The sequence below is a fragment of the Oceanicaulis sp. UBA2681 genome (assembly GCF_002354675.1).
GTDB lineage: Bacteria > Pseudomonadota > Alphaproteobacteria > Caulobacterales > Maricaulaceae > Oceanicaulis > Oceanicaulis alexandrii.
Genome location: NZ_DEMB01000008.1, coordinates 91,940 through 149,205 on the forward strand (window position 1 = coordinate 91,940; position 57,266 = coordinate 149,205).

The 57,266-nt window shown below is 62.5% G+C and carries 53 protein-coding genes (1 of these 53 cut by a window edge); 42 read left to right on the forward strand and 11 right to left on the reverse strand.

Annotated features, from left to right (window positions below; translation table 11 throughout):
- From B3M53_RS05625 to B3M53_RS05655, 7 genes are all read left to right on the forward strand, one after another.
- On the forward strand, positions 1 to 1,110 hold a 1,110-nt coding region (locus B3M53_RS05625; RefSeq protein WP_286799809.1), incomplete at its 5' end, for an NADH-quinone oxidoreductase subunit M.
- A gap of 12 nt (positions 1,111 to 1,122) precedes the next feature.
- A complete protein-coding gene (nuoN, locus tag B3M53_RS05630) occupies positions 1,123 to 2,574 on the forward strand; it encodes an NADH-quinone oxidoreductase subunit NuoN (protein WP_286799810.1) in 1,452 nt (483 codons plus the stop codon).
- Positions 2,564 to 3,310, forward strand: coding sequence for a biotin--[acetyl-CoA-carboxylase] ligase (locus tag B3M53_RS05635; RefSeq protein WP_286799811.1), 747 nt, complete (start codon positions 2,564 to 2,566; stop codon positions 3,308 to 3,310). Before nuoN ends, B3M53_RS05635 begins: the two co-directional genes overlap by 11 nt.
- 24 nt (positions 3,311 to 3,334) lie before the next feature.
- Positions 3,335 to 4,129, forward strand: a complete 795-nt coding sequence (locus tag B3M53_RS05640; protein WP_022699579.1) for a type III pantothenate kinase — start codon at positions 3,335 to 3,337, stop codon at positions 4,127 to 4,129.
- On the forward strand, positions 4,123 to 5,796 hold the full coding sequence (locus B3M53_RS05645) for a ribonuclease J (protein ID WP_414690706.1): 1,674 nt from the start codon (positions 4,123 to 4,125) through the stop codon (positions 5,794 to 5,796). Before B3M53_RS05640 ends, B3M53_RS05645 begins: the two co-directional genes overlap by 7 nt.
- 18 nt (positions 5,797 to 5,814) lie before the next feature.
- A complete protein-coding gene (gene mce / locus B3M53_RS05650) occupies positions 5,815 to 6,255 on the forward strand; it encodes a methylmalonyl-CoA epimerase (protein WP_273147698.1) in 441 nt (146 codons plus the stop codon).
- The gene (locus B3M53_RS05655; protein WP_273147695.1) at positions 6,252 to 6,608 is read left to right on the forward strand and encodes a DUF1467 family protein; all 357 of its coding nucleotides are present in this window, start codon (positions 6,252 to 6,254) and stop codon (positions 6,606 to 6,608) included. Before mce ends, B3M53_RS05655 begins: the two co-directional genes overlap by 4 nt.
- A 3-nt stretch (positions 6,609 to 6,611) precedes the next feature.
- Here B3M53_RS05655 and B3M53_RS05660 read toward each other — a convergent pair whose 3' ends face one another.
- On the reverse strand, positions 6,612 to 7,562 hold the full coding sequence (locus B3M53_RS05660; RefSeq protein ID WP_286799815.1) for a DMT family transporter: 951 nt from the start codon (positions 7,560 to 7,562) through the stop codon (positions 6,612 to 6,614).
- Between the two features lie 128 nt (positions 7,563 to 7,690).
- Between B3M53_RS05660 and proS the strand changes: the two genes are divergently transcribed.
- The 21 genes from proS to B3M53_RS05765 all read left to right on the forward strand — a co-directional run bounded on the left by proS (position 7,691) and on the right by B3M53_RS05765 (position 30,582).
- Positions 7,691 to 9,019: a proline--tRNA ligase gene (gene proS / locus B3M53_RS05665; RefSeq protein ID WP_286799817.1), complete on the forward strand. Its 1,329-nt coding sequence runs from the start codon at positions 7,691 to 7,693 to the stop codon at positions 9,017 to 9,019.
- Positions 9,016 to 10,359, forward strand: coding sequence for a lipoprotein-releasing ABC transporter permease subunit (locus tag B3M53_RS05670; RefSeq protein WP_286799818.1), 1,344 nt, complete (start codon positions 9,016 to 9,018; stop codon positions 10,357 to 10,359). Before proS ends, B3M53_RS05670 begins: the two co-directional genes overlap by 4 nt.
- On the forward strand, positions 10,352 to 11,041 hold the full coding sequence (locus B3M53_RS05675; RefSeq protein ID WP_286799819.1) for an ABC transporter ATP-binding protein: 690 nt from the start codon (positions 10,352 to 10,354) through the stop codon (positions 11,039 to 11,041). The genes B3M53_RS05670 and B3M53_RS05675 overlap by 8 nt, the downstream gene beginning before the upstream one ends.
- Before the next feature lie 317 nt (positions 11,042 to 11,358).
- The gene (dnaE, locus tag B3M53_RS05680) at positions 11,359 to 14,811 is read left to right on the forward strand and encodes a DNA polymerase III subunit alpha (protein WP_286799820.1); all 3,453 of its coding nucleotides are present in this window, start codon (positions 11,359 to 11,361) and stop codon (positions 14,809 to 14,811) included.
- 253 nt (positions 14,812 to 15,064) lie between these two features.
- On the forward strand, positions 15,065 to 15,910 hold the full coding sequence (gene rpsB, locus B3M53_RS05685) for a 30S ribosomal protein S2 (RefSeq protein WP_022699569.1): 846 nt from the start codon (positions 15,065 to 15,067) through the stop codon (positions 15,908 to 15,910).
- A 34-nt stretch (positions 15,911 to 15,944) separates the two neighbouring features.
- A complete protein-coding gene (gene tsf / locus B3M53_RS05690; protein WP_273147680.1) occupies positions 15,945 to 16,886 on the forward strand; it encodes a translation elongation factor Ts in 942 nt (313 codons plus the stop codon).
- A 102-nt stretch (positions 16,887 to 16,988) separates the two neighbouring features.
- Positions 16,989 to 17,726: a UMP kinase gene (gene pyrH, locus B3M53_RS05695; RefSeq protein WP_028284439.1), complete on the forward strand. Its 738-nt coding sequence runs from the start codon at positions 16,989 to 16,991 to the stop codon at positions 17,724 to 17,726.
- Positions 17,727 to 17,744: 18 nt separating this feature from the next.
- A complete protein-coding gene (gene frr, locus B3M53_RS05700) occupies positions 17,745 to 18,302 on the forward strand; it encodes a ribosome recycling factor (RefSeq protein ID WP_022699566.1) in 558 nt (185 codons plus the stop codon).
- Positions 18,303 to 18,357: 55 nt separating this feature from the next.
- The gene (gene uppS / locus B3M53_RS05705) at positions 18,358 to 19,077 is read left to right on the forward strand and encodes a polyprenyl diphosphate synthase (RefSeq protein ID WP_022699565.1); all 720 of its coding nucleotides are present in this window, start codon (positions 18,358 to 18,360) and stop codon (positions 19,075 to 19,077) included.
- Positions 19,070 to 19,924, forward strand: coding sequence for a phosphatidate cytidylyltransferase (locus B3M53_RS05710; RefSeq protein WP_286799821.1), 855 nt, complete (start codon positions 19,070 to 19,072; stop codon positions 19,922 to 19,924). The genes uppS and B3M53_RS05710 overlap by 8 nt, the downstream gene beginning before the upstream one ends.
- A complete protein-coding gene (dxr, locus tag B3M53_RS05715) occupies positions 19,921 to 21,102 on the forward strand; it encodes a 1-deoxy-D-xylulose-5-phosphate reductoisomerase (protein ID WP_286799822.1) in 1,182 nt (393 codons plus the stop codon). The genes B3M53_RS05710 and dxr overlap by 4 nt, the downstream gene beginning before the upstream one ends.
- A gap of 25 nt (positions 21,103 to 21,127) precedes the next feature.
- Positions 21,128 to 22,321 (forward strand): M50 family metallopeptidase, encoded by a 1,194-nt coding sequence (locus tag B3M53_RS05720; protein ID WP_273147792.1) that lies wholly within the window; start codon positions 21,128 to 21,130, stop codon positions 22,319 to 22,321.
- Between the two features lie 35 nt (positions 22,322 to 22,356).
- Entirely contained in the window at positions 22,357 to 24,762 is a 2,406-nt protein-coding gene (bamA, locus tag B3M53_RS05725; protein ID WP_022699561.1) for an outer membrane protein assembly factor BamA, read from the forward strand.
- Between the two features lie 4 nt (positions 24,763 to 24,766).
- Positions 24,767 to 25,372 (forward strand): OmpH family outer membrane protein, encoded by a 606-nt coding sequence (locus B3M53_RS05730; protein ID WP_022699560.1) that lies wholly within the window; start codon positions 24,767 to 24,769, stop codon positions 25,370 to 25,372.
- Positions 25,373 to 25,384: 12 nt separating this feature from the next.
- Positions 25,385 to 26,413, forward strand: a complete 1,029-nt coding sequence (gene lpxD / locus B3M53_RS05735) for a UDP-3-O-(3-hydroxymyristoyl)glucosamine N-acyltransferase (protein ID WP_286799823.1) — start codon at positions 25,385 to 25,387, stop codon at positions 26,411 to 26,413.
- Positions 26,410 to 26,868, forward strand: coding sequence for a 3-hydroxyacyl-ACP dehydratase FabZ (fabZ, locus tag B3M53_RS05740; protein WP_022699558.1), 459 nt, complete (start codon positions 26,410 to 26,412; stop codon positions 26,866 to 26,868). The genes lpxD and fabZ overlap by 4 nt, the downstream gene beginning before the upstream one ends.
- Before the next feature lie 10 nt (positions 26,869 to 26,878).
- Positions 26,879 to 27,670: an acyl-ACP--UDP-N-acetylglucosamine O-acyltransferase gene (lpxA, locus tag B3M53_RS05745; protein WP_022699557.1), complete on the forward strand. Its 792-nt coding sequence runs from the start codon at positions 26,879 to 26,881 to the stop codon at positions 27,668 to 27,670.
- Between the two features lie 3 nt (positions 27,671 to 27,673).
- Entirely contained in the window at positions 27,674 to 28,558 is an 885-nt protein-coding gene (locus B3M53_RS05750; RefSeq protein WP_022699556.1) for an LpxI family protein, read from the forward strand.
- Entirely contained in the window at positions 28,530 to 29,714 is a 1,185-nt protein-coding gene (gene lpxB, locus B3M53_RS05755; RefSeq protein WP_286799825.1) for a lipid-A-disaccharide synthase, read from the forward strand. The genes B3M53_RS05750 and lpxB overlap by 29 nt, the downstream gene beginning before the upstream one ends.
- An 87-nt stretch (positions 29,715 to 29,801) precedes the next feature.
- Entirely contained in the window at positions 29,802 to 30,359 is a 558-nt protein-coding gene (locus B3M53_RS05760) for a hypothetical protein (protein ID WP_022699554.1), read from the forward strand.
- A complete protein-coding gene (locus B3M53_RS05765; protein ID WP_028284435.1) occupies positions 30,352 to 30,582 on the forward strand; it encodes a helix-turn-helix transcriptional regulator in 231 nt (76 codons plus the stop codon). Before B3M53_RS05760 ends, B3M53_RS05765 begins: the two co-directional genes overlap by 8 nt.
- A gap of 70 nt (positions 30,583 to 30,652) precedes the next feature.
- Here B3M53_RS05765 and gltA read toward each other — a convergent pair whose 3' ends face one another.
- Together gltA and gltX are read right to left on the reverse strand one after the other, a co-directional pair.
- Positions 30,653 to 31,957: a citrate synthase gene (gltA, locus tag B3M53_RS05770; protein ID WP_022699553.1), complete on the reverse strand. Its 1,305-nt coding sequence runs from the start codon at positions 31,955 to 31,957 to the stop codon at positions 30,653 to 30,655.
- A 56-nt stretch (positions 31,958 to 32,013) separates the two neighbouring features.
- The gene (gene gltX / locus B3M53_RS05775) at positions 32,014 to 33,405 is read right to left on the reverse strand and encodes a glutamate--tRNA ligase (RefSeq protein WP_273147770.1); all 1,392 of its coding nucleotides are present in this window, start codon (positions 33,403 to 33,405) and stop codon (positions 32,014 to 32,016) included.
- 109 nt (positions 33,406 to 33,514) lie between these two features.
- Between gltX and B3M53_RS05780 the strand changes: the two genes are divergently transcribed.
- Complete coding sequence (locus B3M53_RS05780; RefSeq protein ID WP_286799827.1) at positions 33,515 to 35,635, forward strand: ComEC/Rec2 family competence protein; 2,121 nt, start codon at positions 33,515 to 33,517, stop codon at positions 35,633 to 35,635.
- Position 35,636: 1 nt separating this feature from the next.
- Here B3M53_RS05780 and B3M53_RS05785 read toward each other — a convergent pair whose 3' ends face one another.
- The 5 genes from B3M53_RS05785 to B3M53_RS05805 all read right to left on the reverse strand — a co-directional run bounded on the left by B3M53_RS05785 (position 35,637) and on the right by B3M53_RS05805 (position 39,560).
- Positions 35,637 to 36,311: a 2-hydroxychromene-2-carboxylate isomerase gene (locus B3M53_RS05785; RefSeq protein WP_286799828.1), complete on the reverse strand. Its 675-nt coding sequence runs from the start codon at positions 36,309 to 36,311 to the stop codon at positions 35,637 to 35,639.
- 65 nt (positions 36,312 to 36,376) lie between these two features.
- Positions 36,377 to 37,054: a transcriptional repressor LexA gene (gene lexA / locus B3M53_RS05790; RefSeq protein ID WP_028284434.1), complete on the reverse strand. Its 678-nt coding sequence runs from the start codon at positions 37,052 to 37,054 to the stop codon at positions 36,377 to 36,379.
- An 84-nt stretch (positions 37,055 to 37,138) separates the two neighbouring features.
- The gene (trpC, locus tag B3M53_RS05795; protein ID WP_160091657.1) at positions 37,139 to 37,930 is read right to left on the reverse strand and encodes an indole-3-glycerol phosphate synthase TrpC; all 792 of its coding nucleotides are present in this window, start codon (positions 37,928 to 37,930) and stop codon (positions 37,139 to 37,141) included.
- Between the two features lie 29 nt (positions 37,931 to 37,959).
- Positions 37,960 to 38,976 (reverse strand): anthranilate phosphoribosyltransferase, encoded by a 1,017-nt coding sequence (gene trpD, locus B3M53_RS05800; protein WP_286799829.1) that lies wholly within the window; start codon positions 38,974 to 38,976, stop codon positions 37,960 to 37,962.
- Positions 38,973 to 39,560: an anthranilate synthase component II gene (locus B3M53_RS05805; protein ID WP_286799831.1), complete on the reverse strand. Its 588-nt coding sequence runs from the start codon at positions 39,558 to 39,560 to the stop codon at positions 38,973 to 38,975. Before B3M53_RS05805 ends, trpD begins: the two co-directional genes overlap by 4 nt.
- An 89-nt stretch (positions 39,561 to 39,649) precedes the next feature.
- On the opposite strand from B3M53_RS05805, the gene B3M53_RS05810 reads away from it, so the two are divergent.
- Positions 39,650 to 40,636 (forward strand): divergent polysaccharide deacetylase family protein, encoded by a 987-nt coding sequence (locus tag B3M53_RS05810; RefSeq protein ID WP_286799832.1) that lies wholly within the window; start codon positions 39,650 to 39,652, stop codon positions 40,634 to 40,636.
- On the opposite strand, the gene trpE is transcribed toward B3M53_RS05810, so the two are convergent.
- A complete protein-coding gene (gene trpE / locus B3M53_RS05815) occupies positions 40,633 to 42,135 on the reverse strand; it encodes an anthranilate synthase component I (RefSeq protein ID WP_286799833.1) in 1,503 nt (500 codons plus the stop codon). The two genes, B3M53_RS05810 and trpE, sit on opposite strands and share 4 nt — an antisense overlap.
- A 16-nt stretch (positions 42,136 to 42,151) precedes the next feature.
- Positions 42,152 to 44,059, reverse strand: coding sequence for a peptidylprolyl isomerase (locus B3M53_RS05820; protein ID WP_286799835.1), 1,908 nt, complete (start codon positions 44,057 to 44,059; stop codon positions 42,152 to 42,154).
- Positions 44,060 to 44,237: 178 nt separating this feature from the next.
- Between B3M53_RS05820 and tpiA the strand changes: the two genes are divergently transcribed.
- The 11 genes from tpiA (at position 44,238) to B3M53_RS05875 (ending at position 54,992) form a co-directional block, all read left to right on the forward strand.
- Positions 44,238 to 44,969 (forward strand): triose-phosphate isomerase, encoded by a 732-nt coding sequence (gene tpiA, locus B3M53_RS05825; protein ID WP_286799836.1) that lies wholly within the window; start codon positions 44,238 to 44,240, stop codon positions 44,967 to 44,969.
- A 73-nt stretch (positions 44,970 to 45,042) separates the two neighbouring features.
- Positions 45,043 to 46,047 carry a response regulator receiver protein gene (locus B3M53_RS05830; protein ID WP_286799837.1) on the forward strand — a complete coding sequence of 335 codons (1,005 nt, stop codon included), beginning with the start codon at positions 45,043 to 45,045 and terminating at the stop codon, positions 46,045 to 46,047.
- A 53-nt stretch (positions 46,048 to 46,100) separates the two neighbouring features.
- Entirely contained in the window at positions 46,101 to 46,514 is a 414-nt protein-coding gene (gene secG, locus B3M53_RS05835; RefSeq protein ID WP_286799839.1) for a preprotein translocase subunit SecG, read from the forward strand.
- 206 nt (positions 46,515 to 46,720) lie between these two features.
- Positions 46,721 to 48,349 carry a CTP synthase gene (locus B3M53_RS05840; RefSeq protein ID WP_286799840.1) on the forward strand — a complete coding sequence of 543 codons (1,629 nt, stop codon included), beginning with the start codon at positions 46,721 to 46,723 and terminating at the stop codon, positions 48,347 to 48,349.
- A 112-nt stretch (positions 48,350 to 48,461) separates the two neighbouring features.
- On the forward strand, positions 48,462 to 48,644 hold the full coding sequence (rpmF, locus tag B3M53_RS05845) for a 50S ribosomal protein L32 (protein WP_022699538.1): 183 nt from the start codon (positions 48,462 to 48,464) through the stop codon (positions 48,642 to 48,644).
- Positions 48,645 to 48,815: 171 nt separating this feature from the next.
- Positions 48,816 to 50,093 (forward strand): phosphopyruvate hydratase, encoded by a 1,278-nt coding sequence (gene eno, locus B3M53_RS05850; protein WP_022699537.1) that lies wholly within the window; start codon positions 48,816 to 48,818, stop codon positions 50,091 to 50,093.
- Positions 50,094 to 50,274: 181 nt separating this feature from the next.
- Positions 50,275 to 50,607 (forward strand): FtsB family cell division protein, encoded by a 333-nt coding sequence (locus B3M53_RS05855; protein WP_022699536.1) that lies wholly within the window; start codon positions 50,275 to 50,277, stop codon positions 50,605 to 50,607.
- A gap of 131 nt (positions 50,608 to 50,738) precedes the next feature.
- On the forward strand, positions 50,739 to 51,767 hold the full coding sequence (gene pdhA, locus B3M53_RS05860; RefSeq protein ID WP_022699535.1) for a pyruvate dehydrogenase (acetyl-transferring) E1 component subunit alpha: 1,029 nt from the start codon (positions 50,739 to 50,741) through the stop codon (positions 51,765 to 51,767).
- 5 nt (positions 51,768 to 51,772) lie between these two features.
- A complete protein-coding gene (locus B3M53_RS05865) occupies positions 51,773 to 53,188 on the forward strand; it encodes a pyruvate dehydrogenase complex E1 component subunit beta (RefSeq protein WP_022699534.1) in 1,416 nt (471 codons plus the stop codon).
- Positions 53,189 to 53,198: 10 nt separating this feature from the next.
- Complete coding sequence (locus B3M53_RS05870; protein ID WP_022699533.1) at positions 53,199 to 53,630, forward strand: hypothetical protein; 432 nt, start codon at positions 53,199 to 53,201, stop codon at positions 53,628 to 53,630.
- Between the two features lie 12 nt (positions 53,631 to 53,642).
- Complete coding sequence (locus tag B3M53_RS05875; protein ID WP_022699532.1) at positions 53,643 to 54,992, forward strand: pyruvate dehydrogenase complex dihydrolipoamide acetyltransferase; 1,350 nt, start codon at positions 53,643 to 53,645, stop codon at positions 54,990 to 54,992.
- A 49-nt stretch (positions 54,993 to 55,041) separates the two neighbouring features.
- Here the strand turns inward: B3M53_RS05875 and B3M53_RS05880 are convergent, their stop codons facing one another.
- Positions 55,042 to 55,947: a haloalkane dehalogenase gene (locus tag B3M53_RS05880; RefSeq protein ID WP_286799843.1), complete on the reverse strand. Its 906-nt coding sequence runs from the start codon at positions 55,945 to 55,947 to the stop codon at positions 55,042 to 55,044.
- A gap of 128 nt (positions 55,948 to 56,075) precedes the next feature.
- Here B3M53_RS05880 and lpdA point away from each other — a divergent pair, with 128 nt between their 5' ends.
- Positions 56,076 to 57,266 carry the 5' portion of a dihydrolipoyl dehydrogenase gene (lpdA, locus tag B3M53_RS05885; protein ID WP_022699529.1) on the forward strand. It continues 258 nt past the right edge of the window, so the window shows 1,191 of its 1,449 coding nt (coding positions 1–1,191); it begins with the start codon at positions 56,076 to 56,078; its stop codon lies off the right edge, out of view.

Consider the following 57,266-nt stretch of genomic DNA (forward strand, 5'->3'; position numbering starts at 1 on the left):
CTCTTCTTCGAGGCTGGCCTGATCCCGATGTTCCTGATCATCGGCGTCTGGGGCGGTCAGAACCGGATCTACGCGGCGTTCAAATTCTTCCTCTACACCTTCATCGGCTCGGTTCTGATGCTGGCGGCGATGATCGTGATGTTCGTTCAGGTCGGCACCACCGATATCGAGGTGCTGCTGGCGCATCCCTTCGCCCGTGATCTTCAGATCTGGCTGTGGCTAGCCTTCTTCGCGTCCTTTGCGGTGAAGATGCCGATGTGGCCGGTGCACACCTGGCTGCCGGACGCCCACGTGCAGGCGCCGACGGCGGGCTCTGTGATCCTGGCGGGCATCTTGCTGAAGCTCGGCGGCTACGGCTTCCTGCGCTTCTCGATCCCGATGTTCCCGAACGCCAGCGACTTCTTCGCGCCGATGGTGTTCGTGCTGTCGATCATCGCCATTGTCGTCACCTCGCTGATCGCCTTCCGTCAGACCGACATTAAGAAGCTGATCGCCTATTCGTCCGTGGCGCACATGGGCTTTGTGACCCTGGGCATCTTCACGATGACCGAGCTTGGCGTGCAGGGCGCGATCTTCCAGATGCTCAGCCACGGCGTCATTTCCGCTGCACTCTTCTTGTGCATCGGCGTGATCTATGACCGCTTCCACACCCGCGAGATCTCCTTCTACGGCGGCCTCGTGCACAAGATGCCGGTGTTCGCCGCCGTATTCGGCCTGTTCGCCATGGCCAATGTCGGGCTTCCGGGCACGTCGGGCTTCATTGGCGAAATCATGACCATGACCGGCGCCTTCCAGGTGGATCCGCGGGTCGCGGCTGGCGCTGCGCTCGGCGTGATCTTCTCGGCGGTCTACATGCTGGTCGCCTACAAGAAAGTCGTCTTCGGCGTGATCACCAATCCCAAGCTTGAAACCGCGACCGACCTCAATGGCCGCGAATGGATCAATCTGGGCGTTCTGGCCGTGCTGGCGGTGTATTTCGGTTTCTTCTCGACACCGATCACCGACACCACTCGCGCCTCCGTGGACCAACTCATTCAGCACTACCAGTCCGCGCAGACGGTCGAGGCGATTGCCTCTGACGTCGCGCCGGCTGAAACCGCTGCGCACTAGCAAGGACAGGTCATGACTGTTTCGACGCTGCTCGCCGACCTTCAACTGCTGACGCCGGAGCTTCTGCTCTCTGTCGGCGCCATGGCGCTCTTGCTCATCGGGGTCTACACCAAGGGCGAGGCCAAGGCGGCCCAACGCATCATGACGCTGGCGACGGCGCTGTTGATCCTCGCCGCCGGCGTGTCGGTCTGGATGGCGCAAAGCCCGGGCGGCACGGCCTTCCACGGTGCGTTCGTGCTTGATTCCTTCTCCATGTACGCCAAGACGGCCGTCTATCTTGCGGGCGCGGTGGCTCTGGTGCTGGCGGGGCATTATCTGCGCGCCGAACAGCTCGCCCGGTTTGAATACCCGGTCCTGGTGACGCTCGCCGTCACCGGCATGAGCGTGATGGTGTCGGCCAACGACCTGATCACGCTTTATCTGGGCCTGGAGCTGCAATCTCTGGCGCTCTACGTGCTTGCTGCGTTCAACCGCGACTCCCTGCGTGCGTCCGAAGCGGGCCTGAAATACTTCGTGCTGGGCGCGCTCAGCTCGGGTCTGCTGCTGTACGGCTCGTCTTTGGTTTACGGCTTCTCAGGCTCCACCGCATTTGACGCCATCGCTGTCGCGGCGGCTGAAGGCGGCCAGAATATGGGTCTGCTGTTCGGCCTGGTCTTCGTGATCGCCGGTCTGGCCTTCAAGGTGTCCGCTGCGCCGTTCCACATGTGGACGCCGGATGTGTATGAAGGCGCGCCCACTCCGGTCGCCGCCTTCTTCGCCACCGCGCCGAAACTGGCGGCCATGGTGCTGCTGGCCCGCGTTCTGATGGAGCCGTTCGGCCCGATGACCGAGCAATGGCAGCAAGTCACCATGGTGATGGCGGTGCTGTCGATGGCGTTCGGCTCGTTCGGCGCGCTGATGCAGTCCAACATCAAACGCCTGATGGGCTACTCCTCCATCGGCAATATGGGCTATGTGCTGGTCGGTCTGTCCGCCGGCACCGCGCTCGGCCTGTGGTCGGTGCTGTTCTACATGACGCTGTACGTGATCGGCGTCGCCGGCGCGTTCGCCGTCATCCTCTCCATGCGTCGCTCTGAGGGCATGGTGGAGCGGATCGAGGATCTGGCCGGTCTGTCGCAGACCCGCCCGGCGCTCGCCTGGTCTATGACAGCCCTGATGTTCTCCATTGGCGGCATGCCGTTCATGATCGGCTTCTTTGGCAAGCTCTTCGTGTTCTATGCGGCGGTGCAGGCGGGTCTGATCTGGCTGGTCATTCTGGCGGTGCTCTTCTCCACCGTGTCGATCGCGTACTATCTGCGGGTCATCAAGGTGATCTGGTTTGACGAGCCCAATGGCGATTTCCTGCCGGCGCCGGCCGGTCCGGCCATCGTGTCGCGTCTGGCGGCTCTGGTGGCGGTGTCCATGCCGGTCGTGGGCGTGATCATCGCGCTCGTGGTCAATGCCGGGGCAGGCATTGGCGGCTAAGCCCGGCCTGCCGATCACCTATTTCGACACGCTGGACTCCACCAACGAGGAAGCCAAACGTCAGGCGATGGCGGGCGCAACGGGTCCGCTCTGGATCGTTGCGCGTCGTCAGAGTTCAGGGCGAGGGCGCCGGGGACGCGTCTGGACCTCGACACCGGGCAATCTCTTCGCAACCGGGCTCTACCGGCTAGATTGCGAGCCGGCGCGGGCCGCCCAGCTGTCCTTTGCGGCGGCTTTGGCGGTCGGTGATCTGTGCGCCAGCGTCCTGGACGCTGATCGCGTCCGCCTGAAATGGCCCAATGACGTCCTCGTGGGCGGACGCAAGATCAGCGGCATCTTGCTGGAATCCGGTCAGCATGCTGATGGCGGGCTCTGGCTGGCGGTTGGCATTGGCGTCAATCTCAGCCATCACCCTGAAGACTCCGAGCGCCCGGCCACGGATCTGCGCGCTCAGGGCGCTGAACTCAGCGTGGAGGACGCCGCTGAACGTCTTTCCCAGCGCTTTGACCATTGGCTGAACCGATGGGCTCAGGATGGGTTCACGCCGATCCGTGAAGCCTGGCTGTCGCGCGTTCACGGACTGGGCGAACGCTGCGTCGTCCGACTGGAAACCGAAACCCTGGAGGGCGTGTTCGCCGATCTGGGGCCGGACGGCTCGCTGCGACTTGATTTGAAAGATGGCGGTCGGCGCTTTATCTCCGCTGGTGACGTTTTTTTCCCCGGCGCTTCAACCTGATGCGCCGCTCCAAGGAGCCGGTCCATGCTTCTCGCGATTGATTGCGGCAACACCAACACGCTGTTCGCCGTGCATGACGGCGATGACTGGCGCGCGCAATGGCGCACCGCGACCCATTCCACGCGCACGGCGGATGAATATGCTGTCTGGTTGCAGCAACTGCTTCAACTTCAGGGGCTTGATCTTAAAGACTTAAAGGGTTGCGTGATCTCTTCCGTGGTGCCGCAATCGCTGTTCAACCTGCGCAATCTGGCGCGGCGCTATGTGGGCGCTGATCCTGTGGTTGTGGGCGATGCGCATGTGGATCTGGGCGTGGGCGTGAACCTGCCGCGTCCCGAGGAAGCGGGCGCAGACCGTCTGGTGAACGCGCTTGGCGGCCGGGTGCGGTATGACGGCGCGATGATCATCGTGGATTCCGGCACGGCCACGACCTTCGACGTGGTCTCCGCCGACGGCAATTTCGAAGGCGGCGTGATCGCGCCAGGCATCAACCTCTCCATGCAGGCGCTGCATCAGGCGGCGGCGCGCCTGCCACGCATTGCAATCGAGAAACCTCAACGGGTTATGGGCAGGGATACCGTCGGCGCCATGCAGTCGGGCGTGTTCTGGGGCTATGTTGATCTCATCGACGGGCTTGTGACGCGGCTCAAAGCCGAGTACGGCCAGCCCATGACCGTTATTGCTACTGGCGGCGTCGTTTCCCTGTTTGAGGACGCGGCGCGCACAATCGACCATTACGACCCTGATCTGACCATGCGGGGCCTTCTGGAAATCTGGAAACGTAACGCGCCTCAGGGCGAGGGGATTCACGCATCGTGAGCCAGACTGACAACGCATTGTATTTCGTCCCGCTCGGCGGCTCCGGCGAGATCGGGATGAACCTGAACCTTTATGGCTATGGTCCCGAAGAAGATCGCAAATGGATTATCCTCGATTGCGGGGTGACCTTTGGCGACCTGACCACGCCGGGCGTGGACATCATCACTCCCGATCCGCGCTTCATCGCAGAGCGCAAGCACCAGCTTCTGGGCATCGTGCTGACCCACGCCCACGAAGACCATATGGGCGCGGTCGCTCATTTGTGGCGCCAGCTGGAATGCCCGATCTACGCGACGCCGTTCACGGCTTGGCTGATGCGCGACCGTCTCGCCGAGCACGGCCTGCTCGATCAGGTGGCGCTGCATGAGATCGACCTGCACACCAGGTTTGAGCTGGGCCCGTTCGACATGCAGCTGGTGACGCTGACCCACTCCATCCCCGAACCCAATGGCGTGATCATCCGCACGCCGGTCGGCACGGTGCTGCACACCGGCGACTGGAAGATCGATCCCGAACCGCTGATCGGCGCTTCGACCGATGTCGCCGCGCTGGAAGCGGCGGGCGAAGAGGGCGTGATGGCGATGGTGTGCGACAGCACCAATGTCTTCACCGAAGGGGAATCCGGCTCTGAAAGCGATGTGCGCGACAACCTGATCGAGCTCGTCGGCAAGCAGACGGGCCGCGTGGCCATCGCGGCGTTCGCGTCCAATGTCGCGCGCCTTGAAACCGCGATCCGCGCAGGCGAAGCCAATGGACGCCGCGTCTGCCTGGTGGGCCGGTCCATGCACCGGATGACCCAGGCCGCGAAAGCGGTGGGGCTTCTGGCCGATTGCCAGCCTTTCATCGAGGAAGAGGAAATCGGCTATTTCCCGCCCGACAAGATCTTGCTGCTGTGCACCGGCTCTCAGGGCGAACCGCGCGCCGCACTGTCGCGCATTGCTGAGGGATCACATCGCAATGTCACGCTAAACAAAGGTGACAGCGTGATTTTCTCCTCCCGGATCATTCCCGGAAACGAGCGCGGCATTTTTGATCTGATGAACCGTCTGGCCGAGCGCGGCGTGGACATCATCACCGAGCGTGACGAGCATATCCACGTCTCGGGCCACCCCTGCCGGGACGAATTGCGCCAGATGTACGCCTGGGCCAAGCCCACCACCGCGATCCCGGTGCATGGCGAATATCGCCATCTGGTCGAGCACGCCCAGCTGGCGCGTGACCTTCAGGTGCCCAACGCCGTGGTGCCGCGCAATGGCTCGATCATTCGCATCACCCAGGACGGCGCCTCCATCGTGGATGAGGCGCCTGCGGGTCGCCTTCATGTGGACGGCAATTTCCTGACCGAGGCGGATGCGGAATCCATCAAGGAGCGCCGTCGTCTGGCCTATAATGGTCATCTGACCGTCGCCGCCGTACTGGCGGACGGCGAGCTGGTGTCCGAGGTTGATGTGCGCGCCATGGGCGTGGCGTCCACCCATGCCTATGACCTTGATGACTTCCTGGATGATCTGGCGGAGGCGGCGGACACCGCGTTCAAACGCCTGGATCGTCGGGCGCGTAAGGATCCGGGCGCGGTTGAAGAAGCGATCCGCCGCGGCGTGCGGCGGGAGGCGAGCCGGATCTGGGGCAAGAAACCCCATGTGGAAGCCATTATTCTCACGGTTTGATAAGCACGGAGAGTCGTCATGAAGCTGGGACGTTTGAACCATGTGGGCGTTGCGACGCCGGATGTGGACGCCGCTGCGGCGGTCTATGCCGAGCTTTATGGCGCGACCGAGCGGACCGAAACCAAGGATTTCCCGCATCTGGGCGTCCGGGTGGTGTTTGTGACCTTGCCGAACATGCAAATCGAGCTGATCGAGCCGCTGGGCGAGGCGAGCCCGATCCACAAATACCTCGAAAAGAACCCCAAGGGCGGCCAGCACCATATGTGCTTTGAGGTCGAGGACATCGTCAAAGCGCGCGACGCCATGGTGGAGCGCGGCGCCACGGTGCTCGGGACCGGAGAGCCTTATATCGGCGCCCATGGGGTGCCGGTGATCTTCGTCCATCCCAAGGACACTGGCGGCGTGCTGGTCGAGCTGATGCAGGACCCGGCGCTATACCAGGGTGAGGCGAACCATTGAGGCGCTATGCGGAATACGCCCTTCTGGGCCTGGTCTTTGTGATCTGGATTGCCCAAGGCTTCATGCCAGATCGCGGCGTGGGTCTGGTCACTGGCGTGGTGATCTTCCTGATTTCCTGGTGGATGCTGTTTCTGGGCGTTTTGCCGCTCAAGGTCCGCGGGCAGTTTGAAGATGATGATGTGGTCGAAGGCTCCGAGCCCGGCGCGCCCGTATCGCCTCGCATCAAAGAGAAGATGTGGCTCGCCACCGTTTTGACTGCGGGAGTGTGGCTGGTCCTGTTCACGATTCTTGAATTTGGCCTGGTCGATCTGGACTCCCTGACCTGGGGACCGAGCTATATCGAGTACGACTAGCGATCAGTCCTCCTCTGGAGTCTCGCTGTCATCTGACATGCTGGCGTGCTCCCAGCTCATCAGAAGTACGCCTGAAAACACTACGGCGAAGCCGGCCAGGTGCACCCAGGCGAACGCCTCGCCAAGCAGGATGTAGGATAGGACCAGCGCGGACACCGGCATCACGCCCATGAACGCCGCCGCGGTCGCGCCCTCAGCCTTCTGAACGCCCGCATACCAGAGCCAGCTGCCCAGTGCGAGGGTGCCCACGCCATACCAGACCAGCGCGGTCCAGACGCCGACGTCAAAGTCGGACGGCGTGAATGACGGCCATTGCCAGACCGCCAGCGGAACAAAGAGCGGAATAGAGAGCGCCGACGCCAGAAAGGCCACCAGCACAGGGTCCATGTTCTTGGTCAGGGTCTTGCCCAGAAGCGTATAGGCGCTTTCGCAACACACCGCCGCGAACACCAGAACGACGCCCCAGAGCGAGCCGCCAGTTTCAGCGCCAGAGCCGCCCAGTTGCAAGATCAGGACCCCTGAAACCGCGCAGCCAATCGCGACCAGCTTGCGCCAGGTGGATCTGTCTCTCAGAAACACCATGGAGGCGGCGGCCGTCACCGCTGGCGTGGTGCTCATCACCACGGCGCCCGTCACTCCGGATGCGAGCCGCATGCCGTAGAGCATGAAGGCGGAAAAACCCACCATGCCGAAGAGAGCGATGAAACCGATCCGCATCCAGTCGCCTGTTGCAATATCGCGGACGGTTTCGCGACGCCGCCAGGCGAGGGGCGCCAGAAACACTGCGCCCAGTCCCACACGGAACAAAGAGGCGATGAAAACAGGCGCAGCCTGGGTGACGATCTTGCTGACGGGCGTGGCCGATCCGAACATCGCCATGCCTGCGATCAGTTGCGTGATCGTGAGCGCTTTTTGAGAGGTTTGGCTGTCAGAAGAGGCGGGGCGTTCGCTCATTAGGAGTGATCCGGCGTTTGGCGTATGAGTTCAGTGAGGCGGGGCGGGTCTGCATGGCTTGTCCTTCTCCAACGCTAAGTCTAATCGTTGGGTTCCCGCTGTTTTCATAGTCGCCGGATTCTTGCCCCATGCGCCTGTCCCGTTTTTTCCTGCCTGTTTTGAAGGAAACCCCTTCTGACGCGCAGATCGTCTCTCATCAGCTCATGTTGCGCGCCGGCATGATCCGCCAGGAAGCGGCGGGGATTTACGCCTGGTTGCCGCTCGGGCTGCGGGTGCTGCGCAAGATCGAAAATATCGTGCGCGAGGAACAGAACCGCGCCGGCGCGATCGAGCTGTTGATGCCGACCTTGCAGCCGGCGGATCTGTGGCGAGAGAGCGGACGCTATGACGATTACGGCAAGGAGATGCTGCGCATTGTCGACCGCCATGAGCGCGACCTGCTGTACGGCCCGACCAATGAAGAGATGATCACGGAGATCTTCCGCGGCTATTGCCGGTCCTACAAGGACTTGCCGAAGATCCTGTATCATATCCAGTGGAAGTTCCGCGACGAGATCCGCCCCCGCTTCGGCGTGATGCGCGGCCGCGAATTCCTGATGAAGGACGCCTATTCCTTCGACCTGGATTACAAAAGTGCTGTAAGGGCTTACAACAAGATGTTTGTGGCCTACCTGAACACGTTTGCGCGTATGGGCCTCAAATCTGTGCCGATGCGGGCGGACACCGGCCCGATTGGCGGCAAGCTGTCGCACGAATTCATCATCCTGGCCGAAACCGGTGAGAGCGAAGTGTTCTGTGACGCCCGGCTGGTGGACATGCCCGCGCCGGGTGAGGTCGATTTTGACGGTGATCTTCAGCCGCTGGTCGACGAGCGCACCGCGCTCTACGCCGCCACCGAGGAAATGCACGACGCCGCGCGCTTTGAAGCGGAAGTGCCGCAAGAGCGACGCGTGTCTGCGCGCGGCATCGAAGTGGGCCATATCTTCAATTTCGGGACCAAGTATTCTGACCCGATGAAGGCGTTGGTCACCGGGCCGGACGGCAAGGACACGGCGGTTCATATGGGCTCTTACGGGGTCGGCGTGTCGCGTCTTCTGGGCGCGATCATCGAGGCCAGCCATGACGAGAACGGCGTGATCTGGCCTGAAGCCGTCGCGCCGTTCGGCGCAGGCGTCATCAATATGCGCGCGGGCGACGAGGCGTGCGACGCCGCGTCCATTGATGTCTACGCCAAGCTCGACGCAGCCGGGCTTGAGCCGCTTCTGGACGACACCAATGAGCGGGCGGGCGCGAAATTCGCCACCATGGACCTGATCGGCGTGCCTTATCAGGTGGTCATCGGTCCGCGCGGCCTGAAAGAGGGCAAGGTCGAGGTGAAAATCCGCGCCTCTGGCGAGCGCCATGAGCTCAGCCTTGAAGACGCCGTCAATCGCCTGGTGGAGGGTGCGTTCAAGTGAGCTCTGACGCCGCGTCGACAGTAGCGCCCGATACGCCGCCATCCTCAGGCGCGGCGCCGTTCTCCGGCTATGAATTCATGCTGGCGTTCAAGTATCTGCGCGCCCGCAAGAAACATGGCGGCGTGACGCTGATCTCGGTGATCTCGTTTGTGGGCATCATGTTGGCGGTCGCGGTGCTGATCACTGTCATGAGCGTGATGAACGGGTTCCGGCACGAGCTTCTGACGCGGCTTCTGGGCGTTCAGCCTCATATCTATGTTTATGTCCCGTCTGAGCAGGGTGAGGCGGCGCTGACGCTGGCGGACCGGATTCGCGAGCTGGAGGGCGTGCGCCAGGCGGGCCCGGTTGCGACCGGACAAGCGCTGGTGACGTCAGGGCGGTCCGCCGCCTTTGCGCAGGTGTCCGGCGTCCGGCCTGACGATCTCGCGCGGTTTGATCTGATCACCGGCGCGCAAGGCGCGGATGCGGTCGGCGGCGGGCTGGTGTCTGGCTCGATTGATGATTTCGGGGCGGGGCGTAATGGCGGTGACGTGATCATCATGGGCACGGTCATGGCCGCTCAGCTCGGCGTTGGCGTAGGCGACCAGGTGACCCTGGTGTCGCCCCAGGGCGCGACCACCGCGCTCGGCATGACGCCGCGCTCCAAGCGTTACACCATTGGCGGGCTTCTGAGCGTCGGGGTTCAGGACCTGGACCAGATCCTCATCTACATGCCGCTTGAGCAGGCGGCGCTGTTTTTCAATCGGCCCGCCCAGGGCGATTATATCGATGTGCGGATCGCCAATCCCGATGCGCCCGAGCCGGTGATCGAGGCCATCCGCGCCATCGCGCCCCAGGGCAGCGTCATGTTTGACTGGCGGCGGCAGAACCAGGCGTTCTGGAACGCCTTGCAAGTCGAGCGGGTCGCCATGCGGCTGATCCTGTCGGCCATCGTGCTGATCGCCGCGATGAACATCATCTCCGGCCTTGTGATGCTGGTGAAGAACAAGACCCGCGACATCGCCATTTTGCGCACCATGGGCGCCAGCCAGGGCGCCATCATGCGTATTTTCCTCATCGCCGGAGCGGCGGTGGGCGTGCTCGGCACGCTGGCCGGCATCGCCCTGGGGTTGCTGGCGGTGATCGGCATTGGCCCGATCCAGGATTTCGTGTCCTGGGCCAGCGGCGTCAACGTGTTCGACCCCAGCGTCTATTCGCTCTATCGCCTGCCGGCCCGGCTGGATTGGGGCGAGGTGGCGTTCGTGTCCTTCTGGGGGGTGTTCGCGTCCCTGGTGGCCACGCTGGCGCCGTCCTGGCGCGCGGGCCGCATCGATCCTGTCGAGGCGCTTCGCTATGAATAAGCCAGCGCTTTCCCTAAAGGGCATCACCCGCATTTATGAAACCGAGGGCGAGCGGCTGGAGGTTCTGACCGACGCCGATCTCGACCTCAATCCCGGCGAGCTCGTAGGGCTGGTCGGGCCGTCTGGCTCTGGCAAATCCTCGCTGCTTCATGCGGCGGCGTTGCTTGAGGCGCCCAATGCCGGCGAAGTCTGGATCGGCGGTCAGAACGGGCTGGCGCTGTCGGAGCGCGACCGGACGGCTTTGCGTCGCCGTGAGGTGGGGTTCGTCTATCAATTTCATCATTTGCTGCCTGAACTGGACGCTCTGGATAATGTCGCCTTGCCGCGCATGATCTCTGGAACCAGCCACAAGGTCGCACGTGAGGCGGCGGAGACCCAATTGACCGCTTTGGGATTGGGCGGGCGCTTGCGCCATCGTCCCGGGCAGTTGTCAGGGGGCGAGCAGCAACGTGTCGCGATTGCACGGGCTCTGGTGAACGAACCGCGCATTCTGCTGGCGGACGAGCCTACGGGCAATCTTGATCCCGCCACATCCGATCAGGTGTTTGAAGCGCTCGCGCACGCGTGTCGCGGGGCCGGGGCGGCGGCGTTGATCGCCACGCACAATCACGAGCTGGCGTCGCGCATGGATCGCGTCGTAACGCTGGATCGCGGCCGCGTCGTCCCGTTCACGAGCGCCTGACGCGCCTCCAATTCCGTTCTCCAAGTGTTCCAAGTTGCGGGTTTTCCGCAGCTTTTCAGATCGAATCAAAAACGACTTGACGGTCGGAACAAAAGCAGAAAATATGCAATGGAACAAAACAGGAATAACTGCTTTAGACGCAGTTGATCAAGGAGTTGTCCCCATGCGTAACCTGATTGAAGACATGACGTCCGCCGCTGTGATCGTAGGCTTCATCGCTGTGGCTCTCAGCCTGTCCGCCGCAATCGCAGGCTGACCTCGGCGCCGGACGGGCGCTAGAATGAAGCGGTGAGTCCGCCAGATCTGGAGCGCCCGTCGTGAGCGATGCCCCCTTCGTCCATTTGCGTGTCCGGTCGCCATACTCCTTGCTGGAGGGGGCGATCCGGATCAAGGAGACGGCGGCGCTATGCAAGACCTTCTCCATGCCGGCGGCGGCGATCACCGATTCCAACAATCTGTTCGGCGCTCTAGAGTTTTCCGAAGTGCTGTCGGACGAGGGCGTCCAGCCCATCACCGGCGTGACGTTGTCGGTCCAGGTTGAGGCGCCGCGTCCGGGCGAGCGGGCGAAGCCGGACGGTACGCTGGTGTTGTTGGCGCAATCCCAAGAGGGCTACGCCAATCTGATGAAGCTGTCTTCGGCGGCTTATCTCGACGTCGCCGCTACGGATGAGCCTCATGTGCCGATCGAAAAGGTGCTGGAGCTGAGCGAGGGTCTGATCTGTCTGACGGGCGGATTTGACGGCGCGCTGAACCGTTTTCTCTGCACAGGTCGGGACGGGCAGGCGCAGGCCCTCTTGGAACGCTTGCGCGCCAGCTTTCCCGATCGCCTGTATCTCGAACTTCAACGTCACGGGCGTGCGGACGACGTCACCGCCGAGTCCTGGCTGGTCGACCAGGCTTATGCGCTGGACCTCCCATTGGTGGCGACGAACGAGCCGCATTTCCCGAAGCCTGAATTCTATCAGGCCCATGATGCGCTGCTGTGCATCTCAGAAGGCGCCTATGTCAGCATGGATGACCGGCGAAAGCTGACCGCCGAACATGACTTCAAATCCGGCGCCGCGATGGCGGAGCGCTTCTCCGACCTGCCTGAAGCGATTGCCAACACGCTTGAGATCGCCAAACGCTGTTCTTTCCGGCCTCGCACCTCAAAGCCGATCCTGCCGCGCTTTCCGACGCAGGGCGATCGCAACGAAGCTGAGGAATTGCGCGCCCGGGCGACTGAAGGCCTGGAAGACCGGCTCGCCAAGATCGAAATGGCCGATACGCGAGAGGCGTATTTCGAGCGCCTGGATTACGAGCTCGGCGTTATCGAACGCATGGGGTTTCCGGGCTACTTCCTGATCGTGTCTGACTTCATCCAGTGGGCGAAATCCCAGGACATTCCTGTGGGGCCGGGACGGGGGTCGGGCGCGGGGTCTCTGGTCGCCTGGGCGCTGACCATCACCAATCTTGATCCGCTGCGGTTCGGCCTGCTTTTTGAGCGCTTCCTGAACCCCGAACGCGTGTCCATGCCGGACTTTGACGTAGACTTCTGTCAGGATCGCCGCGGCGAGGTGATCCGGTATGTGCAGGAGCGCTACGGTCAGGACCGGGTGGCGCAGATCATCACCTTCGGCACCCTGCAGGCGCGCGCGGTGGTGCGTGATGTGGGCCGGGTGCTGCAATTGCCGTTCGGTCTGGTGGACCGGATCGCCAAACAGGTGCCCAACAATCCCGCGCAACCTGTCACTCTGGCGGAGGCGGTCAAGACCGAGCCCAAGCTGCAGGAGATGCAGCGCACCGACGACATGGTCGATCAGCTCATCACCGTGGCTTTGCAATTGGAGGGGTTGTTCCGGAACGCTTCCACCCACGCCGCAGGCGTGGTGATCGGCGACCGGCCGCTGACGGATCTGGTCCCGCTCTATCAAGACCCGCGCTCGGACCTGCCCGCCACCCAGTTCAACATGAAATGGGTCGAGCCTGCGGGTCTTGTGAAGTTTGACTTTCTGGGGCTGAAAACCCTCACCGTGATCGCGCGGGCGCTGAGCTATATTGAAAGCGCGGGACTTGCGCGTCCGGACATGGACGAGATCAGTCTGGAGGATCCCGCCACTTACGAGCTTCTGGGCGCGGGATCTTCTATCGGCGTGTTCCAGCTTGAAAGTACGGGCATGCGCGACACGCTGCGCAAGCTCAAGCCTGACACCATCGAGGACATCATCGCGCTGATCTCGCTTTATCGGCCGGGCCCGATGAAGAATATCGACGTCTATGTGGACCGCAAATTCGGGCGCAAGAAGCCTGATTACCTGCACAAGGACCTCGAGCCTGTCCTGAAGGAGACCTACGGGGTCATCATCTATCAGGAACAGGTGATGCAGATCGCCCAGATCCTGTCCGGCTATTCTCTTGGAGAGGCCGACCTTCTTCGCCGCGCCATGGGCAAGAAGAAGAAGGAGGAGATGGACAAGCAGCGCGTACGCTTCAACGAGGGGGCTGAAAAGCGCGGCGTTTCCAAGGACAAGGCCAATTACATCTTTGACCTGGTGGCTGAGTTCGCCGGTTACGGCTTTAACAAATCACACGCCGCTGCCTACGCTCTGATCGCCTATCAGACGGGGTGGCTGAAAGCCAATCATCCCGCCGCCTTCATGGCCGGTCTGATGAGCCTTGATAGCGCCAACACCGAGAAGCTTGCGGTCTTCTTCCAGGAATCCAAACGCATCGGTCTTGAGGTCCTGCCGCCGGATGTGAATGCGTCGGAAGCGGATTTCGCGCTTGAAGACGGTCATATCCGGTACGCCCTCGGCGCTATTCGCAATGTGGGCTATGCGGCGATGGAACATGTGGCCGAGGTGCGTCGCAGGGGCGGGCCTTACAAGGACGTGTTTGATTTCGCCGAGCGGGTGGATCCGCGTCAGGTGAACAAGCGCGCGTTTGAAAACCTCGCTCGCGCCGGCGCGTTTGACACCCTGGAGCCCGACCGCGCCAAGGCGCTGGCCTCCGCTGAAATGCTGTTGTCAGTCTCCCAGAACGCCCAGTCCGAGCGCGACAGCGCGCAGGCCTCCCTGTTTGGCGGGGGCGGGGAGTCTGGCGGCGCCAGGCTTGAGCGCCCCATTCTGCCTGACCCTGAGCCCTGGGATCCGGTTCGGCGTCTTGATGAAGAGCTCGCCGCCATCGGGTTCTACCTGTCCGGTCACCCGCTCGATGACATGATGCCGGCCCTGGCCCGGCGCGGCGTTGTGGTCTTTGCAGACCTGCCGTCCAAGGCCGCCGAGGGCGCACGCGCCGCGCGGCTCGCCGCCGTGGTGCGCCGCCGTCAGGAAAAGGTGTCTCAGCGTTCGGGCGAGAAATTCGCGTTCGTCACGCTCTCTGACCCTTCAGGGGAGTTTGAGGCGCTGGTTCCGCCGAAAGTGTTGCGCGAAATTCGCGAGGTGATCGAACCGGGCGCGTCAGTGCTGGTGAACGCCAAGATCGAGGCGCAGGATGAAGGGCTTCGCCTGATCATTGACGGCGCGGATACGATCGATCCCTTTGCGGCTGAACATATCGGTCAAGGGCTCAAGATCCGTCTGGGGCAATCAGGCGCGCTCGAGCCCTTGCGCAAGCGCATCGACCGGGCCGATGGTCGGGAGGGCGCCGTGAAAGGCTCCATCCATCTGATCGTGCCTTTGTCTGACGGACGTCTCGCTGAAGTGCGGCTTCCCGGACGTCATGCGGTCGACCCGGCGGCCCGGGCTGCGGTGAAAGCGGTCGCCGGCGTTCTGGAGGTGGAGACGCTGTAAGCCGCGCCTCTGGGCGTCCTTGGCCTCAGAAATGACAGTTCAGGCGGCAGGCAGAGGCGGAAAGTCCGCTCTCATGGCTTGCAGCTTTGGGCTGCTGCCCGTATAAGCGCGCCCGATCCCGCACGCGGAGCTTCGGCTTTTCAGGTGAAAAGTCGCTCCGGTGCCGCAAGTCATGTCTGACGCCCAAGCTGGATGTCAGATGAGGCGAGCGGCTCCGCTCCGCGGAGGCCAACCGGAAAAAGGACCTAAAATTATGGCTCTTCCTGATTTCTCCATGCGCCAGCTGCTCGAAGCCGGCTGTCACTTCGGTCACCAGACCCACCGCTGGAACCCGAAGATGAAAGATTACATCTTCGGCGAACGCGCCAACATCCACATCATTGACCTGTCGCAGACCGTTCCGCTGCTGCACCAGGCGCTGGTGAAGGTGCGTGAAGTCGCCGCCAAAGGCGGTCGCGTTCTGTTCGTGGGCACCAAGCGCCAGGCCGCCGAGCCGATCTCTCTGGCCGCGTCGCGCTGCGCGCAATACTACATGAATCACCGTTGGCTGGGCGGCACGCTCACCAACTGGCAGACCATCTCCAAGTCAATCGCGCGTCTGCGCGAGCTGGAGACCCTGTTGGACGCCGAGGGCGGCCCGACCGGTCTGACCAAGAAAGAAATCCTGATGCTGACCCGCGAGCGTGAAAAGCTCGAGCGTTCCCTGGGCGGTATCAAGGAAATGGGCGGCACGCCGGACCTGATGTTCGTGATCGACACCAACAAGGAGTCCATCGCCATTCAGGAAGCCAAGCGCCTGAACATCCCGGTCGTGGCCATCCTGGACACCAACTGCGACCCGGATCCGATTGATTTCCCGATTCCGGGCAATGACGACGCCTCTCGCGCCCTGTCGCTGTATTGCGACCTGATCGCGGACGCCGTGCTGGACGGCATCGCCGACAGCCAGGCCGCTCTGGGCATGGATCTGGGCGAATCTGAAGCGCCGAGCGAAATGGCTCTGGGCGTGGACGAGAGCGAAGCCGCTCCGACCGAAGAACCCGCCGCCGAAGCCGCGCCCGCTGCTGCGGAAGCGCCGGCTGAAGACGCCAAATCCTAATAGCGCCAAACGCGCGATCCAAGGAGACCTCCCCATGGCTCAAATCACCGCCGCTCTCGTCAAAGAGCTTCGCGACAAAACCGGCGCCGGCATGATGGACGCCAAGAAGGCGCTTGTGGAAGTTGACGGCGACATGGAAGCCGCCGTTGACTGGCTTCGCAAGAAAGGCCTGTCCAAAGCCGCGAAAAAAGCAGACCGCGTCGCAGCTGAAGGCCTGGTGGCCGTCAAGTCCGAAGACAAAGGCGCCGGCATGGCTGCGTCCGCTGTTGAAGTAAACGCAGAGACCGATTTCGTTGCACGCAACGAAATCTTCCAGAAAGCTGTTGGCGAGATCGCCGCTCTGGCGATCAACGCTGACTCTGTGGACGCGTTGAACGCGGCTCAGATGTCTTCTGGCAAGTCCGTTGCCGACACCATGACCGATCTGATCGCTCAGATTGGTGAGAACATGTCGGTTCGCCGCGCCGCCACCCTGTCTGTGGATCCGGGCGTCGTCGCAGCTTACGTGCACAACGCGGCTGGCGACGGCATGGGCAAGATCGGCGTGCTGGTCGCGCTGAAGTCCGAAGGCGACAAGGCGGTTCTCGCTGAGCTGGGCCGCAAGGTCGCCATGCATGTCGCTGCAGGCTCTCCCGCACCGGCTCTGGCCGTCCATGAGGGCGAGCTGGATCAGGACGTGGTCGAAAAAGAACGCCAGGTGTTCGCTGGCCAGGCCCGCGAATCCGGCAAGCCGGAACAGATCGTTGAGAAAATGGTCGAAGGCCGTCTGCGCAAGTTCTACGAAGAAGTCGTGCTGCTGAAGCAGGTCTTCGTGTTCGACACCGACAAGACCGTCGCCGAAGCCATCAAGGCGGCTGAAGGCGATGCAGGCGCACCGATCGAACTGACCGGTTTCGTCCGCATGGTTCTGGGCGAAGGCGTCGAGAAAAAAGAAGAAGACTTCGCCGCTGAAGTCGCAGCCGTCGCTAAAGGCTAAAGTTTTCGGCCCGGGCGTGTGAAGTCACGTCCGGGCCGGACTCCATCTGAAGACAGCAATCATGCGGAGTTTGCCGTGACCGACACCGAGGACCGACCGCTCATTACGCCTAAGGGCCCCTATAAACGGGTTCTTTTGAAGGTTTCCGGTGAAGCCCTGATGGGCGATCAGCCCTACGGCATCGACATGACAACTGCAGATCGCATCGCCCGCGAAGTCGGCGAAGCGGTCGAGGCTGGCTACGAGCTGTGCCTTGTGATTGGCGGCGGAAACATCTTCCGCGGTCTGACCGCCGCCGCCAAGGGCATGGAGCGCGCCGCCGCCGACTATATGGGCATGCTGGCGACGGTGATGAACGCGCTGGCCATGCAGACCGCGCTCGAGCGTGTCGGCGTCCAGACCCGCGTCCAGTCCGCCATTCCCATGACCACCGTGTGCGAGCCTTATATTCGCCGCCGCGCTGTGCGCCATATGGAGCGCGGACGCGTCGTGATTTTCGCCGCAGGCACGGGCAATCCGTTTTTCACCACCGACACGGCCGCCGCCCTGCGCGCCGCCGAAATGGGGTGTGACGCCTTGTTCAAAGGCACCAGCGTGGACGGCGTTTATGATGACGATCCGCGTAAAAATCCGCAGGCCAAACGGTTTGAGTCCCTTGACTATATCGACGTTCTGGCGCGCGATCTCAAAGTTATGGACGCCTCGGCGGTGACGCTGATGCGCGACAACCAGATTCCGATCGTGGTGTTCAACATTCGAGAGCAGGGCGGTCTCGCCCGGGTTCTGGATGGCGAGGGCACGTGTACGGTCGTGGGCGGCTCATCCAGCTCAGCCGCATAAAAAAGGGGAGACACGGACATGTCCGGTTTCGACATCAAAGACATCGAGCGCCGCATGGATGGCGCGATTGACGCGCTCAAGAAAGAATTCGCCGGCCTGCGCACCGGTCGCGCTCACGCCAGCTTGCTCGACCCGATCAAGGTTGAAGCCTATGGCGCGCTGACCCCGATCAACCAGGTCGGCAATGTCTCCGTGCCTGAGCCGCGGATGATTACGATTTCGGTCTGGGACAAAACTCTGGCCGGCGCTGTGGAAAAGGCGATTCGCAACTCCTCGCTGGGCCTGAACCCGGTCTCCGAAGGCGAAACCCTGCGCATTCCGATTCCGCCGCTCAATGAAGAGCGCCGCGTCGAGCTGGCCAAGACCGCCGGCTCCTACGCGGAAAACGCCCGGGTCGCCGTGCGCAATGTGCGACGCGACGGCATGGATCAGCTCAAGCGCGACGAAAAAGACAACGAGATCAGCGAAGACCAGCACAAGAAGCTGGCTGACCAGATCCAGAAACTGACCGACGCCAAAGTGGCGTCCATCGACACCCTGCTGAAGACCAAGCAGGACGAGATCACTCAGGTCTGATGGGACGGGCGCCCGCCCTAGGGCGGCGCCCTGTAACGGCGGGAGGGCCGTTTCCATGAGCGAGACCGAACCGTCCGGCCAGACGCCGCAGCACGTCGCCATCATTATGGATGGCAATGGTCGCTGGGCGGCGTCTCGGGGGCGCCCGCGCGCCTTTGGTCATCGCAAAGGGGTTGAGGCGGTGCGCGAGGCCGTGCGCGCCGCCGGTCAGCTTGGGGTGCGCTATCTCACCCTGTTCAGCTTTTCCACCGAGAACTGGAACCGTCCCGTCGCCGAGGTCGAGGCGCTGTTCGAGCTGTTGCGAAGGTTCGTGGCGGCCGATCTCGACCGGCTGCATGCCGAAGGCGTTCGCGTGCGCATCCTGGGCCGCCGGGAAGGGCTGAGTGATGAGTTGCTGCGCCTGATAGAGTCTGTGGAAACGCGAACCGCGGACAATGACGCCTTCTTTCTCAACATCGCCTTCAATTATGGCGGCCGTGACGAGATCGTCCGCGCTGCGCAGCGTGCAGCCAAGGCCCATGACGGCGATTTGTCCGCACTGAACGAAGCCGAGTTCGCCCGTTATCTGGACACGGCTGACCTGCCCGACCCAGATCTGGTGATCCGCACCAGCGGTGAACGCCGCATCTCCAACTTTCTTCTCTGGCAAGCCGCTTACGCCGAATTCGTCTTTATGGACACGCTCTGGCCGGACTTTGACAAGTCAGCCTTTGAGGCCGCCTTGTCTGAATACGCCAGTCGGGACCGTCGCTATGGCGGCGTGCGCCATGGCTGACCCTGATGACCCTGAAAGCACCACCGCGCCCCGCAAGCCTATGCGCGGCGATCCCATGTTCTCCAGACGGGTGCTGTCCGCGCTGGTGCTTGCGCCTGTCTCAATCGGATTGGTGATCTGGGGCGGGTCGGCGTTTTCCATATTCATCGCCGCTTTCTCCGCCGCCATGGCGTGGGAATGGGTGCGCATGTCCGATCCGATGGCTCCGCCGCGCGCCTTCGCGATCGCCACAGGCACCGCTGTGGGCGGGGTGATGCTCGCCAGCCAGCTTGAGCTTTTGGGGGCTGCGGCCTGGATCCTGGGCGGCGCTCTCGCAGCCTACGCAGACCGGAGACCTCGCAGCCGGGGTTATGAGGCCTTGTTCGGCGTTGCGTATGTGGCGCTGGCCGCGAGCGTTCTGGGCGCTTTGCGTCATGAGGAGAGTGCTGGACTGGCCGGCGTCGTCTTTCTGATCAGCGTCGTCTGGGCGGCGGACACGTTCGCCTATCTGGCGGGGTCCTGGCTGGGCGGTTGGAAGCTGTTGCCCGCCGCGAGCCCCAACAAGACCTGGGCGGGGCTGGTTGCGGGACTCGCCTTTGGTGTGATCGCCGGCGCGTTCGCGGCCTGGTGGGCGGGCTGGGACCCAAGGCATGGTGCGATGCTGGCTGCGCCCACGGCGCTGTCGGCGGTGGCGGGTGATCTGTTGATGTCGCTGGCCAAGCGCCGCTTCGGGGTCAAGGATGCCGGCACGGTGATCCCCGGGCATGGCGGCGTGCTGGACCGGGTGGATGCGCTGATGATGGCGGCCCTTTTCGCCGGGATATGGTCCTGGGTCGGGCCGGGCGGATGGCCTGGAGGGGGCGCATGAGCGCACGGACCGTTACAATTCTGGGCGCGACCGGCTCTGTCGGGCGCGCGACGCTGGATCTGATTGAACGGGCGCCCCAGGGCGCGTTTGATGTCGTGGCGCTGACGGCGAACAGCCAGTCGGCTGACCTGGCCGAGCTTGCGATCCGGACGAAGGCGCAGTTCTGCGCCGTCGCCGATCCGGAAGCCGGGCCTGCGCTTGAAGCTGCGCTGCAAGGGACGTCCATTCGCAGCGCCGCCGGTCCTGACGCTGTCTGTGAAGCCGCGCGCATGTCTGCGGACTGGGTGATGGCGGCGATCGTCGGCGCAGCCGGACTGCCGCCGACGCTGGAGGCCGTGCGTCGCGGCGCAGCAGTGGCTTTCGCCAACAAGGAAGCGCTGGTTTGCGCCGGGGATCTGTTCATGACCGCTGCGCGGGAGGCGGGGGCCCGCCTGTTGCCCGTGGACTCAGAACATAACGCCATCTTCCAGGCCTTTGACGAAAAGCAGCGCGCTGGCATTCGCCAGATCATCCTCACAGCATCGGGCGGCCCGTTCCGGCACTGGACGCTCGAGCAGATGGGGCAAGCGAGCCCGGCGCAGGCGGTGGCGCATCCGACCTGGACCATGGGCGCGAAAATCTCGGTGGATAGCGCCACCATGATGAACAAGGGTCTCGAGATCATCGAGGCGTGCCATCTGTTCGGTCTGCCTCAGACCGATGTGGATGTTCTGGTGCACCCTGAATCCATTGTTCATGGCCTGGTGGAGTACGCAGATGGCGGCATGCTCGCTCAGCTTGGCATGCCGGACATGCGCACGCCCATCGCCCACGCCTTGGCCTGGCCGGACCGGCTCGAGACGCCTGTGGAACGGCTTGATCTCGCCAAGCTCAGCCAGCTCACTTTCGAAGCCCCTGATCCGGTGCGGTTTCCTGCGCTTGACCTGGCGCGAGCCGCCTTTGATGCGGGGCGGGGCGCGCCAGCGATTTTCAATGCGGCCAATGAAGTGGCGGTCGCCGCCTTTCTGAATGGTCAGATAGGCTTTCTTGACATCGCGGCATGTGTCTCTGACTCTCTGGAGCGAGGGGAAGCAGACGGCGTCGCATCCGTGCAGCCATCTGACTTTGAGGCTGTGTTGGACGTGGACCGGCAAGGCCGCCGGTTGGCGATGGACGCGGTTAAGCAGCGAACCCGTTAAAGCGGCCGCTGCGTAAGGAGACTACATGCTCGACTGGCTTGGGTCCGGAACCCTGTCCATTCTCGCCTTTGTCATGGTGATGGGGTTCGTCGTGATCATTCACGAGCTGGGCCATTACTGGGCCGGGCGGCTCTGCGGCGTACATGCGGATGCGTTCTCAATGGGGTTTGGCCCGACGCTGGTCTCGCGCACCGACAAGCTTGGAACGGTCTGGAAAGTCAGCGCACTGCCCCTGGGCGGGTTTGTGCAGTTCCGCGGCGACGCCAACGCCGCCAGCGCGCCGGATTACGAAACGCTCGACAGACTGCGCGCTGAACATCCCGATCCCGATAGCGTGCTGCATTTCAAACCGGTCTGGCAACGCGCCTTCATTGTGGCGGCGGGGCCGCTGGCCAACTTCCTTTTGGCGATGGTGTTATTCTCGATCCTCGGCGTGATGAATGGCGAGCGGGTGATCGAACCGCGCATCGGCGTGGTGGAAGAGGGCTCTGCGGCGGCGCAAGGCGGGTTCATGCCCGGCGATCTTGTGACAGAGATCAACGGATCACAGATCAGCAATTTCAACTCGATCCGCGAATATGTCGCCACCCGCGCCAATCAGCCCATCCGTTTCACGGTCGAGCGTGACGGATCGCCTGTTGAGCTCACCGTCACGCCCGATCGCACCTTGCGGCCTGACGGCCTGGGCGGCGAGCGCGCTGTCGGATTCATGGGGGTGGGCGTCTCTCAGGATGCGCAGATCCAGGTGGTCCGACCCGCGCTCTGGGAAGCGCCGATTTACGGCGTGACGCGAACGGTCGAGACGACCGGCACGATCATCAGTTATCTGTCGCGACTGGTCACGGGGCGCGCATCCACAGAACATATCAACGGCCCGGTCGGGATCGCCACCACGGCGGGGCAACTCGCCAATCTGGCGGTCAGCGATGGCGGCGCGGCCCAGCCAGTCGGCCTTCTAACGCGCCTCGAACGGCTGTTTGTGGTGATGTTGGCGCTGTCCGCCCTGCTGAGCGTCGGACTGGGGTTAATGAATCTTCTGCCCATTCCGGTTCTCGACGGCGGGCACCTTGTGTACTACGCCTATGAAGCGATAGCGAAGCGCCCGCCAAGCCCCTCCGTTCAGGAAATGGGGTTTCGGCTGGGTCTTGGCTTGATTTTGGCCATGTTCTTGGTGGCCACTTGGAATGATTTGAGCTATTTGCGCGGACAGTTCCTGTGACAGGGGACGTCGCGGGCGAGGGACGAGGGCCTTTCATGAATGTGATTTTCAAAGGATTGGCGGCTGCGCTCCTGAGCGTGATCACCGCAGGCGTCGGCCATGCGCAGGATGCGGGCGTTAACCCCGCAGCCTCCACGCCGGAGACGGCGCAGGTGGAAAGTGCGCCGCAGCGAGCCCAGCAGCCCATCCTGCAAATCCTTGTGGAAGGCAATCAGCGCGTCGAAGCGGATACGATTCTGTCCTATCTGCTGATCCAGCCGGGCGACCTGCCCAATTCGCGTCTGATCAACCTGTCGATCCAGACCCTTTACAGCACCAATCTGTTCTCGGACGTCCGGGTGGCGGTCGACGGCGCGTCCCTGGTTCTGTTTGTGGAAGAAAATCCCATCGTCAACCGTGTGATTCTCGAGGGTAATCGCGCCATTAACGACGAGAAGATCACCGACGAGATCGAGCTACAGGCGCGCGCCATCTTCACCCGCTCCCGGGTGCAGTCCGATGTGCAGCGCATTCTCGAAGTGTATCGCCGTTCGGGCCGGTTCGCGGCTCAAGTGACCCCGCAAATCGTCGAGCTGCCGCAAAACCGGGTTGACCTGGTCTTTGAAATCTCTGAAGGCCCGGTGACGGGCGTCGAGCGCATCTCGTTTGTGGGCAATGAAGCGTACTCTGACCGCCGACTGCGCGGCGAAATCGTCACCACCGAGGCGCGATGGTGGAAATTCTTCAGCTCGAACGACAATTACGATCCGGACCGGATCGAATATGACCGTGAGCAGCTGCGCACCTTCTACAATGACCGCGGCTTTGCAGATTTCCGCGTCACGTCGGTTTCCGCCGAGCTGGCGCCTGATCAGTCTGAATTCTACGTCACCTTCACCATGGACGAGGGCGAGCGCTATGAGTTCGGCGATATCAGCGTCGAAACTGAAATCTCTGACCTGAACATCGAGTATCTCGAAGCGGTTCTGCCGACCCAGCCGGGCCGCCTTTACGTGGGCAGCCTGATCGAGGACGCCACGGATTCGCTCACCTTCGCCGCGGGCGCCGCTGGCTACGCCTTTGTGGATGTCAGCCCGCGCGTGGCGCTGAACCGGGAAGACCAGACGGTCGACATCACCTACGTGATCGAGGAAAGCCCGCGCGTTTACATCGAGCGCATCGACATCATCGGCAACACGCGCACCTTGGACCGCGTCATTCGCCGCGAGCTGGATCTGGTGGAGGGCGACGCCTTCAATCAGGCCCTTGTGAACGTGTCGCGCTCGCGTGTGGGGCAGCTGGGCTTCTTTGAAGACGTCCAGGTCGAGCCGATCCAGGGCAGCGCGCCTGATCGCGCCCAGGTTCAGGTGCGCGTGGCGGAACAGCCGACCGGTGAACTGGCCTTCGGCGCCGGCTTCTCATCGACGGACTCCTTCCTGGTCGATTTCTCGATCTCCGAGCGCAATTTGCGCGGCCGTGGCCAGTTCCTGCGTCTGCGGGTCTCCACCAGCTCGCGCCAGCAGCAGATCGATATCCGCTTTACCGAGCCGCGCTTCCTGGATCGCAATCTGGCCGCAGGTTTTGACCTGTTCCGCGTGCGCTCTGATTTCTCGAGCGAAGCCTCGTTTGAGACGGAATCAACGGGCTTCACCCTGCGCGCCGGTTTCCCGCTGACGCGGGCTGTGCAGGCAGGCGTCAGCTATACGATGCGCACCGATGACGTGACGACCTATTCGGGCGTCTCGGAATCCATTCAGCGCGCCGCCGGCTCACGCGTCACTTCGCTGATGGGCTATTCGCTGCGCTGGAACCGGACGGACGATTATCGGGAACCGACCCGGGGCTTCCAGCTGAGCTTTAACCAGGATTTCGCCGGTCTCGGCGGGGATGTGCGGTATGTCCGCTCCGAGCTGCAGGGCGGCATCTATCGCAGCGTCTGGCGCGATCGCCTGGTGTTCAGCGCCACCGGTTCTGCCGGCTATCTGTTCTCCTGGGGCGGCGACACGGCGCGAATCAATGACCGCTTCTTCAAAGGCGGGAACTCGTTCCGCGGCTTTGAAACCGCCGGCATCGGCCCTCGGGTCGTGCAGCGACGCGATGAAGCGCTGGAAGACGGCGATGAGTTTGTCTCCGGCGACGCTCTGGGCGGTAATTTTTACGCCATCGGCGCTCTGGAAATGGGCTTCCCGCTGGGTCTGCCGGAGCAATATGGCATCCGCGGCAGCCTGTTTACTGAATTCGGCACGGTCGGCGTCCTTCCCGATGACGACCAGATCGCCGATGATGGCACGGACGCGGCCATCTTCACCGTTGACGACCTGGCGCTGCGCGCATCGGCCGGTATGAGCATCTTCTGGGATTCTCCATTCGGCCCGGTGCGGTTTGACCTGGCGCACGCCTTTATCAAGGAAGATTACGACCAAGGGGCGTTCTTCCGCTTCAGCACACGAACGGGGTTCTAAACTCATGAAACGTCAGATTTTCGCCACTATGCGCCCGCTGCGCATGCTCGCCGCAGCCCTGGCTTTGAGCATCGGCTTCAGCGCTGCGAGCTTTGCTCAAGGCGTGCTGGTCATGAACGAACAGCGCATCTTGCGAGAGAGCGCTGTCGGCCAGCACATCACCACGCGACTTGAAGCCATCGGTCAGGAGATCCAGGCCGAACTTCAGCCGCAACAGGCTGCGATCCAGTCTGAAAGCGAAGCGCTGAACGCTGAGCTCTCGGCTTTGTCCGAAGACGCGATCCGCCAGCGTCCCGACCTGGCTGCGCGCTATGAAAGCCTGCAGCGTGACGCGGCGACCTTCGAGCAGACCCGCCGCATTCGCGCTCAGGAACTGCAAGCGACCGAGCAACAGGCCATGCGTCCTGTTCTGCCGATCCTGCAGGAAGTGCTGCAAGAGATCGTCAATGAACGCAATGCGGACGTGCTCATCGACCGCTCTGTGGTGGTCTATGCCGCAGATTCCGTCGACATCAGCCAGTCTGCGATCGAGCGCCTGAACCAGCGGATCTCGACCACGCCGGTCAACCGCGTGCGCGTTCCCACCCAGCCTGCTCAACAGCAGCAATAAGGTTGGTCTGATATGGGGGCCGACCCGCGATTTTTTGAGCGGCTCGGCCCGCTCAAGGCTTCTGACATCGCCGCGCTTATCGGGTCTGACCTGATCGGCGACGGCGATGTCGCTGTTTTTGACGTCTCAACACCTGACGCGGCGCAGCCGGGCGAGTTGATGTTTCTGGCCGGCAAAGCGCCGCCGGAAACGCCGCCCGCTGCCGGCGTCGCGATTGTCCCGGACGCCAGCTGGGCGGACGCCTTGCCCCATTGCGAGGCTGTTCTCGTGCACCGGGTTCCACGCGCAGGTTTTGCGCAGGCGGCGGCCCGGCTCCTGACTACGCGATTTCATGACGGCGCGGACTTCATTCACTCCACTGCACAGATTGCCGAAACAGCGCGTCTGGCGCCCGGCGTCATCGTCGGCCCGGATGCTGTCATTGGCGAAGGCGCGCGCATTGAGGCCGGAGCGATTATCGGGCCTGGCGTCGTCATCGGCGCGCACACACGGATCGGCGTTCGCGCGAATGTGCAATGCGCGCTGATTGGCGCGAAATGTGAAATTTCCGCAGGCGCGGTTGTCGGGGAGGCCGGCTTCGGCCTGGCCTATGAAAAGGGTGAGGTGTTCACCCTGCCGCATCTGGGGCGCGTGGTTATCGAAGACGAGGCGACGCTCGGCGCCAACGCGACCGTGGATCGCGGCATGCTCAAGGACACCCGGATCGGCAAGGGCGCGCGGATCGATAATCTCTGCCATATCGGCCATAACGTGGATGTGGGCGAGTATGCGGTGATGGCGGCGTTTGCCGGCATCTCAGGCAGCACCATCATTGGCGCTGGCGCGCAATTTGGCGGCCGTGTGGGCGTTGCAGACCATTTGAAAATCGGCGCCGGGGCTCGGCTTGCGGCGGACGCCGCCGTGATGAAGGACGTGCCGCCGGGGGAAACCTGGGCGGGGTCGCCCGCGCAGCCCATCCAGAGCTTCATGCGGGAGACGGCTTGGTTGCGGCGTGCGGTTGGACGCAAGTCCAAACCTGATCGCAAGAAGGATGAGACATGAGCGATGAGTCCACGGCCATCGGGCCTGATGAAATCCTGCGCCGTCTGCCCCATCGCTATCCGTTCTTGATGGTGGACCGGGCGGAAGCCTATGTGGCGGGAGAGTCCATTGTCGGATTCAAGTGCGTCTCGGCCGCCGAACCGCACTTTCAGGGGCATTTCCCCGAAAACCCGGTCATGCCCGGCGTGCTGATCATCGAGGCGCTGGCCCAGACGGGCGCAATCCTGATGTCAAAAACGCTCAATGCGGACATTTCCAACACGCTGATTTATTTCATGGGTGTCGAGCAAGCCAAATTCCGGCGTCCTGTCCGTCCCGGTGATGTGCTGGAGATGCCCGTTGAGGTCACTGCGAACCGCCGCGGCGTTTTCAAATTCAAGGGCGAAGCGCGCGTGAACGGCGTCCGATGCGCGGATGCGACCTTCTCGGCGACGTCTGCGCCGCGCGAAGCCTGACGGAGCGAGCATGACTCACACCATCCATCCTACCGCCCTTGTAGACGACAGCGCCCAGCTTGGCGACGGCGTCGAGATCGGCCCGTTCTGCACTGTCGGTCCGAATGTGAAGATCGGCGACCGCACGCGCCTGATCTCTCATGTGACGCTGAGTGGTCAGACGGATCTGGGCGCGGACTGCTTGCTGCACCCGTTCGTTTCGCTTGGCGAACCGCCCCAGGACTTCAAGTTCAAGGGCGGCGATGTGCGGCTGATCGTCGGGGATCGCAACATTCTGCGCGAGCAGGTGACCATGCATATGGGCACCGAAACCGCGAAGGGCGTGACCCAGGTCGGCTCTGATAACTTCTTCATGGTCGGGGCGCATGTGGCCCATGACTGCACCGTCGGAAACCATGTGGTGTTCGCCAACAATGCGACGCTGGGCGGTGATTCCACGGTGGCCGATTACGTGATCATGGGCGGGCTGTCGGCGTTGCACCAGCAATGCCGGATCGGCAAGTACGCCTTTATCGGCGGCGGCGCCCCGGTGACGGGCGACGTTATTCCCTATGGCATGGTGGATAATCTCGGTGCGCTGGCGGGTCTCAACCTGGTCGGGCTCAAACGTCGCGGCTTTGCGCGCGATGCGATCCATGATCTGCGCGCGGCATACCGTCTGGTCTTCGCCAATGAAGGCGCGTTCAATGAACGCATCGAGGACGCGGCGCGTCTGTTTGAGAACCGGCCTGAAGTGATGGATATCGTTGAGTTCATCCGCACTCCGGCCAAACGCCCGCTTTGTTCGCCAGAGGGGCGCTAGGTCTTGGCGGAGTTTGAGCGTCTGGGGCTGATTGCGGGGGGCGGCGACCTTCCTGTCTATGTGGCCGAAGCCGCTCAGGGCGGAGACCGGCTGGCGTGCGTCATCGCGCTCAAAGGATTTGCCGATCCGACTCGTTATGAGAGCCCGATCATTCGCGGCATCGCCCAGCTGGGGCAGGTGGTGAAGGATCTGCGTCTGGCCGATTGCGACGCAGTCTGCTTCGCCGGCATCGTGACACGGCCAGATTTCTCGGCGCTCAAACCTGACCTGAAGGGCATGACCTTTCTGCCCCAGGCGCTGGCGGCCGCGACCCGGGGCGATGACGCGCTGTTGCGCGCCATTGTCGGGTTCTTCGAGAAAGAGGGTTTCACAGTCATCGGGGCCAATGACATTGCGGACGAGCTTCTGGTCGATCCTGGTCTGATCGGCACGGTCGAGCCGAGCCCAGGCGTGCGGGCGGACGCCGCCAAGGCGCTTCATATCGCTGGGGTGACGGGCGCGGAGGATATCGGGCAGGGCGCTGTGGTGTGCGACGGGCTTGTGCTGGCCGTGGAAGCGCAGGAAGGCACCGATCAGATGCTGGCGCGCGTCGCCGGCTTGCCGCCCGAGCTGAGAGGCTCCGCCATGACCCGCAAGGGCGTGCTCGCCAAACGTCCCAAGCCCGATCAGGAACGGCGTATTGATTTGCCGGTGATCGGCGTCTCTACGGTTGAGGGCGCCGCGCGCGCGGGTCTCGCCGGTATCGTCATCCCTGCGGGCGGGGCTATGGTTTTAGGCCGGGAGGCTGTTGCGCGCGCCGCCGATGCGGCGGGGCTCGCAGTCTGGGCCGTATCTATGGACGAGCTGGCGGGTGTCGCCGATGACCGAAACTCTGACCGCAAACACTGATCTGGCGCGTGCGCCCAGGATTTTCCTGGTGGCGGCGGAACCGTCTGGCGATGCGCTGGCGGGCGATCTGATCGACGCCCTGCGCGTACTACGCCCGGATGTCGAGATCGCCGGCGTTGGCGGGCCAGAGATGGCGAAGCGCGGCGCCGTCTCTCCCTTTGACATTTCCGAGCTGTCGGTTTTTGGACTGTTTGACGGGCTGAAAATCATCAACCTCGTCCATCAGCGCGCTCAGGAGACCGCGGACGCCGCCAAGGCGTTTGGCGCGGATGCTGTGGTGCTGATTGATTCGTGGGGGTTCATGCTGCGCGCCGCCTGGAAACTGCGTGAAGCTTTGCCGGACGTGCCGTTGATCAAATATGTGGCGCCTCAGGTCTTCGCGGCCCGGCGCGAGCGCGCCAAAGTCGCAGCAGACACGTTTGATCACCTCCTGGCGATTCATCCGTTTGACGCGCCATACTTCACCGAACACGGCATGGATGTGAGCTTTGTGGGCAATCCGGCGCTTGAGCGTGACCTCAGCGGCGACGGCCCGGCTTTTCGCGCCCGTCACGGCGTCAGCCCCGAGGATCCGCTTTTGCTGGTCTTGTTCGGCAGTCGGGCTTCGGAATTGACCCGGCTATTCCCGCGCTTCGCCGACGCCGCCCGCCGTTTAAAGGCCGAGCGGCCGGACCTCAAGCTGGTCACCCCGCTGGCTCCGTCTATTGCGGCGCAGGCGCGGGAGATGATCAAGGCGGAGCCCGCCTTTGAAGATCTGATCATCGTGGATGGCGAAGAGCGCCGGGACGCGTTCCATGCTGCGGATGTGGCTCTGGCCTGTTCAGGCACGGTGACGCTGGAGCTGGCGCGTTTGGGCGTGCCTACGGTTGCGGCCTATCGTCTGGGCTGGCTGGCCTGGGCGGCGGCGCGGTTCTTCCTGATGAAATCCAAATACATCTCGCTCGCCAATATCGCCGCAGACGAAATGCTGATCCCAGAACATGTCCAGACCCAGTGTCGGGGCGATGTGCTGGCGCACAGCGTCGGCGCCTTGCTGGATGATCCTGAGCGCCGGTCGGACATATCAGCCAAGCTGCGTGCGGTGACCGATCATATGCGCGGTGAAGGCGGATCTCCGTCCGCGAACGCCGCCGCGGCGGTGTTGTCCCTGATCTGAGCGGTGACTGATTCCATACAAGGGACATGCTTGCGCTTAGAAATGTAGCATATATACTATCTTTCGAAGCTTAAGCAGGAGGTCATCATGCGTGCTCAGGGCCCGCTCCACGGTTTTTACATCGCTGACTCCAGCGACGATCCACAAAAGGCGCAAGCCTGGGCGCAGACGTCCAAACGGCGCCCATTGGTGGTCCTGACCGTGATGATGTTTGTGGTCTTCGCAATCGTGCTGTCCGTCGTGATCGACGGCGTCCTTCAGGCCCTGATCGCGCAAACGGCGATTATTGAGTCCATGACGGGGCTTGCGCCCGTTCTGCTGATTGGCGCGGGGGCTGCGATCTGGCTGGACAGAAAGCTTTATCTGGCTAGTCGACCAGCCTTCGCCGTGCCGGGGGAGCCCTATGATGAGCGGCAGCAAGCGCTTGTCGCCATGGCGACTCGGCAAGGGCTGAAACTGGCGCTCGCGCTTCTGGTCATCGTCGCGGCGGTTGGCGCGTCGCCCTTGCCAGCAGGATATTCAATCGGTGTAGGCTTGGCGGCGATCGCACTAGCCCTGTCCGGACCTCAACTGGTGCTGGCCTGGACGTTGAAAGCCTCTGATTTCAACTTTTCAGGCGATGAGGATGGGGACGCAGATGGCTGATCCCGTCGCCTTCCAGAACCGGGTGAAGACCTATCGCGTGGATCGCGGCTTGTCCCGGCAGGAGCTGGCGAACCGGGTTCAGGTCCACCCCCAGACGATCGGGGCCATCGAGCGGGGCCAGTTCAATCCCACCATCGAAGTTGCGCTAAGGCTGTCTGAGACGCTGGGAGTTGGGCTCGATGACTTGTTTTCACGAGATGGATTCGGCTCGCTGAAAGGCTAGTGTGCTGACAAAAGAAAACCGGCGAAGCTACTGCTTCGCCGGTCTTTTTTGTAATCTACTTATAAGCCGATTAGCGTTTGTCGATGCCGACGAAGTCGCGGGCGGTCGCGCCGGTGAAGGCCTGGCGCGGACGGCCGATTTTCTGGCTCGGATCCTCGATCATTTCCGACCATTGCGCGATCCAGCCGACAGTGCGGGCCAGGGCGAACAGCACGGTGAACATCTCGGTCGGGAAGCCCATGGCTTTCAGGGTGATGCCCGAATAGAAGTCGATGTTCGGATAGAGCTTCTTCTCGACGAAGTACGGATCTTCCAGCGCGATCTTCTCCAGCTCCATGGCGACGGCCAGAAGCGGATCATTGCGCACGCCCAGCTCGTCGAGCACGGCGTGGCAGGTTTCGCGCATCACTTTGGCGCGCGGATCGTAGTTCTTGTACACGCGGTGGCCAAAGCCCATCAGGCGGAACGGATCGTTCTTGTCTTTTGCCTTGGCGACGTATTCGGGGATGTTCTCCACCGAACCGATTTCCGCCAGCATGTTGAGCGCCGCTTCATTGGCGCCGCCATGCGCCGGGCCCCACAGCGAGGCGATGCCGGCCGCGATGCAGGCGAACGGGTTGGCGCCCGAAGAGCCGGCGAGACGCACGGTCGAAGTCGACGCGTTCTGCTCGTGATCGGCGTGCAGGGTGAAGATCTTGTCCATGGCGCGCGCCAGGGTCGGGGAGACTTCGTATTTCTCCGCCGGAACCGCAAAGCACATCTGCAGGAAGTTGGACGCGTAATCGAGATCGTTCTGCGGAGTCACAAAGGGCTGGCCGATGTGATACTTGTACGCCCGCGCCGCGATGGTCGGCATTTTCGCGATCATGCGATGGCTCGCGATCAGGCGGGCCTTCGGATCATTGACGTCCGTAGAGTCGTGATAGAACGCGGACAGCGCGCCCACAGTGCCGACCATGATCGCCATCGGGTGCGCGTCACGACGGAAGCCGCGGAAGAACTGGTCAAACTGGTCGTGCAGCATGGTGTGGCGACGGATCGTCCAATCGAACTCTTCGAGTTCCTTGGCGTTCGGCAGTTCACCGTTTTGCAGCAGGTAGGCGACTTCGATGAAGCTGGCGTTGTCGGCCAGCTGATCGATCGGATAGCCGCGATACAAAAGCGTGCCTTCATCGCCGTCGATATAGGTGATCTGGCTTTCGCATGACGCGGTGGACGTGAAACCGGGGTCAAAGGTGAAAACACCCGCATTTTTATAAAGCGCACGAATGTCGATGACGTCCGGACCGATGGAGCCGCCATACACAGGCAGGTCATAAGTCTCGCCATTAATCGACAGCTGTGCGGAACCTTTCGGTTGAATCTTGTTTTCCATATCTCCAACCCCTTTTCTATGGGTCATGATGAACGCGGCCTGTGAAGGGGCGCGACCTAGTCCATCACGTCATTGAGCCGATCCAGAACTTCATCGCGTCCCAGAACCGCCAGTACGAAACTCATATCCGGCGCTGGCGCGCCACCGGTGAGAGCCGCTCGGAGCGGCTGGCCCACCTTGCCAAATCCAACGTCTTCAGCCTCTGCGAAAGCGTTAAGCACCTCGCCCAAAGCCGCCTCGGTCCAATCTGGCGTAACCCGTAAAACCTCTGCAAGGCGCGATAAAAGCGCCTTGGCGTCATCCTTGAGCGCCTTTGCGGCTTTGCCCGTCAACTCGATCGGGCGCGGACGGATGAGGAAATAGGTCTGATCTTCCAGTTCTGCGAGGGTGGCCGCCCGTTCTTTCAGCACTTTCATCGCTGAAGACACCCAGACTTTCGCCTGATCATCCAGCCGCACATCTTTGCGGCCTTCAAGGCGATCCCACAACAGATCGGTCAAACGCGCATCTTCGGCGCGCTTCATATGCCAGGCGTTGACGCTGGACATCTTGTCGAAATCCAGCCGCGCCGGGGCTTTGCCGAGGCCTTTGAGGTCAAAGGCTCCAACCATTTCAGCGTCGGTGAAGTATTCCTGGTCCCCTTTGGACCAGCCGAGCCGCAGCAGATAATTGCGCAGGCCCTCGGGCAAATAGCCCATGTCGCGATACGCTTCCACGCCCAGCGCGCCATGGCGCTTGGACAGTTTCTTGCCGTCCGGGCCGTGGATCAGCGGGATGTGGGCGAAGACCGGAATGTCCCAGCCCAACGCATTATAGATCTGGGCCTGTCGGCCAGCGTTCACCAGGTGGTCATCGCCGCGAATGATGTGGGTGACGCCCATATCATGATCATCGACCACGACGGCGAGATTATAGGTGGGATTGCCGTCACCGCGCAGAAGCACGAGATCGTCAAATTCCTTGGCGCCCCAGCGTACCTGTCCCTGAACCGCATCCTCGATCACCGTGTCGGTGTCCGAGGCGCGAAAGCGCACCACGAAAGGCGCGTCTGCAGGCGCTTCGGACAGGGCGCGGTCGCGCCAGGGCGAACGCAGCGCCCGGCCTTCAGCGAAGGCCTGTTCGCGCAGGGCCTCTGTTTCTTCCGCCGTGCAATAGCACCGGAATGCAGCGCCTTTTTCGATCAGCGCGTCCACAATTTCACGGTGGCGGTCCGCGCGGGCGAATTGGGAGACGGTCTCGCCATCCCACTCCAGGCCCAGCCAGCTCAGGCCGTCCACGATCGCCTGAACCGTCTCGTCAGTTGAGCGGGCGCGATCGGTGTCTTCAATGCGCAGCTTGAATTCGCCGCCATTCGCCCGCGCAAACAGCGCGTTGAACAACGCGGTGCGAGCGCCGCCAATATGCAGGTAGCCAGTCGGGGACGGCGCGAACCGGGTGATGATTTTCATATGATCTTGCAATTGCGAATTCATGCTGCAGTGCGAAGGGTCGTGCTCTTTAGCACGCCAAACCGCATCCGTCATAGCCTCAGCCTGATGTTCACGCCAAAATGAAGGTGTGAAGTCTTACAAGTTTCCACCCACAGGGGAAAGTCCCACCCTGCGCCAGGCGATGCTCGCCGGGCTGGGCGCCCCGTTGACGGTGAATGCACCTGATCCGTACCGGCTGATCTTATGGGCGCCGGTTGCGCTTGCGGTGGGATCGGCGGCTTACTTCTCCTGGCCGGTTGAACCGGGAGGAGTTCCGGTCCTGACAGGCGTAATTATCACCGCGCTTTGTGGGCTGGGCTGGAGCGTGCGCCGTGATGTCAGCACGCTGTATGTCTGGGTTCTTCTTGGCTGCATCTGTCTGGGCTTTGTTCTCGCGGGGCATCGCAGCCATGCGTTGGCGCCGCCGCCGCTGGAGCGCTTTGTCAGCGAACGCAGCGCGCAAGTGACGGGCTGGATCGAACGCGTGGAGCGACTGGATGGGCGTGCGCGCCTGTTGATCCGGGTCCATGAGCTGGAACACGCCGAGACCCCGCCTGTACGCGTGCGGGTCCGGGCGGGGCTGGGCGCTTTTGAACCCGGCGACGCCATCCAAGTGCGCGCCCGCCTGTCGCGGCCGTCAGCGCCCGTGGCCGCAGGTGGGTATGACCCGGGCCGAGCGGCCTGGTTTGATCAGATCGGTTTGACGGGATACGCGATCTCCGATCTGGAGCCCGCCGAGATCGCCGCGCCCAGACCGCGAATTCTGGATCTGGCGCGGTTTCGCTGGCGCTTGTCTGAGCGATTGCAGGCGGGGGCCGGGTCGCGCACCGGCGCCGTGGCGGCGGCCTTGCTGACCGGGGAGCGGGCGCGAGTGTCCTTTGAGGACGCAGAGGCCCTGCGCCTGTCGGGTCTGGGCCATATTCTGGCGATTTCCGGGCTGCACATGGCCTTGTTCGCCGGCGGCGCTTATTGGCTGATCCGCCTGATCTTCGCCGCATGGGAGCCTTGGGCGCGCGGGAATGATCCGCGAAAGCCCGCAGCCCTGGGCGCGTTGGTCGCGGCGAGCCTCTATCTGGTGGTGTCAGGCGCTGCGGTGTCCACCCAGCGCGCCTATATCATGGCGTTCGTGGTGCTGGTCGGCGTCTTGTGCGACCGGCAGGCCTTTTCCATGCGGTCTTTGGCGCTGGCCGCCATTTTCATCATCCTCATCACGCCTGAAAGCGTCATCGAACCGGGGTTTCAGATGAGCTTCGCCGCTGTTGCGGCGTTGATCGCCAGCTTTGACGTTTATCGTCGCTGGCGTCCCGAGGGCGGCGGCTCAACCTCGCTCCTCGCCAAGATCAAGGACGCGATAGCCGGGTTGAGCGCCACATCCCTGATCGCGGGGTCCGCGACCGGTGCGTTTGCTGTGTTTCATTTCCAGCGCATGGCCGCATATGGGCTTTTGGCCAATCTGGCGGCCATGCCGCTTTTTACGTTCTGGGTGATGCCGGCGGGCGGCGCGGCGCTCCTGTTTTCGGTGATTGGGCTGGAAGGCCCGTTTCTCTGGATCATGGACCAAGGGCTGCGCCGGGTTCTGGATGTGGCGTATTGGGCGTCAACGCTTGAAGGGGCCGTGGTGGGCGCTAACGCCGCCGATCCCGCGCTGCTGGCGCTCTATGGTTTGGGTTTTGCGTGTCTGGTGATCGGGCTGGGGTGGATGCGGCTGGGCGGCGGGGTGCTGGTCTGCGCCGCCCTGGCGCTGTTCATCGTTCAGGCGCCGCCCCAGATGATGATCACCGATGGCGGGGTGGTGCTGGCGCGATTTGAGGGGGCGGGAGACGCCTTCACCGTCAGTGACCGCAGGCGGGGACGGTTTGATGCGCGCGTCTTCCTGCAACGCACCGGAGCGAGCTATCGCCCGGAACGTGCGGCGCTGGCCTGCGACTCTCTGGGATGCACGGGGCGCACCGCGGAAGGCTTGCTGCTCGCCGTCACGGATAATCCCGAGGCGCTGGAGGATGATTGCGACCAGGCGGATCTGATCGTCTTTGACGGGGTCGTCTCCGCCTGGCGTAAGCGCCGTTGTGCAGCCTTGCTGTTAGATGACCCGGCGCGCGCCGAACTCGGCGGGCTGGAGTTCTGGGTGCATGACGGCCGGGTGGTCCGCATGCGCGGCGCCGAGCAGGCCCGGCAGGGCCGTTTATGGGGCGGCGCGCAGGGCAGCTAGCTTATTGAAGCTTGAGCCCGGATTGAGACATGCGCCAGAGCAGGGCGTCGATGCGGTCCTGACCAAAGAAAGGTTCGCCGTTAAACACCATCAGCGGCACGCCCCAATGACCCGCCGCATCCTGATTGGCTTCGTTTTCGAGGATCTGGGCGTCAATCTGGTCGGATTGGGCGTCCGCTTCCGCATTCAGCCAGTCCGGGTCCAGTCCAGCCTTGTGAGCGGCTTCATCCAGCGCGCCGTCATCGGTCCAGGGTGTTTCATAGCCTGCGCTTGCGCCGCCCCAGATGCGCCGGCTGGCGGCGGCGATATACGCTAGCCCGTCGCCGGTTTGCGTGGCCAGAACGCCCAGTCGGTTGAGATAGGTGATGCGCGGCTGCTCAGGGGCGATCTTCAGTGTGCCTAGATCCTGAGCGATCGGATCGGGCGAAGGCGCGCTGATGGGGAGGCCCAGGCGTTCCGCCTCGCGCGCCACATCAATGAGCACATAATGGATCCAGCGCGAATCGCGTTCTTCGAAGAACTCAGGGCTGCGCACCGCCAATGGGCGCACAATACGGACATTGACCGTGAAGCCGTATTGATCGCGCAGGGCCAGCAGGCGCTGTGCTGCGATATAGCTGTAGGGGCTTCGAAACGACCAATAAAGGTCAAAGCTGAGCGCGGTCTGATCTGTCATGGTCTGTGCTGTCCTGATCGGGCAAAGCCCCGAACGGCAATACTAAACCGCGCAAATCAGCGCGCCTAGTGATAGCGCCGGATCAAGCCGACCAGACGCCCCTGCACCTTGACCTCGTTCGGGCCGAAAATGCGGGTTTCATAGGCCGGGTTCGCCGCTTCCAGAGCGATGGAGCCGCCCTTTTTGCGCAGCTTTTTCAGCGTGGCTTCTTCGTCATGGACGAGGGCGACAACGATGTCGCCGCTATTGGCGGTGTCGCCGCGTTTGATCACCACCAGATCGCCGTCGAGAATACCGGCGTCGATCATGGAATCGCCATGCACTTCCAGCGCGAAATGCTCGCCGCCGGAAATCATGTTCGCCGGAACGGGCAAGCGGTCGGTTTCATGCTGGATCGCCTCAATCGGCACGCCGGCCGCGATTCGGCCCAGAACCGGCACGTCCACGCCCTGAATGCTTTCTTCGTGAGCGGGGGCGCCGAAGGGCGCTTTCACCACATTGGAGGCAGGCGCTGACGCGGGAGCGCCGGTTTGCGGCAGCTTCAGCACTTCCAGAGCGCGCGCCCGGTGGGCCAGCCGACGGATGAATCCGCGTTCTTCCAGAGCGCTGACCAGTCGATGCACGCCGGACTTGGAGGCGAGGTTGAGCGCTTCTTTCATTTCGTCAAAGGAAGGCGACACGCCGTCTTCAGACAGACGCTTGTTGATGTAGAGCAAAAGCTCGTGCTGCTTTTTGGTCAGCATGGTCGCCTCTTGGAACAAAATAGAAACTTACTAAAAGTGTTCTATGCATGTTCCGTCTTAACGTCAAGTGAAGCTGCGACGCGTTTAGAGCCCCATAAGGGTGCGCGTCGCGGCGGTGACATCGTCCTGCCGCATCAGGCTTTCACCGACCAGCAGAGACTTGGCGCCAGCGTGCTGCAATCTGACAGCGTCGTCACGGGTGAAGATGCCGCTTTCCGCCACCAGAAGCCTGTCATCACCCACCATAGGGGCAAGAGTTTCAAAGGTTTCCAGTGAGGTTTCGAAGGTGCGCAGATTGCGGTTGTTCACCCCCACAAGCGGGCTGGGGAGGGCCAGAGCGCGTTTCATTTCGGCGGCGTCATGCACTTCGACCAACGCATCCATATCCCATTTGAACGCTTCCTCGATCAGCGCGGCGGCGAGGGAATCATCAACGCTGGCGAGAATCACCAGGATGCAATCCGCGCCCAGCGCGCGTGATTCGGCGACTTGCCAGGGGTCGTAGAGAAAATCCTTGCGCAGGACCGGCAAAGACACCGCCGCGCGCGCCGCGACCAGATAGTCATCATGGCCCTGAAAGCTGGGCGCGTCGGTCAGAACAGACAGGCAGCTTGCGCCCCCGTCTTCATAGGCTTTGGCGAGTATGGGCGGGTTGAAGTCTTCGCGGATCAGGCCCTTGGACGGGCTGGCTTTCTTCACTTCCGCGATCAGGCTTAGCCCATGCTCGGTCGCATCGCGCTCCAACGCCGCCTTGAAACCGCGGACCGGGCTCGCCTGCTGGGCGCGCTCGCAGACCGCTTCATACGGGAGCGCGGCCTTGCGCTCGGCGATATCGGCGCGCTTGTAGGCTTCAATTCGGTTCAGGACGTCGCTCATCGGGCGTGTTCTCTTCAAGGTTTAAGCGCTTAGGCGTTGCTGGCTCTGACAAGGGCGTCGAGCGCAGCTTGCGCGCGGCCGTCATCAATTGCGGCCCCAGCCAGTTCCGCGCCGGTCTTCAGGTCTTCAGCCAAGCCTGCGAGCTTCAGCGCGGCGGCGGCGTTGATCAGGACAATATCGCGATAGGGGCCTTGCGCGCCCTTCAGGAGGTCTCGGATCGCCTGCGCGTTCTCTTCAGGTTCGCCGCCTTTCAGATCATCCAGCGCGGCGCGGCGCAGCCCTGCATCCTCAGGCGTGATCTCGTATTCACGGATCTCGCCGTCCGGCGTCAGTTCGGCGACAAAGCTGACGCCGGTGGTGGTGATTTCATCGAGCCCGTCTTCGCCATACACGATCATGGCGGCGTCCGCGCCCAAGCCGCGCAGGGCTTCGGCCATGGGAACCAGCCATTTGCGGTCAAACACGCCCAGGAGCTGACGTTTCGCGCCGGCGGGGTTTGATAGCGGACCCAGCAGGTTGAAAATCGTCCGCACGCCCAGCGTCTTGCGCGCCGGCCCCACATGACGCACCGCGCCGTGGTGAGCCTGGGCGAACAAAAAGCCCACGCGCGCCTGACCCAGTGCGGCTTCCACCTGATCAGGGCGGGCGAACAGATTTACGCCCAGGCTTTCCAGCACTTCCGCAGAGCCCGATTTGGAGGAGGCGGCCTTGTTGCCATGTTTGGCGACGACGGCGCCTGCGCCAGCGGCCACGAGGGCGGCGGCGGTCGAGATGTTCCAGGTGCCGCGGGCGTCGCCGCCGGTGCCGCAGGTGTCGATGGCGGCGGCGGGCGCATTGACCGGCGTCATGCGGGCGCGCATGGCCTTGGCGCCGACCATCAGCGCTTGCGGGCTTTCCCCCAAGGCGGTCAACGCCAACAGAAACCCGCCAACCTCTACAGGGTCGGCCTGACCCTCCATCAGCGCGTCAAACGCGTCCGCAAGCGCAGTCTCATCGGGTTCCTGGCCCAGGGCGAGGGCCTGAATGGCGGGACGCATGCGGCTCATGCCGCTTGCTCTGTGGTCAGACCCGCAAGACGCAGGAAATTGCCGATCAGCGCGTGACCATGCTCGGACGCGATGGATTCAGGGTGAAACTGAACGCCGTGAATGGGGCGGGTCTTGTGCATCAACCCCATGATCTCGTCGTCTTCGGTGTGCGCATTGGCGACCAGCTCAGTCCCATCGGGCAGATCCACCGCCAGCGAGTGATAGCGCGTGGCCTGATAGGGCGAGGGCAGGGCCTCGAACACGCCTGTGCCGTCATGGCGGATCGGGCTGGTCTTGCCATGCATGATCGCCTTGGCCTGAATGACCTTGCCGCCAAACACCTGACCGATCGACTGAAAGCCGAGGCAGACGCCAAAGATCGGCAGGTCCTCCGGGGCGTTCCGGATCAGGTCCAGGCAGATACCCGCTCGATCCGGATCACAGGGGCCGGGGCTGATCAGAACGCCTTGAGGGTTGAGGGCCAGGGCGTCCTCTGCGCTCATCGCATCATTGCGGATGACGCGGGTCGGCGCGCCCAGCTCCTGGACATAATGAACCAGGTTGAAGGTGAAGCTGTCATAATTGTCGATGATCAACAGCATGGAGGGCTCGCCGCATCCGTGAAAACTGATGTGGAACTTAAGCAAGGCGACACGCGCCGCCAACCGCGACTCGCTGTAAATAGGCACGGATGATCCGTACTGCTTCCTATGCGCCGCATCTGGGCTCTGCCCTGGCCGCCGGTTTCATGCTGGTGGCGGCGCTTGCTTATAATCTGGGCGCCAATAGCAGCGAGGCCGAAGCGCGCGCCGTCGCGGCGCCTGCTGACCTCGACTCCCGCCAGCTCGCCTCGTCCTGGCCCGGCGTGATCCGCGTGGAGGCGGCGAACAGGATCGGCGCCGCGCCCAAGCCTTCAGTGGTTGAGACTTCAGCCCTCACCTCCGAGCCTGTTGAGCCGGCGCTTTTGACGCCGCCTCTGACTTCAGGGCGGCCGCAACTGGCGGTCATCATTGACGATGTGGGGCTGGATGTCGTGGCGGCCCGGCGATTGATCGCGCTGGATGCGCCTGTCACCTTGTCTATTCTGCCCTATGCCGAGGCGGCGTCCGCGCTCGCCCGTGAAGCGGGCGCGGCGGGGCGAGAGGTTTTCGTGCACCTGCCGATGGAGCCGGTGGGCGTGGAAGATCCCGGCCCGTACGCCCTGACCGAATTTCAGAGCCCGTCCGAGATGGCCTCGCGCATTGGCTGGGCGTTTTCGCGTGTTCCGGGCGCTGTGGGATTCAACAATCATATGGGCAGCCGCCTGACGTCTGACAGACGCGCCATGGACGCCATGTTTTCTGCCAGCGATCTGCCGCGCTCCATGCTTTTCGTGGATTCGCTGACCCATCCGCGCTCTCAAGCGGCTTCCGCAGCGCAAGCGGCCGGTCTGACTGCGATGACCCGCGATGTGTTTCTGGACCATGTGCCGGATGAGGCGTCAGTGAGCGTTCAGCTCAACCAGGCCCTGGCTCTGGCGCTGCAGAACGGGCAGGCAATCGCCATCGGCCATCCGCGCCCTGAAACCCTGGCTGTGCTGGCGGATCTGTCGCGCCGGGCGGAGGCCGTAGGCGTGGAGCTGGTCACGATCAGCGCTCTGGGCGCGGCTCAGGCTCAAGCCCAAGTCCAAGACAGCTAGACGAAACGCCAGGCTTCGGCGGCGGCGCGGAACAGGGCGCGCGCCTTGTTCACTGTCTCCTGGTGTTCGGATTCCGGATCGGAATCGAGCACGACGCCTGCGCCGGCCTGCACATGCATCTGGCCATCCTTGACGATGGCGGTGCGCAGCGCGATCGCCATGTCCATATCGCCATTGGCGCCGAAATACCCCACAGCGCCGGCATAGATGCCGCGGCGATGGGGCTCGAGTTCGTCAATGATCTCCATCGCCCGAACCTTGGGCGCGCCGGACACCGTGCCGGCGGGGAAGCCCGCCATCAGCGCAGAAATCGCGTCTTCGCCGTCCGATAGCTGGCCTTCCACATTGGAGACGATGTGCATGACGTGGCTATAGCGTTCGATGATCTCGCGCTCGGTGACGCGAACGGTGCCCGCCTTGGCGACCCGGCCCACATCATTACGGCCCAGATCCAGCAGCATCAGGTGTTCGGCGCGTTCCTTGGGGTCTGCGCGCAGATCCGCCTCATGGGCCTGATCGGCTTCTTCGGAATTGCCGCGCGGCCGGGTTCCGGCGATCGGTCGCACGGTGACGGTGTCGCCGCGCAAACGCACCAGAATTTCCGGGCTCGAGCCCACAATGGCGAAGCCGGGCAGGTTGAAGAAATACAGGAAGGGCGACGGGTTGGTCCGACGCAAGGACCGGTACAGCGAGAGCGGCGTCGCTGAGTAGGGCGCGGAAAACCGTTGGCTCGGGACCACCTGAAAAATATCGCCGGCGCGAATATAGTTTTTCGCAGTCTCGACATTCTGGCGATATTGCGCCGGTTCCATATTGCTGACCGGTTCAGGCATCGACCAAGGTTCGGACGCGCTCGCGATCGGGGCCGGGGCGTCGAGCCGGGCGAACACCGCCTCGATCCGGCGCCGCGCGGCGTCCACCAGCAATTCCGGGTCGGCGCCTGGCGCTGGACGAATGGGAGCGGCGGCCAGGATTTCCTGGCGCAAGGCGTCAAACACCACCATCACGCGTGGACGCAGCAATTGACCCTCGGGCAGGCCCAGCGGTTCGGGTGCGGCCTGATCGGGCAGACGCTCGACCTGACGGATCATGTCATAGCCCAGATAGCCGAACAGGCCCGCCGAGATGGGCGGCAGGCCCGACGGCAGTGTGAGTCGGCTCTCTGCGATCAGTTTGCGCAACGCGTGCAGCGGCTTCTCTGCACAGGGTTCAAACGCGCCGGGCGCAACGCCGGGGGCGGGGGCGTGGGCGATCTCGGCCTGATCGCCGCGGCAGCGCCAGATCAGGTCCGGGTCAAGGCCAATGGCGGAATACCGGCCTCGAAACGCGCCGCCCTCCACACTTTCCAGCAAGAAGGTGTTGGCGTTATGGGAGGCGAGTTTCAGATAGGCAGAAACGGGCGTCTCAAGGTCGTCAACGCGCGTGGCGGTCAACAGCACGGTCTGACCGCGCGCGCACAGCTCGGTCGCCGTGTCGAGATCCGGAGCGAAGACGGTCATATAACGCCTGAGCCTGTTACTGCAGCTGTGTCCGGCCCAGAGCCTGATCAATCAGGGTCTGGTCCGTACGCACCTCGTACGCATTGATCAGCGCGCTGGTGACGATTTGGGTGGCGTCGTTGCGAAGCTCGTTCGTCAGCTCTTGCTGTGAGGGGCGTTCCGCCTGCGCCGGATCAACCGAGATCACATCATCGACGAGGACGATAGCGCGGGTGGTCTGGTTGCCGGCGCGCGCGGCGAAGCGCTGGCCTTCGGGCAGACGGAAGGCCTGGCCCACCAGCTGCGCGCTGAACGGCCCTGCGGTTTCGCCGCGGCCCAGAACAGCGGTTTCCACGCGTGCGCCCGTGCCCAGGGACTCGGCGATGGCGTCCAGGGTTTCACCAGCCTCAAGGCGCGCTTGCGCATCGTCGACGAGCGTTTGCAGACGGTCATCCGTTTCACGCACCATCCAGAATTGCGCGGCGTCTTCGCGCACTTCAGAAAGCTCGGACAGACGCGCCGGCTCGATCTCATCCACGCGCACCACGAAATAGCCGCCGTCTTCGCCATAGCTTTCAAGGTCAGTGGCGAAGCCTTGCTGGGCGCTGAACGCAGCCGTCAGAAGATCGGGGTTTTGCAACAGGGTGAGCGCCGGTTCGCGATCTGCGGAATAGCCGTTGGCGGCGACGAAATCGATCCGTTCCGCGATCAGGCCCGCCTGCATGGCGGCTTCTTCCAGCGTCGCGCCATTGCCGCGCGCTTCCTCAAAGACGCCCAGCGCATCCAGCATCATGCCCTCGGCGTTGTCACGCGCCAGTTCATCGCGCAATTCAGCCTCAAGCTCCGACAGCTCTGGCGTATCCGGGTCGGTCGCCGCGTCAATACGCACCACGCGCCAGCCCAGCTGGCTCTGAACGGCGGCGATGTCGCCCGCCGCCATTGTGAAGGCCCGGTCAGCGATCTGACTGTCAGGGACCTGATAGGATTGCACGTCGGCCAGAGCGACTTCCTCGCCCAGGCTCAACTCGGTGACGATGGTCGAGACGGTTTCGCCCGCGCTCAGACGAGCGGCGGCGGCCTCGGCGGTCTGCTGGTCGGGCGCAGGCCACTGGGTCAGCGAACGGGTTGCAGGTTCCGCCAGGTCTCCGTTTTCAAGCCGGAAATCATAGAGCGCCTGAAGGTCCTCATCAGACACTTCGACATCGCGCAGGAAATCGGTCGGGCTGACACGCATCAGGGTCAGGCGGCGCTGTTCGGGACGTTCAAAAATGCGCGCGTTTTCGTTGATGAAAGCGGTCAGCGTGTCGTCATCGGGCGCTTCAGGTGTGTCCACCAGGCTCGGCTGCAGGAAAAGGGCGCGCAGGCTGCGGCGCTCGCCATTGTAAGCGGCGCGGATCTCGCCAAAGATCTCGGGCGCATAGACGCCGCCCAGGGCCGCGGAAACGAACTGGCCGCGGCGCAGCTCGCTGGTGATGTCGGCTTCAAACTGGCGCTCGGCCAGAGGACCGCCATAACCGTTTTCGCGCAGGACCGAGGCGTAGGTGCCGGGATCAAACTGGCTGGTGAACGGGTTCTGGAAGGCGGCGATGGAGCGCAGGGTCTCAAACAGGGTGTTGTCAGAGATCGACAGCCCCATCTGATCGGCCTTGGCGTCGACGGCGGTTTCCGCGATCAGGCGTTGGACAACAGAATCACCCAGGCCCATCTCGTCGGCCTGCTCGCGGGTGATTTCGGGGTTGTCGCGCTGGATCTGGAACAGTTGGCGTTCATAGGTGCGCGCCAATTCTGATGCGCTGACCGTTTCAGGCCCCACCACGATCGCAGCATTGCTGTTGTTGCGGAAGATATCGTTCACGCCCCACAACGCAAAGGCGGCGATGAGCAGCGCGATAATCATACCGCCAATGATAGGCGAACGGGCGAGCGAGCGGATAAGCGACAGCATTGAGCGTTCCAGATCAGGCCAAAGGGCTGGTGAGCATAGCGGCCGGACCGTAGCGGGGCGGGGCTTGTGCGGCAAGCAGGCCAGTGCGTTGCGGCCACACTCTTACACTGCTATTTCAGCGCGCCGCGCCTGTTGGACGCGAGCGCACGACATAAACACTATAAAAACGGGGATGGCGATGACGCGGCGCAAGCTAGTGGCGGGCAATTGGAAGATGAACGGTCTGGTCAAGGACCGCGACTTTCCAAAGGCTCTGTCTGACGCCCTAGGCGAGGAGCCGCGCTGCGATGTCCTGCTGTGCCCGCCGGTGACGCTCTTGCCCCTGATCGCGGCGGACAAGCCTGATTGGCTCTTGCTTGGCGGTCAGGATTGCGCTCCGCAGGCGTCGGGCGCGCACACCGGGGATGTCAGCGCCGCCATGCTGGTGGATCTGGGGTGCACGCATGTGATCGTCGGCCATAGCGAACGCCGGGCGGACCATGGTGAGACCAATCAGTTGGTGAAGGCGAAAGCCATTGCCGCGCTGGACGCGGGTCTGAGCCCGATCGTGTGCGTCGGCGAGACGCTGGACGAGCGTGAATCGGGCGAGGCGGAAGCCGTGGTGGTCAGCCAGTTTCTAGCCAGTTTGCCAGAGTGTGCGGCTGACAAAATCGTCATCGCCTACGAACCGGTCTGGGCGATTGGAACAGGTCGCACTGCAACGCCTGAAGATGCGCAAGCCATGCATGACGCCATCCGGGCGGCCTGGCCTGGAGATGACGCAGCCGCTTTGCGTATTGTTTATGGCGGATCAATGAATCCGGGAAATGCTGAGTCTTTATTGGAACAATCTGATATTGATGGCGGCTTGGTCGGAGGCGCGAGTTTAAAGCCTCAAGACTTCGCGCGAATCATTCAATCGGTCCGGTAAGGCGATCTTCAGAGTTTTTCGCTAGCGTCACCCCTGAATAAAGACATGGCCTGAGAAACAGGCGGGGTGGTGAATGAGCGATATCGATTACAGCCGGGCGAGCGTCGCGCTCTATGATCCGGTGTCCGTGAACCAGCGCACCACGCGCTATTCCCTTCATGAGATTGGTTTTCGTGACATCTTTCAGCTCAATACGCTGGCGGAACTGCGACGCATCGTTCAGGACGACGCCCCGCATCTGATCATCGCGGAGACGGCGGATCACGAGACGGAAGTTTTTCGTCTGGTGCGCGCTATCCGCTCGGGCGAATTGTCCAATAACCCCTTTGTCGCCCTGCTGCTGACATCCTGGCGGCGTGATGCGGATCTTGTGCGCAACGCCATCGGCTGCGGCGCGGACGATCTGTTGATCCGTCCCTTGTCCAACAGCTTTGTGGAAGACCGAATCCGGACGCTTATCCGCGCTCGCAAGCCGTTTATCGTCACGAGCGATTACATCGGACCGGACCGACGCAAGGACCAGGACCGCGGTGAAGGCTCGGCCAAGCCCATCGAAGCGCCCAACGTGCTCAAGGCGGTCGTCACCAACGATATTGACGCCCTTCAACGCGCGCACGCCTGGATTGACGAGGCTCAGCGCACCGTCGAAGGCGAACGTCTGCGTCGCCTCTGCATGCGCATTATTGTGGGCGCCGAAGCGGGCATGCGTGAAATGAAAGCGGGCCGTCAGCCCGCCATTGATCTCAAGGAATTTGAGAACAGCGCGCGTGAATTGCGGGCCCGCATGGCGAAGTTTCGTTCCAGCGAAGCGTCTCGTGTTGCAAAAGCCCTGGTCGACATCGCACTGGAGCTGCAAGAGCAAGCGGGCCTGACCCTGGCCAATCTGTCTCTCGCCAAGGAGCTCTCCATGGCGGCTTATGTGGCGTATGCCGGCGATGACGGCATGGAACGCTCACAAGACGAGATGGCGAAGGCGGCTGAAGCGCTTCAGAAGCGCATGGCGATGGCTTCCGCGCGGAAGATACAGGTGGAAGGTGGCGCTCCGCCTCCAGCTGAGCTAAAACGCGCGGCCAACTAGTCCGTCGCGGTCCTCGCGCGGACGAAACTCTGTTTATTCGGAAACGCCGCGCAATGACTGCTGTCCTTCTGATCATTCACGTTCTTATCGCCGCTGCACTGACCGGGGTGATCTTGATGCAACGCTCCGAGGGCGGTGCGCTTGGCATTGGCGGCGGCGGCCCTGGCGGCATGATGAGCGGCCGCGGCGCGGCCAACCTCTTGACCCGGATCACCATGATCCTGGGCGCGCTGTTCATCGGCAATTCTATTCTTCTGGCGATCCTGTCTGGCGTCACCACCAGCACGGGATCGGTGCTTGACCGCGTGGGCCAGAGCGAAACCAGTTCCGACCTGCCGTTCGGCGATCTTCAGGGGCTTGATGCAGATGCGATTGATGCGCCTGAGGCGACGATCCCGGCCGAGCCTGCGCCAGCTGACGACGCACCGACTGAAGACGAGCCCTCTGCTGAGCTGCCGAACCGGTAGGCGAGGTGTTCGGCGCGTTGCGAACGCGCTGAATGAACGTTTGATGTTTGAAGGCCGTCAGCTGCCGACATGGCGCTGGCGGCCTTTGCGTATGCAGGGCTGAGCGTCTTCTTTCAGACTTTCAACAGCGCTTAACCGCGATTTCCACGGCGAGTATCAGAACAGACGCTTTTGTCCGCCGCGATTCTGCGCTAAGCAGTCCGCCCATGCCGCGATACATTTTCATAACCGGCGGCGTGGTCTCCTCTCTTGGTAAAGGCCTCGCTTCCGCCGCACTCGGCGCGCTTTTGCAAGCGCGCGGGTATAAAGTCCGTCTGCGTAAACTCGACCCGTATCTCAACGTGGATCCGGGTACGATGTCGCCGTATCAACACGGCGAGGTCTATGTCACGGACGATGGCGCAGAGACAGACCTCGACCTGGGCCATTACGAGCGCTTTACCGGCGTCTCCGCCCATCAGAGCGATAATATCACCACAGGCCGGATCTATTCCGAGATCATCGAACGCGAACGCCGCGGCGATTATCTGGGCGCGACCGTGCAGGTGATCCCGCACGTCACCGACGCCATCAAGAATTTCGTGTTGTCGGACGCCGGTGACGTGGATTTCGTGCTGTGCGAAATCGGCGGCACTGTGGGCGATATTGAAGGCTTGCCCTTCTTTGAAGCCATCCGTCAGCTGGGCCAGGAGCTGGGCCGGGACAACGCCATCTTCATCCACGTCACCTTGCTGCCGTTCATCAAGGCGGCGGGCGAGATGAAGACCAAACCCACCCAGCACTCGGTCAAAGAGCTGCGCTCGATCGGCATTCAGCCGGACATTCTGCTGTGCCGGTGCGAAATCCCCATTGATCCCAGCGACAAGCGCAAGATTGCGCTGTTCTGCAACGTGCCTGAAAACGCGGTCATCGAAGGACGCGACGCGTCCTCGCTCTATCATGTGCCGCTGGAATATCATGACCAAGGCTTTGACCGGGTCGTGCTCGAACGCTTCGGCCTTGGCGATGCGCCCGAGCCGGACCTGACGGTCTGGAACGGCATTTCCGAAGCGGTGAACAACCCTGATGGTGAAGTGACGGTCGCGGTGGTGGGCAAGTACACCGTGCTGGTGGACGCCTATAAATCACTGCTGGAAGCGCTCAACCATGGCGGCATCGCCAATGGCGTGAAGGTGAAGGTGAAATGGCTGGACGCCAGCCAGTTCGAGGATGACGAAAACCTCGTTGAGCTGGAAGACGTGCACGCCATTCTGGTGCCTGGCGGCTTTGGCGAGCGCGGCGCGGAAGGCAAGATCGCCGCGGCGAAATTCGCCCGTGAACGCAAGATCCCGTATTTCGGCATTTGCTTCGGCATGCAGATGGCGGTGATCGAGGCGGCCCGCAATCTAGCTGGCCTGGACGGCGCCAGCTCATCGGAATTCGGTGACCCTAAAGTGCCGCTGGTTGGGCTTCTGACCGAATGGGTCAAGGATAATGAGACGGTGCGCCGTCATGTGGGCGGTGATCTGGGCGGCACCATGCGCCTGGGCGCGTTCCCGGCGTCGCTCAAGGACGGCTCCAAGGTGCGCGAGATCTATGGTCAGGCTGCGATCCATGAACGTCACCGTCACCGCTATGAGGTGAACATCGCCTATAAAGAGCAGCTTGAAAAAGCCGGTCTGGTGTTCTCCGGCCTGTCGCCTGACGGCGTGCTGCCCGAGATCGTAGAGTATGCCGACCATCCCTGGTTTATCGGCGTGCAATACCATCCCGAATACAAATCGCGTCCCTTTGACCCGCACCCGCTGTTCGCCAGCTTCGTCGCGGCGGCGAAGGATCATAGCCGGTTGGTGTAACAGCCCTGTTGCACTTCAGCCTGCAAACCGGTATAGCCCGCGGCTCACTCGCACAAAGTCCGCTTTGATGCGATCCCGAGTTATTCGCGTTTGAGAACTTAAGGAGAGACCGATGGCGGTCCCTAAGCATAAAGTCACCAAGTCCAAGCGCGGCATGCGTCGCGCGCACGACGCCATCGGCACGACGGCGTACATCGAGGACAAGGATTCCGGCGAACTGCGCCGTCCGCACCATATCGACCTGAAGACCGGCATGTACCGTGGTCGTCAGGTTCTGGATGGCCAGGACGACTAAGCCGGACACCGCGCTGCATTTGCGGCGCGCAGTCTGACAGAAAAAGCCCTGCACCATACCCGGTGCAGGGCTTTTCGCGTTTACGCGCCTCGGCTATGAAGCGCGCATGAAAAGCTCACAGGCCGGGGCGGGGATGCGTCGGCTTGATCTCACCTGAAGGACGTCCGCGCCATGACCGCCATTGTCGATATCGCCGCCCGTGAAATTCTCGACAGCCGGGGCAACCCGACTGTGGAAGTGGACGTCTTCCTGGAAGACGGCTCCATGGGCCGCGCCGCGGTGCCGTCAGGCGCTTCCACCGGCGCGCACGAAGCTGTTGAAAAGCGCGATGGCGGCGACCGCTACAAGGGCAAGGGCGTGTTGCAGGCCGTTACGGCGGTCGAGACAGAGATCTTTGAAGCCATCGCCGGTATTGATGCGCGCGAGCAGCGCCTGATCGACGAGCTTCTGATTGGTCTGGACGGCACCGAGAATAAGGAGCGCCTGGGCGCCAACGCGCTTCTGGGCGTGTCTCTGGCCACCGCCAAGGCCGCGGCGGAAGCCTCCGGCCTGCCGCTCTATCGTTATGTGGGCGGCGCCAATGCGCGCGTCCTGCCGGCGCCGATGATGAACATCCTCAATGGCGGCGCGCATGCCGACAACCCGGTGGATTTTCAGGAATTCATGATCATGCCGACCGGGCTTGCGACCTTCTCGGAAGCCCTACGTTGCGGGGCGGAGATCTTCCACGCGCTGAAATCCCAGCTGAAAGCTGACGGCCTGAACACCAATGTGGGTGATGAGGGCGGGTTCGCACCGAACCTCAAAAGCGCCGAGGCGTGCCTGGATACGATCATGAAGGCGATCGAGACCGCAGGCTATGAGCCGGGCTCAGACGTCACCCTGGCGCTCGACGTGGCCTCCACCGAATTCTTCAAGGACGGCAAATACGTCATGGAAGGGGCAGGGCGCACCTGCACCTCTGACGAGTTCGCTGAATACCTGAAAGAGCTGGCGTCGGCCTATCCGATCATCTCCATCGAGGACGGCATGGCCGAAGACGATTGGGAAGGCTGGAAGGCCGTCACCTCCATGCTGGACGGCGATGTGCAGCTGGTGGGCGATGATCTGTTCGTGACGAACCCTGAGCGTCTGGCGCATGGCATTGAAGTGGGTGCGGCCAATGCGCTGCTGGTCAAGGTCAACCAGATCGGCACCCTGTCTGAAACCATGGATGCGGTCGAAATGGCCTTGCGGTCTGGCTATGGCGCGGTGATGAGCCACCGTTCGGGCGAAACCGAAGACACCACCATCGCCGACCTCGCCGTGGCGCTGAACTGCGGTCAGATCAAGACCGGCTCCCTGGCGCGCTCGGACCGCACCGCGAAATACAACCAGCTGCTGCGCATTGAAGCTGAGCTGGGCGATGCTGCGATCTATGCCGGCCGCACGGCGATCGCCGCCAGCTAAGCCGCAGCGTGCGAGTGAATGACGTGAAACGGCTCGGGTCCGCCCGGGCCGTTTTTTCTTGAATATCTTTACAATCTGACGAATCACCTGATTTCTGATTCGCCATAACTCTTCCTTTACTGAGATTGCCTATCGTCCTTTCAGAACGATCCGCAAAAGGCGGGCGGTGGATGGATGGGTTATGATGAAGGTGCTGAAGCGCTTCATCCCCTTGATTGGGTTGGCTTTGGTGATTGGCTATCTCAGCTATCACGCGCTCCATGGCGAGCAGGGCTATCTCAATCATTTGCGCATTCAGGCGCAGATCTCGGCAGCTGAAGCCGAGCTTGCTGAGGTGCGTTCGACCCGTCAGCACATGGAAGATCGCGTGGCGCGCCTGAAGGCGGACGGCCCGGACGGGTCTGTGGACGTGGATTATCTCGAAGAACGCGCCCGTGCGGTGCTGCGTTTCGCCCATCCTGACGAAATTGTTGTTCAGATTGATCGTGGCGCGCAGCCTGAATATGGCGGCTAATTCCTCCGATCACGGTTAATTGTTCGCACGCGCAACATAATTTGCGTGCTTTACGTGATCTCATCATCCCTGTTAAAGGCTGGAGTGACGTCAACAGGGAGTGCGAACCCATTGGTTCGCATGTGAAATATATGGCGACGAAACGCTCGACCAGCGCCGCGAACAAGTCCTCCTCCGCGCGCTCCAAGAAATCCGAAGTCTCTCAAGACCAGTTGATGAGCTGGTACAAAGACATGCTGCTGATGCGCCGCTTTGAGGAAAAAGCCGGCCAGCTCTACGGCATGGGCCTGATTGCGGGCTTCTGTCACCTCTATATCGGCCAGGAAGCGGTCGTGGTCGGCGTGCAGGGCGCGCTGGAGGAGGGTGATCAGGTGATCACCGGCTATCGCGACCACGCCCACATGCTCGCCACGGGCATGGATCCGAACGGGGTGATGGCCGAACTGACCGGTCGTGAAGGCGGCTATTCCAAAGGCAAGGGCGGGAGCATGCACATGTTCTCGCGCGACAAGCAGTTCTTCGGCGGTCACGGCATTGTTGGCGCTCAGGTCTCCATCGGCACAGGGCTGGCCTTCTCTGACAAGTACAAGAAGAACGGTAAGGTCTGCGCGACGTATTTCGGCGATGGCGCGGCCAATCAGGGCCAGGTCTATGAGAGCTTCAACATGGCCAAGCTCTGGGATCTGCCTGTGGTCTATATCATCGAGAACAACCAGTACGCCATGGGCACGTCCGTCGCGCGCGCCAGCTCGGAGACGCATCTGCATAAACGCGGCGCATCTTTCGGCATTCCCGGCGAGGAAGTGGACGGCATGGACGTGACCGCCGTCTATGACGCCGCCAGCCGCGCTGTGGAGCATGCGCGCTCCGGCAAAGGGCCGTTCATCCTCGAGATGAAGACCTATCGCTATCGTGGTCACTCCATGTCCGATCCGGCGAAGTACCGCACCCGCGACGAGGTCAATGACATCCGTGACCACAAGGACCCCATCGATCTGGCGCGCAAGATCATCCTGGATAAGGGCTGGTCTGACGAGGACGCGCTCAAGGAGATGGACAAAGAGGTGAAGGCGATCGTCAACAAGTCCGCCGACTTCGCCAAGGACAGCCCCGAGCCCGATCCGTCCGAGCTCTACACCGACGTTCTGATCGAGGGTTAAGACACATGCCAATCAAAGTGCTCATGCCCGCCCTGTCTCCCACCATGGAGGAAGGCACGCTGGCGAAATGGACCGTCAAACCCGGCGATCAGGTCAATTCAGGCGATGTGATCGCCGAGATCGAGACCGACAAGGCGACGATGGAAGTCGAAGCCGTTGAAGAGGGCAAGGTCGGCAAGCTCCTCGTCGATGAGGGGACCGAAGGCGTTCAGGTGAACGCGCCCATCGCGATCCTTTTGGAAGAGGGCGAGGACGACAGCGCGCTTGAGGGCTATGACCCGGAAGCCGATGACGCGGGCGCTGCTGACGCGAAATCCGACGCCAAGGACGACGCATCTGAAAAGGCGGCGGAGTCCAAATCAGAAGACAAAGCGGAAGCGCCGCAAAAGCCCAAGGGCAAGACCCTCTCCGATCCCGACATTCCTGAAGGGACGAAGATGAAGGAAATCACCATCCGCGACGCCCTGCGCGACGCGATGGCGGAAGAAATGCGCGCAGACGACAGGGTGTTCGTGATGGGCGAGGAAGTCGCCCAGTATCAAGGCGCCTACAAGGTGACCCGCGAGCTGCTGGAGGAATTCGGTGACCAGCGCGTTGTGGACACCCCGATCACCGAGCACGGCTTCGCCGGTCTCGGCGTCGGCGCGGCGTTCGGCGGCCTCAAGCCCATCGTCGAGTTCATGACCTTCAACTTCGCCATGCAGGCGATCGACCACATCATCAACTCGGCCGCGAAGACCCTTTACATGTCCGGCGGCCAGATGGGCTGCCCGATGGTGTTCCGCGGCCCGAACGGCGCGGCGTCTCGCGTGGGCGCCCAGCACAGCCAGGACTATTCAGCCTGGTATGCGTCTGTGCCCGGCCTGAAAGTGATCGCGCCCTATGATGCGGCGGACGCCAAGGGGCTTCTGAAAGCCGCCATTCGTGACCCGAACCCGGTCGTCTTCCTCGAACACGAGCTGATGTATGGCGAGACGTTCGAAATCCCCGACATGGATGATTTCGTCCTGCCCATCGGCAAGGCGAAAGTGCGCCGCGAAGGTTCTGACGTCACCATCACCGCGCATTCGCGCATGGTGGGCTTCGCCCTGAAAGCGGCTGAAAAACTGTCTGAAGAGGGGATCGAGGCCGAGGTGATCGATCTGCGCACCCTGCGTCCGCTCGACACCGATACGATTATCGAGTCCGTGAAAAAGACCAACCGCATCGTTTGCGCGGAAGAGGGCTGGGGCCAGCATGGCGTCGGCGCGGAAATCGCTGCGCGGGTGACGCTGGACGCGTTTGATTATCTCGACGCCCCGCCGACCCGGGTGTTCCAGAAAGACGTGCCGCTGCCGTATGCGGCGAACCTTGAAGCCTTGTCGCTGCCGGGCGTCGAGGACATCATCAAGGCCGCCAAGCAGGTATGCTACGCGGACTAGGAGACGCCGCATGACCGAGGCCGATGTCATCGAACAAATGGTGGAGTACCAGGACATCCTGTTAAACGGAGTCCAGGTCTTCTTCACGGTGGTGTCGGCGTATGTGGTGGCGGTGTGGGTGTTCCTGCGCCATGCCGGTTTCGGTTTGCGGCTCTTCTCGTTTTTCTTCCTCACCCTGGTGCTCGCCTTTCTGGGGCGGGTCGCCTACGGCTCGCAACGTATCCATGACGGATTTGTCCAGACGCTGATCGAGCTGGACCAGTCCGTCGGCCTGTCGCCCACCGGGGATGCAGCGCTCAACAATGCGCTCACCGGGATCGACACGCTGATCCAGAATTCGATGAACGGCGCGCTTGTGGTTGTCTATATCGCGCTGTTCTTCCTGACTTTTTTCGCCCGCTCCACGTTGCGCTCTAACGCGCGGCCGGGCGGTTCTGCTTGACGGAGCCCTTTGATGCCCATCGAAATCCTGATGCCCGCCCTGTCGCCCACCATGGAAGAGGGCACGCTGTCCAAATGGACGGTGAAAGAAGGCGATACCGTCAGCTCCGGTGATGTGATCGCCGAGATCGAAACCGACAAGGCGACGATGGAAGTCGAAGCCGTCGACGAAGGCGTGATGGGAAAGATCCTCGTCGAAGAGGGCTCTGAAGGCGTCAAGGTCAACGCACCCATCGGCCTCCTGCTTGAAGAGGGCGAGGACAAGAGCGCGCTGGACGGCTACACGCCCCAGGGCGCCGAGGGCGCGTCGTCCGGAGATGCGGATTCCAAGGCGTCTGACGACAAAGCCCAGAGCGACGATAAAGCGTCAGAGGCCAAATCTGACGCATCAGCCAAATCTGAAACGCCCGCCGCCCAATCTGACAAGGACGGCGACCGCATCAAGGCGTCGCCACTGGCGCGCCGCATGGCGAAGGATGCCGGGCTGGACCTCAAGGCGCTCGAGGGTTCCGGCCCGAAAGGCCGGATCGTCAAACGCGATATTGAAGAGGCCAAGGAGAGCGGCGTCGGCAAGGCGGACGACAAAGCCGCCGCGAAATCTGACGCGCCGAAATCTGAGCCCTCCAAGCCGATCGATGAGCATGAACCGTTGGCCCAATACGGCATCAGCGCGGACCGCTATGAGATCAAGAAGGCCGACAACATCACCAAAATCTCGGCCAAGCGCCTGTCCGAGAGCTTCCGCGATATTCCGCACTTCCCGCTCAATGTGGATTGCCGTCTGGATGCGCTGCTGAAATTCCGCAAGGACATCAACGCCAAGACGCCTGAAGGCGTGAAGGTCTCGGTCAATGACATCCTGATCAAGGCGTCCGGTCTGGCGCTCAAGAAAGTCCCGCAAGCCAACGCCAGCTGGATCGAGGATGGCCGCATCGCTCTGCACAAGCACGCCGACGTCTCCGTCGCCGTGGCGATCGAGGGCGGTCTGATCACCCCGATCATCAAGGATGCGGATCAGAAGGGTCTCGCCCAGATCTCCGCTGAAATGAAAGACCTCGCCACCCGCGCGCGGGATCGCAAGCTCAAGCCTGAAGAATATCAGGGCGGCACCTTCTCGCTGTCCAATCTGGGCATGTTCGGCATCGCCTCCTTCTCCTCGATCATCAATCCCCCCCAGGGCATGATCCTGAGCGTCGGCGCGGGCGAGGAGCGTCCGGTGATCACCGATGGCGCGCTGGCGAAAGCGACCGTGATGACGGTCACCCTGACCTGTGATCACCGCGTGGTGGACGGCGCGAACGGCGCGCGCTGGCTGTCCGCCTTCAAGGGCTTTATTGAAGACCCGATCACCATGCTGATGTAGATTTAGGGGCGGGCCTTGACCCGCCCCTTTCTTCATTGTTTGAGAGCGCTTAATCCGTCAGGCCAAAGTGTTTGAGAGCCGCTTGGGCGATGGGCTCGCCCCATTCCTGGACAAAATGGCCGCCTTCAGCGATTTCCAGCGGTTTGGGGCAGTTTTTGATGACGCTTCTGAGCCAAGCCATGGTGTCCGGTCCGAGCACTGGATCCTGCATGCCCACCGCCATGAAGCTGTCGCCGGTCCAGTCCTCTGACCAGAACCGCAATGCTTGCTGGCTGGTCTGAACGCCCTCCATGTCCGGGCTGATCGGCACAAGGGCGGGAAAACGACGAACGCCGGCCTTGTAGGTCGCATCGGGGAAGGGGGCGGCATAGGCCTTGGCTTCCGCATCAGTCAGGATCGGCGTAGCGCGCTGCATAAGTCCCGCCAAATCCAGATCAGGAGTGTTCGCCATGAAATCACGCCAAGCGATAAAACCCTCACTGGCGCCTTTGCCGACGCCGAGCGCGGTATTCATCACCAGAAGCCGGCTGAAACGGTCAGGATAATCCATCGGCAGGGTCAGCCCCAATAGTCCGCCCCAATCCTGACAGACCAGACAGATATCGGTGAGATCCATCCGATCCAGAAACGCTTTCAGGGCGTTGCGATGCCAGTGGAAGGTGTAGACCTCATCGTCCACCGGCTTGTCGGACCGTCCAAAGCCAAACAGGTCTGGAATGATTACGCGCGCGCCAGCAGCTAGGAAGACCGGAGCCATCTTTCGATACAGATAGCCCCAGCTGGGTTCCCCATGCAGGCAGAGAAACACGGGCGCGCCGGATTTGGGGCCCTCATCTACATAGGCCATGCGCAAGCCCACATAACCGGGCAGATCGTCAACATAGTGCGGCGTGTAGTCGTAGTCTGGCAGGGTTTCAAACCAGGTATCGGGCGTGCGGATGGCTCTGATGGTCATGGATGGTTCCTCCCGTTTTTCTGATCAGCATGGACTGACGGCCTTTTCATGGGAAGGGCGCCCTCTGGCGGTGGCGTCGGGCTGCGCGGCGGAGTAAGAGGGGGTATCCATCATTCGCGGAGAACCCCATGTCGGAAAACAGCTTTGATGTCATCGTCGTCGGCTCCGGGCCGGGCGGGTATGTGGCCGCGATCCGGGCCGCGCAGCTGGGGCTGAAGACCGCGATTGTCGAGCGCGAGCATCTGGGCGGCATCTGTCTGAACTGGGGCTGCATCCCGACGAAAGCCTTGCTGCGCTCGGCGGAAATCCTGGATCACGCCAATCACGCCAAATCCTATGGCCTGGTGCTGGATGGCGAGATGAAGCCCGATGTGGATGCCGTGGTCGATCGTTCCCGCAAGGTCTCGGCGCGTCTCAATGGCGGCGTCGGCATGCTGATGAAGAAGAACAAGATCAGCGTCATCTGGGGCGAGGCGACGCTGACCAAGCCAGGCGAGATCAAGGTCTCCAAACCCTCAAAGCCCGCCGTCGAGCCCCAGCACCCCCAGCCCAAGAACACGCTGGGCGAGGGGAGCTATACCGCCAAGCACATCCTGATCGCCACGGGCGCCCGCCCGCGGGCTCTGCCGGGAATCGAGCCGGATGGCGAGCTGATCTGGACGTATTTTGAGGCGATGAAGCCGAAAAAACTCCCGAAATCCCTGGTGGTGATGGGCTCAGGCGCGATCGGCATCGAGTTCGCCAGCTTCTATCTGTCCATGGGCGTGGATGTGACGGTCGTCGAGCTGATGGACCGGATCATGCCCGTAGAAGACGCGGAGATTTCCAAGATCGCGCGCAAGGCGCTGGAAAAGCGTGGGCTCAACATCATCACTGAGGCGAAGGTCACGAAAGTCGACAAGCATTCAGACGCTGTGACCGCTCATGTGGAGACGTCTGACGGCAAGACCCAAGAGATCAAGGCGGATCGCCTGATCTCGGCGGTGGGTGTTCAGGGCAATATCGAGAGTCTCGGCCTGGAAGATCTGGGCGTGAAGACCGAGCGCGGCTGCGTGGTGATTGACGGCTATGGTCGCACCAATGTGGACGGGCTTTACGCCATCGGGGATGTGGCCGGCCCGCCCATGCTGGCGCACAAGGCCGAGCACGAGGGCGTCATCTGCGTCGAGAAGATCGCCGGTCTCGAGAACGTCCATCCGATGGACACGCTGAAGGTGCCCGGCTGCACCTATTGCAACCCGCAAGTGGCGTCGGTGGGGCTGACAGAAGCCAAGGCGAAAGAGGCCGGTTACGACATTCGGGTCGGCCGTTTCAACTTC

Excerpts from the sequence above, each read along its gene's own strand:
- nuoN (WP_286799810.1), top strand. The coding sequence starts at position 1,123 with ATGACTGTTTCGACGCTGCTCGCCGACCTTCAACTGCTGACGCCGGAG.
- B3M53_RS05640 (WP_022699579.1), top strand. The coding sequence starts at position 3,335 with ATGCTTCTCGCGATTGATTGCGGCAACACCAACACGCTGTTCGCCGTG.
- mce (WP_273147698.1), top strand. The coding sequence starts at position 5,815 with ATGAAGCTGGGACGTTTGAACCATGTGGGCGTTGCGACGCCGGATGTG.
- B3M53_RS05660 (WP_286799815.1), bottom strand. The coding sequence starts at position 7,562 with ATGAGCGAACGCCCCGCCTCTTCTGACAGCCAAACCTCTCAAAAAGCG.
- proS (WP_286799817.1), top strand. The coding sequence starts at position 7,691 with ATGCGCCTGTCCCGTTTTTTCCTGCCTGTTTTGAAGGAAACCCCTTCT.
- B3M53_RS05675 (WP_286799819.1), top strand. The coding sequence starts at position 10,352 with ATGAATAAGCCAGCGCTTTCCCTAAAGGGCATCACCCGCATTTATGAA.
- rpsB (WP_022699569.1), top strand. The coding sequence starts at position 15,065 with ATGGCTCTTCCTGATTTCTCCATGCGCCAGCTGCTCGAAGCCGGCTGT.
- tsf (WP_273147680.1), top strand. The coding sequence starts at position 15,945 with ATGGCTCAAATCACCGCCGCTCTCGTCAAAGAGCTTCGCGACAAAACC.
- frr (WP_022699566.1), top strand. The coding sequence starts at position 17,745 with ATGTCCGGTTTCGACATCAAAGACATCGAGCGCCGCATGGATGGCGCG.
- uppS (WP_022699565.1), top strand. The coding sequence starts at position 18,358 with ATGAGCGAGACCGAACCGTCCGGCCAGACGCCGCAGCACGTCGCCATC.
- B3M53_RS05710 (WP_286799821.1), top strand. The coding sequence starts at position 19,070 with ATGGCTGACCCTGATGACCCTGAAAGCACCACCGCGCCCCGCAAGCCT.
- dxr (WP_286799822.1), top strand. The coding sequence starts at position 19,921 with ATGAGCGCACGGACCGTTACAATTCTGGGCGCGACCGGCTCTGTCGGG.
- B3M53_RS05720 (WP_273147792.1), top strand. The coding sequence starts at position 21,128 with ATGCTCGACTGGCTTGGGTCCGGAACCCTGTCCATTCTCGCCTTTGTC.
- bamA (WP_022699561.1), top strand. The coding sequence starts at position 22,357 with ATGAATGTGATTTTCAAAGGATTGGCGGCTGCGCTCCTGAGCGTGATC.
- B3M53_RS05730 (WP_022699560.1), top strand. The coding sequence starts at position 24,767 with ATGAAACGTCAGATTTTCGCCACTATGCGCCCGCTGCGCATGCTCGCC.
- lpxD (WP_286799823.1), top strand. The coding sequence starts at position 25,385 with ATGGGGGCCGACCCGCGATTTTTTGAGCGGCTCGGCCCGCTCAAGGCT.
- fabZ (WP_022699558.1), top strand. The coding sequence starts at position 26,410 with ATGAGCGATGAGTCCACGGCCATCGGGCCTGATGAAATCCTGCGCCGT.
- lpxA (WP_022699557.1), top strand. The coding sequence starts at position 26,879 with ATGACTCACACCATCCATCCTACCGCCCTTGTAGACGACAGCGCCCAG.
- lpxB (WP_286799825.1), top strand. The coding sequence starts at position 28,530 with ATGACCGAAACTCTGACCGCAAACACTGATCTGGCGCGTGCGCCCAGG.
- B3M53_RS05760 (WP_022699554.1), top strand. The coding sequence starts at position 29,802 with ATGCGTGCTCAGGGCCCGCTCCACGGTTTTTACATCGCTGACTCCAGC.
- B3M53_RS05765 (WP_028284435.1), top strand. The coding sequence starts at position 30,352 with ATGGCTGATCCCGTCGCCTTCCAGAACCGGGTGAAGACCTATCGCGTG.
- gltA (WP_022699553.1), bottom strand. The coding sequence starts at position 31,957 with ATGGAAAACAAGATTCAACCGAAAGGTTCCGCACAGCTGTCGATTAAT.
- gltX (WP_273147770.1), bottom strand. The coding sequence starts at position 33,405 with ATGAAAATCATCACCCGGTTCGCGCCGTCCCCGACTGGCTACCTGCAT.
- B3M53_RS05785 (WP_286799828.1), bottom strand. The coding sequence starts at position 36,311 with ATGACAGATCAGACCGCGCTCAGCTTTGACCTTTATTGGTCGTTTCGA.
- lexA (WP_028284434.1), bottom strand. The coding sequence starts at position 37,054 with ATGCTGACCAAAAAGCAGCACGAGCTTTTGCTCTACATCAACAAGCGT.
- trpC (WP_160091657.1), bottom strand. The coding sequence starts at position 37,930 with ATGAGCGACGTCCTGAACCGAATTGAAGCCTACAAGCGCGCCGATATC.
- trpD (WP_286799829.1), bottom strand. The coding sequence starts at position 38,976 with ATGAGCCGCATGCGTCCCGCCATTCAGGCCCTCGCCCTGGGCCAGGAA.
- B3M53_RS05805 (WP_286799831.1), bottom strand. The coding sequence starts at position 39,560 with ATGCTGTTGATCATCGACAATTATGACAGCTTCACCTTCAACCTGGTT.
- B3M53_RS05810 (WP_286799832.1), top strand. The coding sequence starts at position 39,650 with ATGATCCGTACTGCTTCCTATGCGCCGCATCTGGGCTCTGCCCTGGCC.
- trpE (WP_286799833.1), bottom strand. The coding sequence starts at position 42,135 with ATGACCGTCTTCGCTCCGGATCTCGACACGGCGACCGAGCTGTGCGCG.
- B3M53_RS05820 (WP_286799835.1), bottom strand. The coding sequence starts at position 44,059 with ATGCTGTCGCTTATCCGCTCGCTCGCCCGTTCGCCTATCATTGGCGGT.
- tpiA (WP_286799836.1), top strand. The coding sequence starts at position 44,238 with ATGACGCGGCGCAAGCTAGTGGCGGGCAATTGGAAGATGAACGGTCTG.
- B3M53_RS05830 (WP_286799837.1), top strand. The coding sequence starts at position 45,043 with ATGAGCGATATCGATTACAGCCGGGCGAGCGTCGCGCTCTATGATCCG.
- secG (WP_286799839.1), top strand. The coding sequence starts at position 46,101 with ATGACTGCTGTCCTTCTGATCATTCACGTTCTTATCGCCGCTGCACTG.
- B3M53_RS05840 (WP_286799840.1), top strand. The coding sequence starts at position 46,721 with ATGCCGCGATACATTTTCATAACCGGCGGCGTGGTCTCCTCTCTTGGT.
- rpmF (WP_022699538.1), top strand. The coding sequence starts at position 48,462 with ATGGCGGTCCCTAAGCATAAAGTCACCAAGTCCAAGCGCGGCATGCGT.
- eno (WP_022699537.1), top strand. The coding sequence starts at position 48,816 with ATGACCGCCATTGTCGATATCGCCGCCCGTGAAATTCTCGACAGCCGG.
- B3M53_RS05855 (WP_022699536.1), top strand. The coding sequence starts at position 50,275 with ATGATGAAGGTGCTGAAGCGCTTCATCCCCTTGATTGGGTTGGCTTTG.
- pdhA (WP_022699535.1), top strand. The coding sequence starts at position 50,739 with ATGGCGACGAAACGCTCGACCAGCGCCGCGAACAAGTCCTCCTCCGCG.
- B3M53_RS05865 (WP_022699534.1), top strand. The coding sequence starts at position 51,773 with ATGCCAATCAAAGTGCTCATGCCCGCCCTGTCTCCCACCATGGAGGAA.
- B3M53_RS05870 (WP_022699533.1), top strand. The coding sequence starts at position 53,199 with ATGACCGAGGCCGATGTCATCGAACAAATGGTGGAGTACCAGGACATC.
- B3M53_RS05875 (WP_022699532.1), top strand. The coding sequence starts at position 53,643 with ATGCCCATCGAAATCCTGATGCCCGCCCTGTCGCCCACCATGGAAGAG.
- B3M53_RS05880 (WP_286799843.1), bottom strand. The coding sequence starts at position 55,947 with ATGACCATCAGAGCCATCCGCACGCCCGATACCTGGTTTGAAACCCTG.